The sequence below is a fragment of the Lysobacter sp. M15 genome, assembly GCF_022662515.1.
Lineage (GTDB): Bacteria > Pseudomonadota > Gammaproteobacteria > Xanthomonadales > Xanthomonadaceae > JAKPBU01.
Map to the genome: position 1 here is coordinate 1 of NZ_JAKPBV010000014.1, position 56315 is coordinate 56315.

Annotated in this window: 52 protein-coding genes, 5 tRNA genes and 1 pseudogene (1 of these 58 running past the window's edge); 18 read left to right on the forward strand and 40 right to left on the reverse strand. The window is 66.9% G+C overall.

The genetic code is table 11. The annotated features are described in order from the left end of the window. The 25 genes from MC380_RS14115 to MC380_RS14235 form a co-directional block, all read right to left on the reverse strand. A partial coding sequence (locus MC380_RS14115) for an elongation factor Tu (RefSeq protein ID WP_242165528.1) occupies window positions 1–833 on the reverse strand: 833 nt, incomplete at its 3' end. Between the two features lie 98 nt (window positions 834–931). After that, window positions 932–3022 (reverse strand): elongation factor G, encoded by a 2091-nt coding sequence (fusA, locus tag MC380_RS14120; protein WP_242103008.1) that lies wholly within the window; start codon window positions 3020–3022, stop codon window positions 932–934. 191 nt (window positions 3023–3213) lie between these two features. Further along, window positions 3214–3681 carry a 30S ribosomal protein S7 gene (gene rpsG, locus MC380_RS14125; protein ID WP_242103007.1) on the reverse strand — a complete coding sequence of 156 codons (468 nt, stop codon included), beginning with the start codon at window positions 3679–3681 and terminating at the stop codon, window positions 3214–3216. Window positions 3682–3751: 70 nt separating this feature from the next. Further along, entirely contained in the window at window positions 3752–4126 is a 375-nt protein-coding gene (rpsL, locus tag MC380_RS14130) for a 30S ribosomal protein S12 (RefSeq protein ID WP_242103006.1), read from the reverse strand. 286 nt (window positions 4127–4412) lie between these two features. Next, the gene (rpoC, locus tag MC380_RS14135; protein WP_242103005.1) at window positions 4413–8642 is read right to left on the reverse strand and encodes a DNA-directed RNA polymerase subunit beta'; all 4230 of its coding nucleotides are present in this window, start codon (window positions 8640–8642) and stop codon (window positions 4413–4415) included. 70 nt (window positions 8643–8712) lie between these two features. Beyond that, window positions 8713–12870, reverse strand: coding sequence for a DNA-directed RNA polymerase subunit beta (gene rpoB / locus MC380_RS14140; RefSeq protein WP_242103004.1), 4158 nt, complete (start codon window positions 12868–12870; stop codon window positions 8713–8715). Between the two features lie 402 nt (window positions 12871–13272). Continuing rightward, window positions 13273–13644, reverse strand: coding sequence for a 50S ribosomal protein L7/L12 (gene rplL / locus MC380_RS14145; RefSeq protein WP_242103003.1), 372 nt, complete (start codon window positions 13642–13644; stop codon window positions 13273–13275). Window positions 13645–13728: 84 nt separating this feature from the next. Beyond that, entirely contained in the window at window positions 13729–14253 is a 525-nt protein-coding gene (gene rplJ / locus MC380_RS14150) for a 50S ribosomal protein L10 (protein WP_242103002.1), read from the reverse strand. Between the two features lie 477 nt (window positions 14254–14730). Beyond that, window positions 14731–15429 carry a 50S ribosomal protein L1 gene (gene rplA / locus MC380_RS14155; RefSeq protein ID WP_242103001.1) on the reverse strand — a complete coding sequence of 233 codons (699 nt, stop codon included), beginning with the start codon at window positions 15427–15429 and terminating at the stop codon, window positions 14731–14733. A gap of 4 nt (window positions 15430–15433) precedes the next feature. Next, window positions 15434–15862, reverse strand: a complete 429-nt coding sequence (rplK, locus tag MC380_RS14160) for a 50S ribosomal protein L11 (RefSeq protein WP_242103000.1) — start codon at window positions 15860–15862, stop codon at window positions 15434–15436. Window positions 15863–15947: 85 nt separating this feature from the next. Next, window positions 15948–16541, reverse strand: a complete 594-nt coding sequence (gene nusG / locus MC380_RS14165) for a transcription termination/antitermination protein NusG (protein ID WP_242102999.1) — start codon at window positions 16539–16541, stop codon at window positions 15948–15950. Window positions 16542–16550: 9 nt separating this feature from the next. Next, window positions 16551–16934, reverse strand: a complete 384-nt coding sequence (gene secE, locus MC380_RS14170) for a preprotein translocase subunit SecE (protein ID WP_242102998.1) — start codon at window positions 16932–16934, stop codon at window positions 16551–16553. Window positions 16935–17021: 87 nt separating this feature from the next. Then, a tRNA-Trp gene (locus tag MC380_RS14175) sits at window positions 17022–17097 on the reverse strand. 111 nt (window positions 17098–17208) lie between these two features. Next, entirely contained in the window at window positions 17209–18399 is a 1191-nt protein-coding gene (tuf, locus tag MC380_RS14180; RefSeq protein ID WP_242102997.1) for an elongation factor Tu, read from the reverse strand. A gap of 95 nt (window positions 18400–18494) precedes the next feature. Beyond that, window positions 18495–18570 (reverse strand) — tRNA-Thr (locus MC380_RS14185). 49 nt (window positions 18571–18619) lie between these two features. Continuing rightward, window positions 18620–18693, reverse strand: a tRNA-Gly gene (locus tag MC380_RS14190). A gap of 29 nt (window positions 18694–18722) precedes the next feature. After that, a tRNA-Tyr gene (locus MC380_RS14195) sits at window positions 18723–18808 on the reverse strand. Between the two features lie 99 nt (window positions 18809–18907). Continuing rightward, window positions 18908–19999, reverse strand: coding sequence for a redox-regulated ATPase YchF (ychF, locus tag MC380_RS14200; protein ID WP_242165530.1), 1092 nt, complete (start codon window positions 19997–19999; stop codon window positions 18908–18910). 94 nt (window positions 20000–20093) lie between these two features. Beyond that, window positions 20094–20675, reverse strand: coding sequence for an aminoacyl-tRNA hydrolase (gene pth / locus MC380_RS14205; protein ID WP_242165917.1), 582 nt, complete (start codon window positions 20673–20675; stop codon window positions 20094–20096). Between the two features lie 48 nt (window positions 20676–20723). Next, entirely contained in the window at window positions 20724–21422 is a 699-nt protein-coding gene (locus tag MC380_RS14210) for a 50S ribosomal protein L25/general stress protein Ctc (protein ID WP_242165532.1), read from the reverse strand. An 81-nt stretch (window positions 21423–21503) separates the two neighbouring features. Then, window positions 21504–22463: a ribose-phosphate diphosphokinase gene (locus MC380_RS14215; protein WP_242104733.1), complete on the reverse strand. Its 960-nt coding sequence runs from the start codon at window positions 22461–22463 to the stop codon at window positions 21504–21506. 125 nt (window positions 22464–22588) lie between these two features. Next, a tRNA-Gln gene (locus tag MC380_RS14220) sits at window positions 22589–22664 on the reverse strand. Next, entirely contained in the window at window positions 22643–23578 is a 936-nt protein-coding gene (gene ispE / locus MC380_RS14225) for a 4-(cytidine 5'-diphospho)-2-C-methyl-D-erythritol kinase (RefSeq protein ID WP_242165534.1), read from the reverse strand. The genes MC380_RS14220 and ispE overlap by 22 nt, the downstream gene beginning before the upstream one ends. A 25-nt stretch (window positions 23579–23603) precedes the next feature. Continuing rightward, entirely contained in the window at window positions 23604–24224 is a 621-nt protein-coding gene (gene lolB, locus MC380_RS14230; protein WP_242165536.1) for a lipoprotein insertase outer membrane protein LolB, read from the reverse strand. Further along, the gene (locus MC380_RS14235; protein WP_242104730.1) at window positions 24221–25906 is read right to left on the reverse strand and encodes a tetratricopeptide repeat protein; all 1686 of its coding nucleotides are present in this window, start codon (window positions 25904–25906) and stop codon (window positions 24221–24223) included. Before MC380_RS14235 ends, lolB begins: the two co-directional genes overlap by 4 nt. Window positions 25907–26006: 100 nt before the next feature. On the opposite strand from MC380_RS14235, the gene hemA reads away from it, so the two are divergent. The 6 genes from hemA (at window position 26007) to ppk2 (ending at window position 30813) form a co-directional block, all read left to right on the forward strand. Beyond that, a complete protein-coding gene (gene hemA / locus MC380_RS14240; RefSeq protein WP_242165538.1) occupies window positions 26007–27305 on the forward strand; it encodes a glutamyl-tRNA reductase in 1299 nt (432 codons plus the stop codon). Between the two features lie 54 nt (window positions 27306–27359). Continuing rightward, window positions 27360–28445 (forward strand): peptide chain release factor 1, encoded by a 1086-nt coding sequence (gene prfA, locus MC380_RS14245; protein WP_242104728.1) that lies wholly within the window; start codon window positions 27360–27362, stop codon window positions 28443–28445. Window positions 28446–28601: 156 nt separating this feature from the next. Continuing rightward, window positions 28602–29054, forward strand: coding sequence for a GNAT family N-acetyltransferase (locus MC380_RS14250; protein ID WP_242165539.1), 453 nt, complete (start codon window positions 28602–28604; stop codon window positions 29052–29054). Between the two features lie 57 nt (window positions 29055–29111). Next, entirely contained in the window at window positions 29112–29633 is a 522-nt protein-coding gene (gene moaB / locus MC380_RS14255; protein WP_242104726.1) for a molybdenum cofactor biosynthesis protein B, read from the forward strand. Beyond that, on the forward strand, window positions 29633–29959 hold the full coding sequence (locus MC380_RS14260; protein WP_242104725.1) for a helix-turn-helix domain-containing protein: 327 nt from the start codon (window positions 29633–29635) through the stop codon (window positions 29957–29959). The genes moaB and MC380_RS14260 overlap by 1 nt, the downstream gene beginning before the upstream one ends. Window positions 29960–30036: 77 nt before the next feature. Next, on the forward strand, window positions 30037–30813 hold the full coding sequence (ppk2, locus tag MC380_RS14265; RefSeq protein WP_242165541.1) for a polyphosphate kinase 2: 777 nt from the start codon (window positions 30037–30039) through the stop codon (window positions 30811–30813). Window positions 30814–30842: 29 nt separating this feature from the next. Here the strand turns inward: ppk2 and MC380_RS14270 are convergent, their stop codons facing one another. The 3 genes from MC380_RS14270 to MC380_RS14280 are packed head-to-tail and all read right to left on the reverse strand — an operon-like array spanning window position 30843 to window position 32958. Further along, the gene (locus MC380_RS14270) at window positions 30843–31109 is read right to left on the reverse strand and encodes an acylphosphatase (RefSeq protein WP_242165543.1); all 267 of its coding nucleotides are present in this window, start codon (window positions 31107–31109) and stop codon (window positions 30843–30845) included. Further along, the gene (locus MC380_RS14275; RefSeq protein WP_343223586.1) at window positions 31106–31684 is read right to left on the reverse strand and encodes a TlpA disulfide reductase family protein; all 579 of its coding nucleotides are present in this window, start codon (window positions 31682–31684) and stop codon (window positions 31106–31108) included. Before MC380_RS14275 ends, MC380_RS14270 begins: the two co-directional genes overlap by 4 nt. Beyond that, on the reverse strand, window positions 31681–32958 hold the full coding sequence (locus tag MC380_RS14280; RefSeq protein ID WP_242104722.1) for a YihY family inner membrane protein: 1278 nt from the start codon (window positions 32956–32958) through the stop codon (window positions 31681–31683). The genes MC380_RS14275 and MC380_RS14280 overlap by 4 nt, the downstream gene beginning before the upstream one ends. A gap of 108 nt (window positions 32959–33066) precedes the next feature. Between MC380_RS14280 and wrbA the strand changes: the two genes are divergently transcribed. The 3 genes from wrbA to MC380_RS14295 all read left to right on the forward strand — a co-directional run bounded on the left by wrbA (window position 33067) and on the right by MC380_RS14295 (window position 34539). Next, window positions 33067–33660 carry an NAD(P)H:quinone oxidoreductase gene (gene wrbA, locus MC380_RS14285; protein ID WP_242165545.1) on the forward strand — a complete coding sequence of 198 codons (594 nt, stop codon included), beginning with the start codon at window positions 33067–33069 and terminating at the stop codon, window positions 33658–33660. Beyond that, a complete protein-coding gene (locus MC380_RS14290) occupies window positions 33657–33989 on the forward strand; it encodes a DUF2069 domain-containing protein (protein ID WP_242165546.1) in 333 nt (110 codons plus the stop codon). The genes wrbA and MC380_RS14290 overlap by 4 nt, the downstream gene beginning before the upstream one ends. A 61-nt stretch (window positions 33990–34050) precedes the next feature. Beyond that, window positions 34051–34539 (forward strand): asparaginase domain-containing protein, encoded by a 489-nt coding sequence (locus MC380_RS14295; RefSeq protein WP_242104719.1) that lies wholly within the window; start codon window positions 34051–34053, stop codon window positions 34537–34539. 14 nt (window positions 34540–34553) lie between these two features. Here MC380_RS14295 and MC380_RS14300 read toward each other — a convergent pair whose 3' ends face one another. The 3 genes from MC380_RS14300 to sufT form a co-directional block, all read right to left on the reverse strand. Continuing rightward, entirely contained in the window at window positions 34554–35921 is a 1368-nt protein-coding gene (locus MC380_RS14300) for a M20/M25/M40 family metallo-hydrolase (protein WP_242165548.1), read from the reverse strand. A 161-nt stretch (window positions 35922–36082) separates the two neighbouring features. After that, complete coding sequence (locus MC380_RS14305) at window positions 36083–38395, reverse strand: S8 family serine peptidase (protein WP_242165550.1); 2313 nt, start codon at window positions 38393–38395, stop codon at window positions 36083–36085. Between the two features lie 262 nt (window positions 38396–38657). Beyond that, a complete protein-coding gene (gene sufT, locus MC380_RS14310; protein WP_242104716.1) occupies window positions 38658–39215 on the reverse strand; it encodes a putative Fe-S cluster assembly protein SufT in 558 nt (185 codons plus the stop codon). A 132-nt stretch (window positions 39216–39347) separates the two neighbouring features. On the opposite strand from sufT, the gene MC380_RS14315 reads away from it, so the two are divergent. Next, window positions 39348–39776, forward strand: coding sequence for a hypothetical protein (locus tag MC380_RS14315; RefSeq protein ID WP_242104715.1), 429 nt, complete (start codon window positions 39348–39350; stop codon window positions 39774–39776). A gap of 10 nt (window positions 39777–39786) precedes the next feature. On the opposite strand, the gene MC380_RS14320 is transcribed toward MC380_RS14315, so the two are convergent. Continuing rightward, complete coding sequence (locus tag MC380_RS14320) at window positions 39787–41217, reverse strand: PLP-dependent aminotransferase family protein (protein ID WP_242104714.1); 1431 nt, start codon at window positions 41215–41217, stop codon at window positions 39787–39789. A gap of 304 nt (window positions 41218–41521) precedes the next feature. Between MC380_RS14320 and MC380_RS14325 the strand changes: the two genes are divergently transcribed. Continuing rightward, the gene (locus MC380_RS14325) at window positions 41522–41986 is read left to right on the forward strand and encodes a DUF1440 domain-containing protein (RefSeq protein ID WP_242104713.1); all 465 of its coding nucleotides are present in this window, start codon (window positions 41522–41524) and stop codon (window positions 41984–41986) included. 1 nt (window position 41987) lies between these two features. After that, window positions 41988–42488, forward strand: coding sequence for a cytochrome P460 family protein (locus MC380_RS14330; RefSeq protein WP_242104712.1), 501 nt, complete (start codon window positions 41988–41990; stop codon window positions 42486–42488). A 71-nt stretch (window positions 42489–42559) separates the two neighbouring features. Here the strand turns inward: MC380_RS14330 and MC380_RS14335 are convergent, their stop codons facing one another. Both MC380_RS14335 and MC380_RS14340 read right to left on the reverse strand, forming a co-directional pair. Next, a complete protein-coding gene (locus MC380_RS14335) occupies window positions 42560–43951 on the reverse strand; it encodes an NAD(P)(+) transhydrogenase (Re/Si-specific) subunit beta (protein WP_242165552.1) in 1392 nt (463 codons plus the stop codon). Further along, window positions 43948–44262: an NAD(P) transhydrogenase subunit alpha gene (locus tag MC380_RS14340; RefSeq protein WP_242104710.1), complete on the reverse strand. Its 315-nt coding sequence runs from the start codon at window positions 44260–44262 to the stop codon at window positions 43948–43950. Before MC380_RS14340 ends, MC380_RS14335 begins: the two co-directional genes overlap by 4 nt. A gap of 174 nt (window positions 44263–44436) precedes the next feature. On the opposite strand from MC380_RS14340, the gene MC380_RS14345 reads away from it, so the two are divergent. Genes MC380_RS14345 through MC380_RS14355 form a run of 3 tightly spaced genes read left to right on the forward strand, consistent with a single transcriptional unit; the run spans window position 44437 to window position 45880 of the window. Continuing rightward, the gene (locus tag MC380_RS14345; protein WP_242104709.1) at window positions 44437–44991 is read left to right on the forward strand and encodes an RNA polymerase sigma factor; all 555 of its coding nucleotides are present in this window, start codon (window positions 44437–44439) and stop codon (window positions 44989–44991) included. Continuing rightward, window positions 44988–45377 (forward strand): hypothetical protein, encoded by a 390-nt coding sequence (locus tag MC380_RS14350; protein WP_242165554.1) that lies wholly within the window; start codon window positions 44988–44990, stop codon window positions 45375–45377. The genes MC380_RS14345 and MC380_RS14350 overlap by 4 nt, the downstream gene beginning before the upstream one ends. A 5-nt stretch (window positions 45378–45382) precedes the next feature. Next, window positions 45383–45880 (forward strand): DUF3106 domain-containing protein, encoded by a 498-nt coding sequence (locus MC380_RS14355; protein WP_242104707.1) that lies wholly within the window; start codon window positions 45383–45385, stop codon window positions 45878–45880. Between the two features lie 84 nt (window positions 45881–45964). Here MC380_RS14355 and MC380_RS14360 read toward each other — a convergent pair whose 3' ends face one another. Together MC380_RS14360 and MC380_RS14365 are read right to left on the reverse strand one after the other, a co-directional pair. Further along, window positions 45965–47083, reverse strand: a complete 1119-nt coding sequence (locus MC380_RS14360; protein WP_242165556.1) for a Re/Si-specific NAD(P)(+) transhydrogenase subunit alpha — start codon at window positions 47081–47083, stop codon at window positions 45965–45967. Between the two features lie 81 nt (window positions 47084–47164). Next, window positions 47165–49453 (reverse strand): DUF1631 family protein, encoded by a 2289-nt coding sequence (locus tag MC380_RS14365; protein ID WP_242165558.1) that lies wholly within the window; start codon window positions 49451–49453, stop codon window positions 47165–47167. Between the two features lie 85 nt (window positions 49454–49538). Between MC380_RS14365 and MC380_RS14370 the strand changes: the two genes are divergently transcribed. Genes MC380_RS14370 through MC380_RS14380 form a run of 3 tightly spaced genes read left to right on the forward strand, consistent with a single transcriptional unit; the run spans window position 49539 to window position 51677 of the window. Beyond that, window positions 49539–50102 carry a nitroreductase gene (locus MC380_RS14370; protein ID WP_242104704.1) on the forward strand — a complete coding sequence of 188 codons (564 nt, stop codon included), beginning with the start codon at window positions 49539–49541 and terminating at the stop codon, window positions 50100–50102. A gap of 44 nt (window positions 50103–50146) precedes the next feature. Beyond that, a complete protein-coding gene (locus MC380_RS14375) occupies window positions 50147–51067 on the forward strand; it encodes a 5'-3' exonuclease H3TH domain-containing protein (protein WP_242165560.1) in 921 nt (306 codons plus the stop codon). 52 nt (window positions 51068–51119) lie between these two features. Then, window positions 51120–51677, forward strand: coding sequence for an NUDIX hydrolase (locus tag MC380_RS14380; protein ID WP_242104702.1), 558 nt, complete (start codon window positions 51120–51122; stop codon window positions 51675–51677). A gap of 34 nt (window positions 51678–51711) precedes the next feature. Here the strand turns inward: MC380_RS14380 and MC380_RS14385 are convergent. From MC380_RS14385 to MC380_RS14400, 4 genes and pseudogenes are all read right to left on the reverse strand, one after another. Beyond that, window positions 51712–51921 (reverse strand): annotated as a pseudogene (locus MC380_RS14385) (alkylphosphonate utilization protein); the annotation flags it as partial. Between the two features lie 53 nt (window positions 51922–51974). Further along, window positions 51975–52916 (reverse strand): prolyl aminopeptidase, encoded by a 942-nt coding sequence (gene pip, locus MC380_RS14390; protein WP_242165919.1) that lies wholly within the window; start codon window positions 52914–52916, stop codon window positions 51975–51977. Between the two features lie 120 nt (window positions 52917–53036). Then, window positions 53037–53876, reverse strand: a complete 840-nt coding sequence (gene prmC / locus MC380_RS14395) for a peptide chain release factor N(5)-glutamine methyltransferase (RefSeq protein WP_242165562.1) — start codon at window positions 53874–53876, stop codon at window positions 53037–53039. Window positions 53877–54004: 128 nt separating this feature from the next. Continuing rightward, window positions 54005–56315 carry the 3' portion of a M1 family aminopeptidase gene (locus tag MC380_RS14400; protein ID WP_242165564.1) on the reverse strand. 395 nt of this gene lie beyond the right edge of the window, so only the last 2311 of its 2706 coding nucleotides appear in the window; the start codon falls outside the window, past its right edge; it ends in the stop codon at window positions 54005–54007.

A 56315-nucleotide genomic window follows, 5' to 3' on the forward strand; every position in this document is an offset into this window, starting at 1 on the left:
CCGGCGTTGTCGCCCGCCTGGCCCTGGTCGAGCAGCTTGCGGAACATCTCCACGCCCGTCACCACGGTCTTCTGGGTCGGACGGATGCCCACGATCTCGATCTCGTCGCCCACCTTCACGATCCCGCGCTCGATCCGCCCGGTCACCACCGTGCCGCGGCCGGAAATCGAGAACACGTCCTCCACCGGCATCAGGAACGCCTTGTCGATGTCGCGCTCGGGCTGCGGGATATAGCTGTCCAGCGCTTCCACCAGCTGCAGGATCGAGGGCACACCGATCTCCGACTGGTCGCCTTCCAGCGCCTTGAGCGCCGAGCCCTTCACGATCGGGGTGTCGTCGCCCGGGAACTCGTACTTGGACAGCAGCTCGCGCACTTCCATCTCCACCAGCTCCAGCAGCTCGGCGTCGTCCACCATGTCCGCCTTGTTCAGGTAGACCACGATGTACGGCACGCCCACCTGCCGCGCCAGCAGGATGTGCTCGCGCGTCTGCGGCATCGGGCCGTCCGCGGCCGAGCACACCAGGATCGCACCGTCCATCTGCGCCGCACCGGTGATCATGTTCTTCACGTAGTCCGCGTGGCCCGGGCAGTCCACGTGCGCGTAGTGGCGGTTCGGGCTCTCGTACTCCACGTGCGCCGTCGAAATCGTGATCCCGCGCGCCTTCTCTTCCGGCGCCGCGTCGATCTGGTCGTACGCCTTGAACTCGCCACCAAAACGCTCCGCGCCGATCTTCGTCAGCGCCGCCGTCAGCGTCGTCTTGCCGTGATCCACGTGTCCAATCGTGCCCACGTTCACGTGGGGCTTGGTGCGCTCGAATTTACCCTTGGCCATTTCTAAAACTCCGGGATTGGGGATTGGGGATTGGGGATTCGGAAAGGCGGGATTCGCTATGTTGCGAATCTCGAATCCCGATTCCCGCATCCCGGCTCTTAATTCTTCTTGATCACCGCTTCGGCGATGTTGGTCGGAGCCTCGGCGTAATGGTCGAACTCCATCGTGAACGTGGCGCGTCCCTGCGACATCGAACGCAGCGACGTGGCGTAGCCGAACATCTCGCCCAGCGGGATCATCGCGTTGATGATCTTGCCCGACGGACTGTCGTCCTGGCCCTGCAGGATGCCGCGACGACGGCTCACGTCGCCCATCACGTCGCCGAGATAGTCCTCGGGGCTCACGATCTCGACCTTCATCATCGGCTCGAGCAGCACCGGGCTGGCCTTGTTGAAGCCTTCCTTGAAGCCCATCGAACCTGCGATCTTGAAGGCCATTTCCGACGAGTCGACCTCGTGGTACGAACCGTCGACCAGCTTGACCTTGACGTCGACGATCGGATAGCCGGCCATGATGCCGTTGGCGACCGCTTCCTGGATGCCCTTGTCGACCGCGGGGATGTATTCCTTCGGCACCACACCGCCGACGATCGCGTTCTCGAACTCGTAGCCCTTGCCCTGCTCGTTGGGCGAGATCTCCAGCCACACGTGGCCGAACTGGCCCTTGCCGCCGGACTGGCGCACGAACTTGCCTTCGGCCTTGACCGCCTTGCGGATGGTTTCGCGATAGGCGACCTGCGGCTTGCCGACATTGGCTTCCACGTTGAACTCGCGCTTCATGCGATCCACCAGGATGTCCAGGTGCAGCTCGCCCATGCCCGAGATGATGGTCTGGCCGGATTCCTCGTCGGTACGCACGCGGAACGACGGGTCTTCCTGGGCCAGACGGCCCAGGGCGATGCCCATCTTTTCCTGGTCGGACTTGGTCTTGGGCTCGACCGCCATCGAGATGACCGGCTCCGGGAAGGTCATGCGCTCGAGCGTGATCACGTGATCCTGCGAGCACAGCGTGTCGCCGGTGGTCACGTCCTTCAGGCCCACGGCCGCGGCGATGTCGCCGGCGCGCACTTCCTTGATCTCGTCGCGGTTGTTCGCGTGCATCTGCAGGATGCGGCCGATGCGCTCCTTCTTCGACTTGATCGGGTTGTAGACCTGGTCGCCGGAGTTGAGCGTGCCCGAATACACCCGGAAGAACGTGAGCGAACCCACGAACGGATCGGTCATGATCTTGAACGCGAGTGCCGAGAACGGCTCGCTGTCCGAGGCCTGGCGATGGTCTTCCTTGTCGTTCTCGTCGATGCCCTGCACCGGCGGGCGGTCGATCGGCGACGGCAGCAGCTGGATCACCGCGTCGAGCATCGCCTGCACGCCCTTGTTCTTGAACGCGGTGCCGCAGTAGACCGGAATCACTTCGGTCTTGAGCGTGCGCTCGCGGATGCCGGCCACGATTTCGGCTTCGGACAGATCGCCCTCGTTGAGGTACTTGTCCATCAGCTCTTCCGACGCCTCGGCGGCGGCCTCGACCATGAAGTTGCGCGCCTCGGCGCACTTCTCGACCAGGTGGGCGGGAACGTCGATGTAGTTGAACTTGGTGCCCTGCGACGCGACGTCCCAGGCGATCGCCTTCATCTTGATCAGGTCGACCACGCCTTCGAAGTTCTCCTCGGCGCCGATCGGCACCTGCATCGGCACCGGGTAGGCACCCAGGCGCGACTTGAGCTGTTCGACCACCTTGTCGAAGTTGGCGCCGGTGCGGTCCATCTTGTTGACGAACGCAAGCCGCGGCACCTTGTACTTGTTGGCCTGGCGCCACACGGTCTCGGACTGCGGCTGCACGCCGCCGACGGCGCACAGCACGAACACCGCGCCATCGAGCACGCGCAGCGAACGCTCGACCTCGATGGTGAAGTCGACGTGCCCGGGGGTATCGATGATGTTGAACCGATGCTCAGGCAGCGACTGGTCCATGCCCTTCCAGAACGCCGTGGTGGCGGCCGAAGTGATGGTGATGCCGCGCTCCTGCTCCTGCTCCATCCAGTCCATCGTCGCGGCGCCTTCGTGCACCTCGCCGATCTTGTGGTTGACACCGGTGTAGAACAGGATGCGTTCGGTGGTCGTGGTCTTGCCGGCATCGATGTGCGCCATGATGCCGAAGTTGCGGTAACGCTCGATGGGGGTGGTGCGGGCCACGGTAATCTCTCTTTGCTTCTTGAGCAGCTGCGTTCGCTGTGGCGTGCCTGCCTGTGCGAACCTGGGTTCCGGATGGCCGATGGCCGCCTTTCGGCGGCCGTCGGTCTGGTGCGGCGGTGGTCCCGGAGGGAGCCGCTGCGATGGCGCTTGTCTCTGCGCCTTGCGGGCTTAGCGGACCCGCGCCGACAGTCTTACCAGCGGTAGTGCGCGAAGGCCTTGTTGGCTTCGGCCATGCGGTGGGTTTCCTCGCGCTTCTTGATCGCGCCGCCGCGGTTCTCGGAAGCGTCGATCAGCTCGCCGGCGAGCTTGCGCGGCATCGAGTTCTCGCCGCGCTTGCGGGCCGACTCGATCAGCCAGCGCATCGCCAGCGCCATGCGCCGCGAAGCGCGTACTTCGACCGGCACCTGGTAGGTGGCGCCGCCGACGCGACGCGACTTCACCTCGACCGCAGGCGACACATTGCTGAGCGCCTTCTCGACCAGTTCGAGCGCGTTGGGATTCTTCTCGCCGATCGTGTCCATGGCGCCATACACGATCTTCTCGGCGACCGACTTCTTGCCGCTCTGCATGACCATGTTGATGAAGCGGGCGATGGTCTCGCTGCCGTGCTTCGGGTCGGGCAGCACCGAACGCTGCGGGGTATTGCCTTTACGCGACATGTTGCTTCTCTCGTAGGGCGGGCCTGGCCCGCCGTCAAATCCGGGATGGGCCTGGGCCCGTCTTCATGAATCAGGACTTCGGACGCTTCGCGCCGTACTTGGAGCGGCCCTGGCGACGCTTGGCCACGCCGGCGGCATCGAGCGAACCGCGCACGGTGTGATAGCGCACGCCCGGCAGGTCCTTGACGCGGCCGCCGCGGATCAGCACCACGCTGTGCTCCTGCAGGTTGTGGCCTTCGCCGCCGATGTACGAGATGACCTCGTACCCGTTGGTCAGGCGCACTTTCGCCACCTTGCGCAGGGCCGAGTTCGGCTTCTTCGGCGTGGTGGTGTACACGCGGGTGCACACGCCACGACGCTGCGGGCAGTTGGCGAGCGCGGGCGACGTGCTCTTGTAGGTTTCCGGGCTGCGCGGCTTGCGCACCAGCTGGTTGATCGTTGCCATCGGGTTTGGGTTCTTGGTTTCGAGGCCGAAGCCTGCACGGGTCGTATTCGACGAAAACTAAAGCAGGACGCAACTGCGGCCTGCTTAGACGAAAAAGTATAGCCCGCGCCGACGATCACCGTCAACGCGGACCTGTTGCCGCCGGGGCCGGGCCGTAGCCCGAACCACCGGTCGGGAGCCTTCGCTCCCGGCGGTTCCCCGCCCCTCCTGGGCCGAACACGAGGCGCTCCCTGCGCCTCATTTCGGGTTCTGCGGCGACCCCTTGGGCCGCCTGGGTCATCGCGACTTAGCTGGCGCTGGACTCCTCGCTCGCTTCGGCCGTCTCGCCGGCCTCGGCCGGGGTCGATTCGGCGGGGGCGCCCGACAGGGCATCCATTTCCGCCTGGGTGAGCCCGGAAGCATTGCGCCGGCGTTCGTTGTGATAGGCCAGACCGGTACCGGCCGGGATCAGACGGCCGACGATCACGTTTTCCTTGAGCCCGCGCAGGCCGTCGCGGGTACCGCGGACGGCGGCCTCGGTCAGCACCCGGGTAGTCTCCTGGAACGACGCAGCCGAGATGAACGACTCGGTCGCCAGCGAGGCCTTGGTGATGCCCAGCAGGACCGGCTCGAAGCGGATCGGCAGCTCGCCCTTGGCCAGGAGTTTGACGTTCTCCTCGATCACGCGCTGGCGCTCGGCCTGCTCGCCGTGCAGGAACTTGCCGTCGCCCTGGTCGGTGATCTCGACCTTGCGCAGCATCTGGCGAATGATCACCTCGATGTGCTTGTCGTTGATCTTCACGCCCTGCAGGCGGTAGACGTCCTGGATCTCCTTGACCAGGTACGCGGCCAGTTCCTCGACGCCCTTCAGCCGCAGGATGTCCTGCGGGCTGGGTTCGCCGTCCACCACGGTCTCGCCCTTCTCCACGTGCTCGCCTTCGAACACGATGATCTGGCGGTACTTCGGGATCAGCTCCTCATGCTCCTCGCCATCGGCGCCCTTGATGATCAGGCGCTGCTTGCCCTTGGTGTCCTTGCCGAAGCTGACCACGCCCGAACGCTCGGCCAGGATCGCGGGATCCTTGGGCTTGCGCGCCTCGAACAGGTCGGCCACGCGCGGCAGACCGCCGGTGATGTCGCGGGTCTTGGAGGCTTCCTGCGGGATCTTGGCGACCACGTCGCCGACCCCGACCGCCGCCCCGTCCTGCAGGTTGACGATCGAACGCGGCGGCAGCAGGTACTGCGCCGGCAGGTCGGTACCCGGGATGCTGAGATCCTTGCCCGCCTTGTCGACGATGCGCACGATCGGCCGCAGGTCCTTGCCCTGGTTGCCGCGACGCTTGGGATCGGTGATCTCGCGCGAGGCCAGGCCAGTCAGCTCGTCGGTCTTCTCGATCACGGTCACGCCGTCGACGAAATCGACGAAGCGCATGAAACCGGCCACTTCCGACACGATCGGGTGGTTATGCGGATCCCAGTTCGCCACCGTCTGCCCGGCCTTGAGGGCGCCGCCGTCCTTGACGTGGATGGTCGCGCCGTAAGGCAGCTTGTAGCGCTCGCGCTCGCGGCCGTGGCTGTCGAGCACCGACAGTTCGCCCGAGCGCGACACCGCGACCAGATGGCCGCTGGCGTGCTGGACGTGCTTGAGGTTGTTGAACTTGATCGAACCGGTGGTCTTGACCGTGACGTTGTCGATCGCCGCCGCCCGCGAAGCCGCGCCGCCGATGTGGAAGGTCCGCATCGTCAGCTGGGTGCCGGGCTCGCCGATGGACTGCGCGGCGACCACGCCCACTGCTTCGCCGTGGTTGACGGTGTGGCCACGGCCCAGATCGCGCCCGTAGCAGCTGGCGCACACGCCGAAGCCGCTCTCGCAGGTGATGGTGGAACGCACCTTGATCGCCTGCACGCCGGCGTCCTCGAGCTTCTGCACCCAGGCCTCGTCCAGCAGGGTGTTGCGGGTGACGAACGGATCCTCGTCGTTGCCCGGCAGGAACACGTCCTCGGCCACGATCCGGCCCAGCACGCGGTCGCGCAGCGGCTCGACCACATCGCCGCCTTCCACGATCGGGGTCATGGTCAGGCCAGCGAGCGTGCCGCAGTCGTCCTCGGTGATCACCACATCCTGGGCCACGTCGACCAGGCGGCGGGTCAGGTAACCGGAGTTCGCGGTCTTCAACGCGGTATCGGCGAGACCCTTACGGGCACCGTGGGTCGAGATGAAGTACTGCAGGACGTTCAGGCCCTCGCGGAAGTTCGCGGTGATCGGCGTCTCGATGATCGAGCCGTCCGGCTTGGCCATCAGGCCGCGCATGCCCGCGAGCTGGCGGATCTGCGCCTGCGAACCACGCGCGCCGGAGTCGGCCATGATGTAGATCGAGTTCATCGACTTCTGGTCGACCATCTCGCCCTTGGCGTTCTTCACCCGGTCGGTGCCGATCGCCTCCATCATCGCCTTGGCCACGCGCTCGTTGGTGCGCGACCAGATGTCGACCACCTTGTTGTAGCGCTCGCCGCCGGTGACCAGGCCGCTCTGGTACTGCTGCTGGATTTCCAGCACTTCGTCCTCGGCCTCGGCCAGGATGCCCTTCTTCTCACCCGGAATGATCATGTCGTCGATGCCGATCGACACGCCCGCGCGGGTGGCGTTGGCGAAGCCGGTGTACATCAGCTGGTCGGCGAACACGACCGTGTCCTTCAGGCCCAGCATGCGGTAGCAGGTGTTGATCAGGCGGCTGATGTTCTTCTTGGTCAGCTCGGTGTTGACCAGGGCGAACGGCAGGCCTTCGGGCAGGATTTCCGCCAACAGGGCACGACCGACAGTGGTGTCGATGATCGAGGTACGCGGTTCGCGCGAACCGTCCTCGTTCACCACCACCTCGCTGATGCGCACCTTGACCTTGGCGTGCAGGCCGGCAGCCTTGTTGTCGAAGGCTCGACGCACTTCCGACACGTTGGCGAAGGCCATGCCTTCGCCCGGCTCGTTCTCCAGCGCGCGGGTCATGTAGTACAGGCCGAGCACCACGTCCTGCGACGGCACGATGATCGGCTCGCCGTTGGCGGGCGAGAGGATGTTGTTGGTCGACATCATCAGCGCGCGCGCTTCCAGCTGGGCCTCCAGGCTCAGCGGAACGTGCACGGCCATCTGGTCGCCGTCGAAGTCGGCGTTGAACGCGGTGCAGACCAGCGGATGCAGCTGGATCGCCTTGCCTTCGATCAGCACCGGCTCGAACGCCTGGATGCCGAGGCGGTGCAGGGTCGGGGCGCGGTTGAGCAACACCGGATGCTCGCGGATCACCTCTTCCAGGATGTCCCACACCTCGGCTTCTTCGCGCTCGACCAGCTTCTTGGCGGCCTTGATCGTCGTGGCCAGGCCACGGCGCTGCAGCTTGGCGAAGATGAAGGGCTTGAACAGCTCCAGCGCCATTTTCTTCGGCAGGCCGCACTCGTGCAGGCGCAGGGTCGGGCCGACCACGATGACCGAACGGCCCGAGTAGTCGACGCGCTTGCCGAGCAGGTTCTGGCGGAAGCGGCCCTGCTTGCCCTTGATCATGTCGGCCAGCGACTTGAGCGGGCGCTTGTTGGTACCGGTGATGGCGCGGCCGCGGCGGCCGTTGTCCATCAGCGCGTCGACCGATTCCTGCAGCATGCGCTTCTCGTTGCGCACGATGATGTCGGGCGCATTGAGTTCGAGCAGGCGGCGCAGGCGGTTGTTGCGGTTGATGACGCGGCGGTACAGGTCATTGAGGTCCGACGTCGCGAAGCGGCCGCCGTCCAGGGGGACGAGCGGGCGCAGGTCCGGCGGCAGCACCGGCAGCACGGTCATGACCATCCACTCGGGACGATTGCCCGACTCGAGGAATGCCTCGACCAGCTTGATCCGCTTGGTCAGGCGCTTGAGCTTGGTTTCCGAGCCGGTGCCGGCGATCTCTTCCTTCAGCTTGACCATCTCGGCCTGCAGGTCGATCGTGCGCAGCAGTTCGAACACGGCTTCGGCGCCCATCGCTGCGTCGAAGTCGTCGCCGTGCTCCTGGCGCGCGGTCATGTACTGCTCTTCGTTGAGCAGCTGGCCCTGCTCGAGCGGGGTCAGGCCCGGTTCGGTGACCACATAGGCCTCGAAGTACAGGATGCGTTCGATGTCGCGCAGGGTCATGTCCAGCATCAGGCCGATGCGCGAGGGCAGCGACTTGAGGAACCAGATGTGCGCGACCGGCGAAGCCAGGTCGATGTGGCCCATGCGCTCGCGGCGCACCTTGGCCAGGGTCACTTCGGTGCCGCACTTCTCGCAGACCACGCCGCGGTGCTTCATGCGCTTGTACTTGCCGCACAGGCACTCGTAGTCCTTGATCGGCCCGAAGATCGCAGCGCAGAACAGGCCGTCGCGCTCGGGCTTGAAGGTACGGTAGTTGATCGTCTCCGGCTTCTTCACCTCGCCGAAGGACCAGGAGCGGATCAAATCCGGCGACGCCAGCGCGATCTTGATCGCGTCGAAGTCGAGGGTCGGGCGCTGCTGGTTGAACAGGTTGAGCAGGTCTTTCATTTGATTTCTCCGGTTCGAAGGCAATGAGGGCGCGGACAGGCGCGCGGTCTAGCCGCGCGCGCTACCCGGCTCAGTGCTCTTCGAGTTCCATGTTGATCGCCAGCGAGCGGATTTCCTTCACCAGTACGTTGAAGGACTCCGGCATCCCCGCGACCATCTCGTGCTCGCCGTCGACGATGTTCTTGTACATCTGGTTGCGGCCCTGCACGTCGTCGGACTTCACCGTCAGCATTTCCTGCAGGGTGTAGGCCGCGCCGTAGGCTTCCAGCGCCCAGACTTCCATCTCGCCGAAGCGCTGACCGCCGAACTGCGCCTTGCCGCCCAGCGGCTGCTGGGTGACAAGCGAGTACGGGCCGGTCGAACGCGCGTGCATCTTGTCGTCGACCAGATGGTTGAGCTTGAGCATGTGCATGTAACCCACGGTCACCAGGCGCTCGAACGCATCGCCGGTGCGGCCGTCGTACAGCTGGGTCTGGCCATGGGTCGGCAGGTCGGCCAGGGTGAGCATCGCCTTGATCTCGGACTCGGCCGCGCCGTCGAACACCGGGGTGGCCATCGGCACGCCGTCGGTCAGGTTGTGCGCCAGCGTCAGCAGTTCCTCGTCGCTGAACTGCTTCAGGTCGACGCGGTGGCTTTCCGGCTGCCCGTCGTGGTTGTAGATCTGGTCGAGGAATTTGCGTAGGTCGGCGATCTTGGCCTGGGCCTGCAGCATCGCGTCGATCTTCTTGCCCAGGCCCTTCGCCGCCCAGCCCAGGTGCACCTCGAGGATCTGGCCGATGTTCATTCGGCTCGGCACGCCCAGCGGGTTGAGCACGATGTCCACGGTGGTGCCGTCGGCCATGTAGGGCATGTCCTGCACCGGCACAATGGTCGACACCACGCCCTTGTTGCCGTGGCGTCCGGCCATCTTGTCGCCCGGCTGGATCCGGCGCTTCACGGCCAGGTACACCTTGACCATCTTCAGCACGCCCGGGGCGAGATCATCGCCCTGGGTAATCTTGGCGCGCTTGTCCTGGAAGCGCTTCTCGAACTCCTTCTCATGCGCCTGGATCTGCTTCTGCGCGCGCTCGATCGCATCGCTGGCGTCGTCGTCCTTCATCCGCAGCTGGAACCAGTCGGACTTCTTCAGCCCGTCGAGCACCAGCGAGGTGACGGTGTCGCCCTTCTTCAGGCCAGGGCCGCCGTTGGCGACCTTGCCCTGGATCTGGGTGCGCAGGCGCGCGTAGATCGCCGATTCCAGGATCCGGAACTGGTCGTCGAAGTCCTTCTTGACCCGCTTGATCTCGTTTTCCTCGATCTGGCGGGCGCGCTTGTCCTTCTCGATGCCGTCGCGGGTGAAGACCTGCACGTCGATGACCACGCCGTCCATGCCCGGGGGCACGCGCAGCGAGCTGTCCTTCACGTCCGAGGCCTTCTCGCCGAAGATCGCGCGCAGCAGCTTCTCTTCCGGGGTCAGCTGGCTCTCGCCCTTCGGTGTGACCTTGCCCACCAGGATGTCGCCGGCGCGCACTTCGGCACCGATGTACACCACGCCGCTCTCGTCCAGGCGGTTGAGCGCCTGCTCGGAGACGTTGGGGATGTCGGCGGAGATCTCCTCCGGCCCGAGCTTGGTGTCGCGCGCCTGGACGGTGAGCTCTTCGATATGGATCGTGGTGTAGCGATCCTCCTCGACCACGCGCTCGGAGAGCAGGATCGAGTCCTCGAAGTTGTAGCCGTTCCACGGCATGAACGCGACCAGCATGTTCTGGCCGAGCGCCAGCTCGCCGATGTCGGTCGAAGGGCCGTCGGCCAGCACGTCGCCGCGCGCGACCACGTCGCCCACGTTCACCAGAGGAGTCTGGTTGATGCAGGTGTTCTGGTTGGAACGCGTGTACTTGATCAGCGAGTAGATGTCGACGCCGGCATCGGTATCGCCCGAGATCTCGCTCTCGTTGACCTTGACCACGATGCGCGCGGCGTCGATCTGCTCGATCGTGCCGCCGCGGCGCGCGTTCACGGTCACGCCCGAGTCGCGCGCCACCGCACGCTCGATGCCGGTACCGACCAGCGGCTTCTGCGCCCTGAGGGTGGGCACGGCCTGGCGCTGCATGTTGGCGCCCATCAGCGCGCGGTTGGCGTCGTCGTGCTCCAGGAACGGCACCAGCGCCGCTGCCACCGATACGGTCTGCATCGGCGAGACGTCCATGAAGTGGATCTCACTGGGCGGACGCAGCATCGACTCGCCCTGGTAGCGGCAGGCGACGAACTGCGCGGCGATGTTGCCCTTGCCGTCCTGCGGCGCATTGGCCTGGGCGATGACGAACTCGTTCTCCTCGATCGCCGAGAGGTACTCGATCTCGTCGGTGATGCGGCCGTCCACGACCTTGCGGTACGGCGTCTCGAGGAAGCCGTACTTGTTGGTGCGCGCGAACACGGCCAGCGAGTTGATCAGGCCGATGTTGGGGCCTTCCGGCGTCTCGATGGTGCACACGCGACCGTAATGGGTCGGATGCACGTCGCGCACCTCGAACCCGGCGCGTTCGCGGGTCAGGCCGCCTGGACCCAGCGCCGAAACGCGGCGCTTGTGGGTGACTTCCGACAGCGGATTGTTCTGGTCCATGAACTGCGACAGCTGCGAGGAGCCGAAGAACTCCTTCACCGCGGCGGCCACCGGCTTGGCATTGATCAGCTCCTGCGGGGTCAGGCCATCGGCCTCGGCCATGGTCAGGCGCTCGCGCACGGCGCGCTCCACGCGCACCAGGCCGACGCGGAACACGTTCTCGGCCATCTCGCCCACGCTGCGCACGCGACGGTTGCCCAGGTGGTCGATGTCGTCGACCACGCCGCGGCCGTTGCGGATCTCGGTCAGGACCTTGATCACGTCGAGGATGTCGGACATGTCGCCGCACTGTTCGCGCAGGCGCACCGATTCCTCATCCTTGCGCTCGGCGAAATAGCGCGCGTCGTACAGCACCGGCGCGCCGGTGACTTCCTTGCGACCGATACGGCGGTTGAACTTCATCCGCCCAACGCCGGACAGGTCGTAGCGCTCGAAGGTAAAGAACAGGTTGTGGAACAGGTTCTGGGCGGCGTCCTTGGTCGGCGGCTCGCCCGGCCGCATCATGCGGTAGATCTCGACCAGGGCCTCGAGCTGGGTCTTGGTCGCGTCGATGCGCAGCGTGTTGGACAGGTAGGCGCCGCGATCGAGGTCGTTGACCCACAGCGTGCCCACGGCCTCGATGCCCGCCTTGCGGAACTTGGCCAGCTGCTCTTCGCTGATCTCGTCGTTGGCGGTGGCCAGCAGTTCGCCGGTGTTCGCATCGACCACGTCGTGCGAGAGGATCCGGCCGATCAGGTAGTCGTCGGGCACCGCCAGCGCCTCGATGCCGGAGGCCTCGAGCTGCTTGACGTGGCGCGCGGTGATGCGCTTGCCGGCTTCGACGATCACCTTGTCGCCGTCGGCGAGGTCGAAATTCAGGGTTTCGCCGCGCAGGCGCTCGGGCACCAGCACCAGCTGAACGCCTTCCTTCGGATCGATGTGGAAGGTGTTGATCTCGAAGAACTCGTTGAGCATCTCCTCGTTGGAGTAGCCCAGCGCGCGCAGCAGCACGCTGACCGGCAGCTTGCGGCGGCGGTCGATACGGGTGAACAGCGCATCCTTGGGATCGAACTCGAAGTCCAGCCACGAACCGCGGTACGGGATGATGCGGGCGCTGTAGAGCAGCTTGCCCGAGGAATGGGTCTTGCCGCGATCGTGGTCGAAGAACACGCCGGGCGAGCGGTGCAGCTGCGAGACGATGACTCGCTCGGTTCCGTTGACGATGAAGGTGCCGTTGTCGGTCATGAGCGGGATCTCGCCCATGTAGACTTCCTGCTCCTTCACGTACTTGATCGTCTTGCTCGACGATTCGCGATCGTAGATCACCAGGCGCACGGTGACGCGCAACGGCGCGCCGTAGGACAGGCCGCGGTTGCGGCATTCGCGTTCGTCGAACACCGGGTCGCCCAGCTTGTAGCCGACGTATTCCAGCGCCGCGTAGCCGTTGTAGCTGACGATCGGGAACACCGACTTCAGGGCCGCGTGCAAGCCCTTGTCGCCGCGCTTGGACGGCTCGGTATGCTCCTGCAGGAACTCGCGATAGGAGTCGACCTGGATGGCCAGGAGGAACGGCACCTCGAGGATCGAGCGGCTCTTGCCGAAGTCCTTGCGGATGCGCTTCTTTTCGGTGAAGGAGTATTGCTGCGTCATGGGGAACTAGCGCCTCGTGATTTCGCGGGTGAAGCGCGGCAAGCGCTCATGCTTGCCGGGCGAGCGCACGCCTTGGTGCGCTCAGGGGGGCTTGTTTCCAAACCGGGCAGTGGGAAGTCGCTGGTATTGCCGGCACCAGCACGCCTTCTCCCGCTACTTCCAACTGCCGACTCTGGTTGTAGGTATTGCAACTGCTTGGACTTCAGTAACGGCCAAAGGCCGGAGGCTTGCGCCCCCGGCTTTGGGTCTTGCTCGTCATCCTGCGAGCGCAGGAATCCTGTAGTTCGTGTTGCTGATGGCTCGGATAAACCTTGGATCAAAATCGAAAACGCCAGATCCCCGCCTGCGCGGGGACGACGATCTGCGCGAGCCCGGCGCCTGCGGCGCCGGGCTCGCAAACCGTCACTTGACCTCGACGGTCGCGCCGGCGGCTTCCAGGTCCTTCTTGAACTTGGCGGCGTCGTCCTTCGACACGGCGTCCTTCACGGTGCCACCGGCCTCGGTCAGGTCCTTGGCTTCCTTCAGGCCCAGGCCGGTGATCGCGCGGACCACCTTGATGACCTCGACCTTCTTCTCGCCGGCCGACTTCAGCACCACGGCGAATTCGGTCTGCTCCTCGACCGGGGCGGCGGCGGCGGCCGGGCCGGCGGCCACGGCGACCGGGGCGGCGGCGGACACGCCGAACTTTTCTTCCATCGCCTTGACCAGTTCCATCACTTCCATGAGGGACTTGCCGGCGATCGCTTCGATGATCTGATCGTTGGAAAGGGACATTGTGATTACCTCTGTTATCTAAGATTGGAAACGACTGTTAGGCAGTACTGTCTTGAAGCTGGGATTTCGTATGCCGAATGACGGTCAGGCGGCCTTCTGCTGGCCGACCGCGTTGGTGACGCGGGCGATCTGCGATGCCGGCTCGGAGAGCAGGCGCACCAGCATGGTGGCGGGCTGGACCATGACGCTGAGCAGCATCGACAGCGCCTGGTCGCGGGTCGGCAGAGACGCCAGGACATCCACATGGGAGCCTGGGTACTTCTGTCCGCCCAACGACACCAGTCGCGGCTTCAGCTTATCGTTCGCCTTGGCGAACTCCTTGATCAGGCGTCCTGCGGCGCCCGGGTCTTCCTTCGAGAAGGCGTACAGCAGCGGACCGGTCAGCTCGTCTGCGATGACGGCGTAATCGGTCCCCTCCACTGCGCGCGAGACCAGCGTGTTCTTTGCGACTTTCAGGAACACGCCTTCCTGACGCGCCTTCTTGCGAAGGCTGGTCAGCTGCTCGACTGTCAAACCCGCGTACTCCGCGGCGACCAGCGAATGCGCCTTGCCGGCGACCTCCGCCAGTTCGGCAACGACTTCCTGCTTCTGGGTCAGATTGAGAGCCATTGCATTACCTCGAATGATCGGCGGAAGATGGAAGGCCGGCCATTGATGACCGGGTTGTTGCGGAACGATCCGCATTCCAACGACCGACGACATTGCTTCAACACCAATTCCGGCATCCGCGCCGGAAGTGGAACCAGGTCGGCGGCGAGTCCTTCGCTGCCGGGGCACCGGGTCTTGCGACGCGATGCCCTTGCGGTGGCCGTTTCCAGGTGTAGCGAAATCACTGGAGGGTCGGCAACCATCTACGCAGGCCCTTGCGGCTTAAGCAGCGGTGTCGGATCCGACGGCGATTCCTTGCCAAGCGAGCCTCCGTGCCCGTCGTCGAACCTTCCACGCACCGCGCCTGCGGTCTTTGACGGCGCTCGCGTCCGGCAGATGCCTTGGCGATGCCCTCAAAAAGCCAGGAACCAGTAGGTGGAAACTAGAAACTAGTGATGGGTGTTTCTCTAGTTCCTAGTTCCTGATCACTAGTTCCTGTTATTTCAATGCCAGCGACGACTGGTCCACGGTGACGCCGGGTCCCATGGTCGAGCTGACCGAGATCTTCTGCAGATAAGTGCCCTTGGCCGTGGCCGGCTTGGCCTTGATCAGGTCGAGCAGCAGCGCCTGCAGGTTGTCCTTGAGCTTGCCGGCTTCGAAGTCGGCCTTGCCGATGGTGCAGTGGATGATGCCGGCCTTGTCGGTGCGGTAACGCACCTGGCCGCCCTTGGCGTTCTTGACCGCTTCGGCCGGGTTCGGCGACACGGTGCCCACCTTCGGGTTCGGCATCAGCCCGCGAGGACCGAGCACCTGGCCGAGCTTGCCGACCACGCGCATCGCATCCGGCGTGGCGATGACCACGTCGTAGTTCAGGTCGCCGGCCTGCATCTTCTCGGCCAGGTCGTCCATGCCCACGGCTTCGGCACCGGCGGCCAGGGCCTCGTCGGCCTTGGCGCCTGCGGGTGCGAACACCGCCACGCGCACGGTCTTGCCGGTGCCGGCGGGCAGCACGGTGGAGCCGCGCACCTGCTGGTCGGACTTCTTGGCGTCGACGCCGAGGCGCACGGCCACGTCCACCGACTCCACGAACTTGGTCTTCACGTTGCCCTGCACGATCTTCAGGGCCTCGTCGATCGGATAGACCTTGCCCGGTTCAACCGCGGCCACGATCGCTTTCTGTCGCTTGGTCTGTGCCATGGCCTCAGCCCTCCACCGTCAGGCCCATCGAACGGGCGGAGCCCGCGATGGTGCGCACTGCTGCATCCAGGTCCGCTGCGGTCAGATCGGGCTCTTTCGCCTTGGCGATGTCCTCGAGCTGCTTGCGGGTGACCTTGCCCACCTTCTCGGTGTTCGGGCGCTTGGAACCGGACTGGATGCCGACCGCCTTCTTCAGCAGGATCGACGCCGGCGGCGTCTTGGTGATGAAGGTGAAGGTACGGTCCGAGTACGCGGTGATCACGGTCGGAATCGGCAGACCCGGCTCCAGCTTCTGCGTGGCGGCATTGAACGCCTTGCAGAATTCCATGATGTTCAGGCCGCGCTGGCCCAGGGCAGGACCGACCGGCGGCGAGGGATTCGCCTGCCCGGCTTTCACCTGCAGCTTGATGTAACCGACGACTTTCTTTGCCATTGCTCTACTCCTGCGAGTGCAAGCGCCTTGCGGCTCCTCGCGTCATTGGCCGGCACGAACCACTCGCGCCGGCGATGTTTCGCGGTCAGGCCTTCTCGACCTGGCCGAATTCCAGTTCCACGGGCGTGGAGCGCCCGAAGATCAGCACCGCCACCCGCAGGCGGCTCTTTTCGTAATTGACTTCCTCGACCACGCCGTTGAAGTCGTTGAACGGGCCGTCGGTGACGCGCACCATCTGGCCCGGCTCGAACAGGACCTTGGGACGCGGCTTCTCCACGCCCTCCTGCACGCGCTGCAGGATCGCGTCGGCCTCGTCGTCGCGGATCGGCAACGGCTTGTCGGCGGTGCCGCCGATGAAGCCCATCACCTTCGGCGTTTCCTTGACCAGGTGCCAGCTCTCGCTGTCCATCCGCGGAATGCCGGCTTCCTCGTGCGTGGCGATCTGCACCAGCACGTAGCCGGGGAAGAACTTGCGCTCGGAACGGCGCTTCTGGCCGGAGCGCATCTCCACCACTTCCTCGGTCGGCACCATCACGTCGCCGAAGCGGTCCTGCATGCCGGTGCGCGCGATCCGGTCGCGCAGCGCCTGCGCTACCGACTTCTCGAAGCCCGAGTAGGCATGCACCACGTACCAGCGCTTGCCGGCATTGGAATTGCTTTCGTTCGTCTGCGTTTCCATATCCGTCCGTTACTGCCCCAGCAGGAATTTGACCGCCCACTGGATGATCACGTCGAACAGCGCCAGGATCAGGCTGATGATGATCACCACCGCGATCACGACCCAGGTCGTGCGCAACGCTTCCTGGCGCGTCGGCCAGACCACCTTGCGCAGCTCAAAACGCGATTCGCCGAGGAATTCGCGCGTCTGCGCGCCCTTGGCGGTAGTCAGGAACACCACCGCGCCCAGCACCAGGCCGCCAAAGACGGCCAGCACGCGCACCGGCGTGGGCCACTGGTTGGCGAACCAGTAGAAGGCGAACACGCCTGCCCCCACCAGCAACAGCGCCAACGCATACTTCGCGATGTCGCCGCCGGACGCGCCGTGCTTGGTTTGTACGACCTTGGAATTCACGTCGTTAAAGAACCCAGATTGAAACTGCTTGTCCGTGGAAAGTCCGCATATGGAAACTGCGGGCGGTTGCGGCGAGACCCGCAGGATTGGCACGCCAGGAGGGACTCGAACCCCCAACCTGCGGTTTTGGAGACCGCTGCTCTGCCAATTGAGCTACTGGCGTGTATCCGGAACCTCGGGCCTCAAAGTCGGTGTTTCCTCAAGACGGCGAAGGCGGACCGCCAGGCGGCCCGCCGTTCGCGCTCGATGCAGCGGCGTTTCCGCCGCCGCAGGCTTACTTCAGGATCTTGGCCACCACGCCGGCGCCGACCGTGCGGCCGCCCTCGCGGATCGCAAAGCGCAGACCCTCGTCCATCGCCACCGGGTTGATCAGCGAGACCTTCATCTTCACGTTGTCGCCCGGCATCACCATCTCGGTGCCTTCCGGCAGCTCCACCGCACCGGTGATGTCCGTGGTCCGGAAGTAGAACTGCGGACGGTAGCCCTTGAAGAACGGCGTGTGACGGCCACCCTCATCCTTGCTCAGTACGTACACCTCGGCCTCGAAGTCCGTGTGCGGCGAGATCGAACCGGGCTTGCACAGCACCTGGCCGCGCTCCACGTCGTCGCGCTTGGTGCCGCGCAGCAGCAGGCCGGCGTTGTCGCCCGCCTGGCCCTGGTCGAGCAGCTTGCGGAACATCTCCACGCCCGTCACCACGGTCTTCTGGGTCGGACGGATGCCCACGATCTCGATCTCGTCGCCCACCTTCACGATCCCGCGCTCGATCCGCCCGGTCACCACCGTGCCGCGGCCGGAAATCGAGAACACGTCCTCCACCGGCATCAGGAACGCCTTGTCGATGTCGCGCTCGGGCTGCGGGATATAGCTGTCCAGCGCTTCCACCAGCTGCAGGATCGAGGGCACACCGATCTCCGACTGGTCGCCTTCCAGCGCCTTGAGCGCCGAGCCCTTCACGATCGGGGTGTCGTCGCCCGGGAACTCGTACTTGGACAGCAGCTCGCGCACTTCCATCTCCACCAGCTCCAGCAGCTCGGCGTCGTCCACCATGTCCGCCTTGTTCAGGTAGACCACGATGTACGGCACGCCCACCTGCCGCGCCAGCAGGATGTGCTCGCGCGTCTGCGGCATCGGGCCGTCCGCGGCCGAGCACACCAGGATCGCACCGTCCATCTGCGCCGCACCGGTGATCATGTTCTTCACGTAGTCCGCGTGGCCCGGGCAGTCCACGTGCGCGTAGTGGCGGTTCGGGCTCTCGTACTCCACGTGCGCCGTCGAAATCGTGATCCCGCGCGCCTTCTCTTCCGGCGCCGCGTCGATCTGGTCGTACGCCTTGAACTCGCCACCAAAACGCTCCGCGCCGATCTTCGTCAGCGCCGCCGTCAGCGTCGTCTTGCCGTGATCCACGTGTCCAATCGTGCCCACGTTCACGTGGGGCTTGGTGCGCTCGAATTTACCCTTGGCCATGACTGTCTATCTCGCTGACGTTGTGTGGTGGTGTGCTGGTTTTTCTGGTGGAAAGTCCGATCTCGAGGACCGGACCCTGCGGTATGACCGCCTGTTGGTGCTCACGAATGGAATCGAACCATCGACCTCCTCCTTACCAAGGAGGTGCTCTACCGACTGAGCTACGTGAGCGTTGAAACTGGTTGTGACGACCGGATAATTCAACTGCCGGACAATTCAATGGAGCGGGAGACGGGAATCGAACCCGCACTAGTAGCTTGGAAGGCTACAGTTCTACCATTGAACTACTCCCGCACCGTGACGCTTGTGGATGGGGCTGGAACTGGTGGAGGGAGGTGGATTCGAACCACCGAAGGCGTAAGCCAGCAGATTTACAGTCTGCCCCCGTTGGCCGCTTGGGTATCCCTCCGAAGTCTCCGGGCCACGCATCCCGTAAATCCCTGAAACAGCCCGCGATTTTGACGGGGGAGCGGATTTCTGTCAACGCTCGATCCAGCCTTGGCCCAATTCAGACGTTGAACCGGAAGTGCAGGACATCGCCCTCCTGGACCCGGTATTCCTTGCCCTCCAGGCGCAGACGCCCGGCTTCCCGGGCCCCGGCTTCGCCCTTGTAGCGGATGTAATCGTCGTAGCCGATGGTTTCGGCGCGGATGAACCCCTTCTCGAAGTCGGTATGGATCACGGCGGCGGCCTGGGGCGCTGTGGACCCGGCTTTCACGGTCCAGGCGCGCACCTCCTTCTCCCCGGCGGTGAAATAGGTCTGCAGCCCGAGCAGCCGGTAAGCGGCCCGGATGACGCGGTTCAGGCCCGGCTCGTCCAGACCCAGGTCCCTGAGGAACTCGTCGCGGTCGGCGTCTTCTAGCTGGCTCAGCTCCTCCTCGATCGCGGCCGAGACGGGTACCACCTCGGCCCCTTCGCCCGCAGCCCGCTCCCGGACCGCGTCCAGGTGCGGGTTGCCGGTGAACCCGTCCTCCAGCACGTTGGCCACGTACATGACCGGCTTCAGGGTCAGCAGGAACAGGTCGCGGACCGCCGCACGGTCCTCGTCCGACAGGCCCAGCGCCCGGGCCGGCCTGCCGCTGTCCAGGCCGGCGCGGATCCGGGCCAGGATCTCGACCCGGGTCTTGGCGTCCTTGTCGCCGGTCTTGGCCGACCGCTCGGCCCGCTGCAGGGCCTTTTCGACCGATTCCAGGTCGGCCAGGGCCAGTTCGGTATCGATCGTTTCGATGTCGGCGATCGGATCGACCTTGTTGTTGACGTGGATCACGTCGTCGTTTTCGAAGCAGCGGACCACGTGGCAGATCGCATCGACCTCGCGGATATGGGCCAGGAACTTGTTGCCCAGGCCTTCACCGCTGGCCGCGCCAGCCACCAGCCCGGCGATGTCGACGAACTCGACTGCGGTGGGAATGACCTTCAGCGGCCGGGCGATGCCGGCCAGCGCGTTCAGGCGCGGATCCGGCACCGGCACCACGCCCACGTTGGGTTCGATGGTGCAGAACGGGAAATTGGCCGCGGCGATGCCCGCCTTGGTCAGCGCGTTGAACAGGGTCGACTTGCCGACATTGGGCAGGCCGACGATGCCGCATTGGATACCCATTGCTTGAATTCCGGGATTCGTGATTCGGGATTCGGGATTCGTGAAAGCCAGGCCGCGCTTCGCCGACGAATCCCGAATCCCCAATCCCCAATCCCTACTCCCTGGGGGTGTGCAGCCGCGTCATCGCATCCATGAAGTTGCCCTGCACCGCCAGCGGCAACACGTCCAGCGCGTCGGCGATGGCGCGCTCGATCAGCGCATCGTCCGCGAGCGACGCCCGCCCCAGCACCCACGGCGTGACCCGGTCCTTGTGCCCCGGATGGCCGATACCGATGCGCAGACGGTGGAAGCGCCCATGCCCGAGCAGCCGCATCGTGTCGCGAAGACCGTTCTGGCCGCCATGGCCGCCGTCGAACTTGAGCCGGGCCACGCCCGGAGGCAGGTCCAGCTCGTCGTGCGCCAGCAGCGCCTGCTCGGGCTCGATCTTCCAGTAACGCAGCGCCGCCGCTACTGATTTGCCGCTGAGGTTCATGAAGGTCGCCGGCTTGAGCAGCCACAGGTCGCGGCCGGCGAAGTCGATCTTCGTGGTCTCGCCGAACAGCTTGCTGTCCAGCCCGAACCGCCCGCCGGCCTTGTCCGCGAGCGCGTCGATAAAACGGAACCCGGCGTTGTGCCGGGTCCGTGCGTGTTCGGGGCCCGGATTGCCCAGCCCGACGATGAGACGCAAACCTTCCATCGCTGCGATGCACATCGGCGCGCCCGCGAAGGCGCGCCGACGCACGGCTTACTTCTTCTCTTCGCCCTCGCCGGCAGCACCGGCTTCGCCGCCATCGCCTTCGGCCTGTTCGCCTTCGGCGGCTTCGGCAGCTTCCTCGCCCTCGGCCGCCACTTCTTCCTCGACCTCTTCCTTCACGAAACGCGCCACGGCCACAGCCGGATTGTGCTCGTCGTCGATCTTGAGGGTGGGGGTGACGCCTTCGGGGAACTTGACGTCGGACAGGTGCACGGTATCGCCGACCGCGATGTTGCCCAGATCGATCTCGATGAATTCCGGCAGGTCCTTCGGCAGGCAGGTCACTTCGACTTCGTTCATCTCGCTGGTGACCGCAACGTCGACGGTCTTGCCGGCCGGAGAGGTCTCGATGTTGATGAAGTGCAGCGGCACGCTGACGCGGATCGCCTCATTGGCGTTCACCCGCTGGAAGTCCAGATGCATGATCACCTGCCGGTACGGATGGCGCTGCATGTCGCGCAGCAGGACCTGCTGCGGCGTGCCGTCGACATCGAGGGTGATGATCGACGAGTAGAACCAGTCGTTCTGGCTGGCCAGCCAGGTCTTCTCGTGCTCGAGCTGGATGCTCTGCGGCTTGGCGTCGCCGCCATAGACGATGGCCGGGATCTGTGCCGCATGACGCAGGCGGCGGCTCGCACCCTTCCCCTCGTCCTTGCGGCCAGAGGCCGATAGCTTGTGTTCGGTTGCCATTTGCGTTTACTCACTTCGTTGCGATGAAGCCGCATCGCTGCGGCGTGTCGACTCCCCCGCGACCAGGAGAGCCTTGTTGGGTCAGTCCACGTAAAGCGAACTGACCGATTCCCCGAAGGCGATCCGACGGATCGTCTCGGCAAGCAGTTCGGCGACGCTGAGCTGGCGGATGCGTCCGCAGGCCCTTGCGGCGTCCGACAACGGGATCGTGTCGGTCACCACCAGCTCGTCGAGCTGCGAATTGTTCAGGTTGTCGATTGCCGCACCCGACAGCACCGGGTGCGTGCAGTATGCGACCACCTTGGTCGCGCCCTCGCCCTTCAGCGCCGCCGCGGCGGCGCACAGGGTGCCGGCGGTGTCGACGATGTCGTCGACCAGCACGCAGATCTTGCCGCGCACGTCGCCGATGATGTTCATCACCGTGGCGACGTTCGCCTTCGGCCGGCGCTTGTCGATGATGGCCAGGTCGGCATCGTCGAGGCGCTTGGCGATGGCCCGGGCGCGGACCACGCCGCCCACGTCGGGAGACACCACGATCAGATCGTCGGTCCCGTAGGCACGCCAGATGTCGGCGAGCAGCAGCGGCGAGGCGTACACGTTGTCGACCGGAATATCGAAGAAGCCCTGGATCTGGTCGGCATGCAGGTCGATGGTCAGCACCCGGTCCACATGCACCACGCTGAACATCGAGGCCGCCACTTTGGCCGTGATCGGCATCCGCGCCGAGCGCGGACGCCGGTCCTGACGGGCGTAGCCGAAGTACGGCACCACCGCGGTGACCTTGCCGGCCGAAGCGCGCTTGAGCGCGTCCACCAGCGCCAGCAATTCCACCAGGTGCTCTGCGGCCGGCGCGCAGGTTGGCTGGATCACGAACACGTCCTGGCCGCGGACGTTCTCGTCGATCTCGATCTGCACCTCGCCGTCGGAGAACTTCCCGACCACCGCCTTGCCCAGCCCGATCCCGAGCTCCTCGCACACCGCCTTGGCGAGTGGGCGATTCGCATTACCGGAAAAGACCAGCAGCTCCCGATCGTCCTGCATGTCTTGCTCCGCTCGCTCTGACCGTTGCGGGAAAAAACCATGATCCGGGACTGGCGACCGGTGATTCGCAAACGCGGATGCTGCCGCTTCAGGAATCACCAATACCGAATCACGAATCGCGTCTGTGGCAGGGGCGGAAGGATTCGAACCTACGCATGCCGGGATCAAAACCCGGTGCCTTAACCACTTGGCGACGCCCCTGCAGGAACCCGCGTTTCGAGCGCATCCAGCAGCGGCGACCGCTCCGCACCACGCGCCAGCCAGGCGTTGAGCCCGGGCGGCAGCGATGCCAGCGCGACTTCGGCCAACTCGCGGCTAGCGAATTCGACGAAGACGCCGCTTCCGGTGCCGGTCAGGCGCGGCCGGCTAACCGACCCGCCGACCCTGGACAGCGCGGAGAACACGGCCTCGACGGCCGGTTCCCGACGGCGCAGCACAGGTTCGAACGCGTTGCCGAGGACGGCACCTTGTCCGAATGCATCCGAAACGAAGTCGGATATTGTCGCGGGCGGGGAATCGCGCGTCAATTCAGGTGTCTGGAACAGGTCCGCAGTGGAGGCATGCACGCCCGGGGCCACCAACAGGTACCAGGCCGGGGGCAGATCGAGCGGAACCAGCCGCTCGCCGACCCCTTCGGCCCAGGCGTTGCAGCCCTGCACGAAGACCGGGACGTCCGCCCCCAGGGTCAGGCCCAGGCCGCAAAGCTGTTCCCGATCGACGGGAGAACTCCACAAGGCGTTGAGGCCGACCAGGACGCTGGCCGCATCCGAAGACCCACCGCCGAAACCGGCGCCTGCCGGGATGCGCTTTTCAATCCAGATATCTGCACCTAGTGTGCAGTTAGCTGCGTTTTGCAGGCTTTTGGCGGCTCGAACAGCCAGATCAGCGGCTTCGGCAACGCCTGCTGGCGCATCCCCATGCCGGACGATGCGACCGTCGCTTCGAACGCGGAGACGGATCGTGTCGCCCCAGTCCAGCATCCGGAACACCGTCTGCAGCTCGTGATAGCCATCGACACGCCGGCCCACGATCCGCAGGAACAGGTTCAGCTTGGCGGGGGCTGGCCAGGAGGTCCAGCCTGCCTGACGCCGGGCCTCCGACACCGGAGCGCTCACGGCCGTAGGCGATACGCGGCAGCGCTCATTGCCATTGGTCCACGATCAGCCGGACCTTGGCTTGCGCGCGTACCGCATGCAGCCGATGCGGGAGTTCGATGGCAGTACCCGTGACCGGCCGCCAGTCGCTGTAATCGATCTGCCAGCCGCCTTGGATCAGTTGAGAAAGGCGGCCATCTGCGCCGAACTGCTGCTCAACTACACCGAACCTGCCTTCATCGGCGCGTCCGCCCCGTACCCAGCTGGCCAGCGCTTCGACCGGGATCTCCCAGCGCGTCGCATCGCGCAGCAAGGCGGCGGCATCGCTGCCTTCGCGTGGGCCGCCTTCCAGACCCTCCAGCCGCGCGCGGTCCGGCGTGCCGCTGAGCCGCCAGCTCTGGCGGGTGACCGGCGCGCTCAATGCCACTTGGTAGACCGGCCCGTCCTGGATCCACTCGATCCGGCCGCTGCCGCCATCGCGCCCGTTCGCCAGAGCGATCCTGCCGGCCAGCGACCAGGATGGCAGGCCTGCCAGGGCAGCCTCGCGCTGCTGCTGGTGCTGCTGTGGATCGCCAGCGATGGCGGGCAGCATCGTTCGCGGTGCCGGGGTGGCGCAGGCGGCGAGCAGGGCCGCACACGCGACGGTGGCGAGAAACCGCAGGCTCATGCGCCGGTTTTCTCCAACGCACGCTTGAGCGACCGGTTTTCGTTGTCCGGATCGAGCTTGCGCGCTTCCTCGAAGAATTGCCGGGCCTCGTCCTTCTGGCCCTCGAACCACAGCACCTCGCCGATGTGCGCGGCGATTTCCGGGTCCTTCTGCAGCGAGAACGCCCGCCGCAGTTCGACCAGCGCCTCACGGTTGCGCCCCAGGCGATACAGTACCCAGCCGTAGCTGTCGATGATCGCGGCGTTGTCGGGTTCGGCCACGCGCGCGCGATCGATCAGCTCCAGCGCCTCCTTGTAGCGCGTAGTGCGGTCGGCCAGGGTATAGCCGAGCGCATTGAGCGCAGCGATATTCTCCGGCTCGGCCACCAGGATCTTGCGCAGGTCCGCTTCGGCCCGCGCGATGTCGTCGCGACGCTCCCAGCTCAGCGCGCGCGAGTACAGCAGGCCGCCTTCGTCCGGAAACGCCGCCAGGCCGCGGGCGAACGCATCGAGCTCGTCCGGCGAGCGCGGATCGTCCTTGGCATGCAGCTCGGCTTCGAGCAGGTAGGCGTCACGACGGGTGCCCTCGTCCGCCGCGGCATCGGCCTGGATTTCGCGCAATTCGGCGAAGGCTTCCTTTGCCCGCCCCAGTTCGTGCAGCACGCCAGTGGCGCGCAGCCGCGCCTGCCAGCGCGCCTCGCCGCCTGGCACGGTCCGGTACCAGGCCAGGGCTTCGTCGTAGCGCTTGAGGAATTCGGCGATCTGGCCGAGCAGCAGCCGGCGGTTGGGGTCGGGTTCGGCGGAGGTGGCTTTCAGTTCGTCGTAAAGACGCCCGAGCGCTGCGTCGTCCTTGGCCTTGGCCAGCAGCGAGGCGCGCAGGCCGTAGCTCTGATCGGTCTGGGGCCCGCGCGAAAGCGCATCGGCGGCGGCCACCGTGTCGCCGAGCGCGTCGTATTCGGCGGCGATCGCGGTGCGCAGCTCCGGAAGCATCAGGGCCGCATCGGCTGCGTCGGCCAGCGCCTTGCGCGCCTCGGCGGGCTTGCCCGCCTCGCGCAGCTGACTGGCACGCAACAGGGCCACGCGCGGTTCGCCGGGGAAGCGCTCGACCACTTCGGCCACGATGCGTTCGGCCAGTGTCGCCTGCTGCAGCTGCAGGGCGAGCCCGCCGAAGGCAAGCCAGGCCTGCAACTGCTGCGGGAGGGCATCGGCCTCCACCAGTTCGCCCAGGATCTTGGCCGAGAGCTTTGGATCCTTGCCGCTGTTGCCCAGCGCGTTCAAGGCATAGCGCCAGGCGCTGCGATCCTGGTCCGCCAGCAGCGCCTGTAGCTGGCGCCGCGCAGTGCGGGCGTCCTTGCGGCGCAGCGACAAGGTCGCGTCGGCGCCGCGCATGGCCAGGGAATCGGGTGCGCGCTTGCGCCACAGTCCCAGCGCCTCGGCCGCACGCTTGTCCTGGTTGGCGAGCAGGGCGATACGGGTGGCGCGTTCGGCCAGCCCGGCATCGTCCGCGGATTCACGCGCGGCCTTGAGGTACCAGTCGCTGGCTTCGTCCAGGCGCCCGGCCTGGAGTGCGTATTCGCCAGCCATGGTGGCGGCAAGCGTGTCGTCAGGAGGTGGCTTGCGCGCACTGGCGGCCTGCGCATGCGACGCGCTCAGCACGGCGCAGAGCATCAGGCATTGCAGGGGGCGCAGAAGGTTGGCGGGCATGGAGGGCGTATGGGCCGTAAAATGGCGGCGTTCGCATCGCAGCTTAGCTCAAGCCTCCTAAACACAAAGCAGCACCCCGCATCGCCAGCCAGACGCCAGCGTGAGCCAGCTCCTCGTCCTCGGGATCAACCACGAAACCGCGCCGGTCGCCGTGCGCGAGCGGGTGGCCTTCGCCCAGGAAGCGCTGCCGCAGGCACTGATCGCACTCAAAGCCTTGCCGCAGGTGCAGGAGGTCGCGCTGCTGTCCACCTGCAATCGCACCGAACTCTACGCGGTGGCTGGAGACGGGGGCGAAGTCCTGGGCGAATGGCTGGCCACCCACCCCGGCGACGCCGCCGGCCTGCACGCCTACCTGTACCGGCACGCCGACGGCGACGCGGCCCGGCACCTGTTCCGGGTAGCGAGCGGCCTGGATTCACTGGTGCTGGGCGAACCGCAGATCCTGGGACAGGTGAAACAGGCCTGGATCGCGGCACGTGCTGCCGGCACCTTGGGCAGCCGGCTGGACCGGCTGTTCCAACACGCCTTCACCACGGCCAAACGCACCCGCACCGAAACCCGCATCGGCGCCAGCCCGGTCTCGGTGGCGTCCACGGCCGTACGCCTGCTGCAGGAATCCTTCGCCCGACCCAGCGAAGCCACCGTGCTGCTGATCGGCGCCGGCGAAACCATCGAGCTCGCCGCGCGGCACCTGGTACAGGCCAAGGTGGCGCGCCTGCTGGTCACCAACCGGACGCTCGCGCACGCGCAGGAACTGGCCAGCCGGCACGGTGGCTACGCGCTGCCGCTCGACGAGCTGGATCGCCACCTGGCCGAAGCCGACGTGGTGATCAGCGCAACCGCCAGCCGCGATCCGGTGATCGCACGCGCCCATGTGGAAGCGGCCCTGCACACGCGCAAGCACCGGCCGATGCTGCTGATCGACCTGGCGGTGCCGCGCGACATCGCCGCGGATGTCACCGAGCTACGCGACGCCTATCTGTACACCGTCGACGATCTGCAGCGCGCGGTCGAGGACAACCGCCGCACCCGGCGCGAAGCCGCCGAGGAAGCCGAAGCGATCATCGAACTGCAGGTGGCACGCTATGCCGGCCAGGCAGCCGCGCGTGCCCGCACCGCACCACTCAAGCAACTGCGCAGCCACGGCGAGGTGGCGCGCGCCGAATCGCTCGCCAAGGCGCGCCAGCAGCTCGCTGCAGGTGTCTCGCCGGAACAGGCGCTGGAATTTCTGGCCCATACATTGACCAACCGTCTGTTGCATGCGCCGACGGTGGCGCTGCGCGAAGCCGCATTGACCGGCGATGCCGAACTCGCGCGCGCTGCCGAGCGGATGTTTCCAGCGATGGATATCGGGAATGCGGAACCGGGAATCGAGGGAGCTGCCGATCGCGAGCGTTAGCGACCTCGCACGCTGCTCACCGCGATTCACGCTTTTCCCCATTTCCGGATTCCCATGCTCCCCACCCTGCGCCGCAAACTCGAAGCCCTGGCCGAGCGCCGCGACGAGCTGGAACGGCTGCTCGCCGATCCCGCCACGATCGCGGACAACGACCGCTTCCGCGCGCTTTCGCGCGAATTTTCCCAGCTCGAGCCGGTCGCCCGCGCGCTCGCCGCCGAAATGCAGGCCAAGCAGGACCTGGCCGCAGCCGAGGCCATGCGCGACGATCCGGAACTGACGGAACTGGCGGAAGAGGAAATCACCGCCGCCATCGCGCGCCTGGCCGAACTGGAAGGCGAACTCATGGCGCAGCTCGTCCCCCGGGACGCGCGCGACGAGGGCGGCCTGTATCTGGAGGTGCGCGCCGGCACCGGCGGCGACGAAGCCGCGATCTTCGCCGGCGATCTGTTGCGCATGTATACGCGCTATGCCGAACGCCAGGGCTGGAAGGTCGAGGTGGAATCGGCCAATCCGGGCGAGCACGGCGGCTACAAGGAAGCGGTCGCGCGCATCGAGGGTCGCGGCGCGTATTCGCGGCTCAAGTTCGAATCCGGCACCCACCGCGTGCAGCGCGTGCCCGAGACCGAATCGCAGGGCCGCATCCACACCTCGGCCGCGACCGTGGCGATCATCCCCGAGGAAACCGGCGAGATCGACATCCAGATCAACCCGGCCGACCTGAGAGTCGACACTTTCCGTTCCTCCGGCGCGGGTGGCCAGCACGTCAACAAGACTGACTCGGCGATCCGGATCACCCACCTGCCCAGCGGGGTTGTCGTCGAATCGCAGACCGAGCGCAGCCAGCACGCCAACCGCGACAAGGCCATGAAGCGGCTCAAGGCGATGCTGGTGGAAGCCGAAACCGAACGGCGCGCCGCCGCGCAGGCCGCAGTGCGCAAGCTGCAGGTCGGCAGCGGTGACCGCAGCCAGCGGATCCGCACCTACAACTATCCGCAGGGCCGGATCACCGATCATCGCGTCGAAGGCCTGACCCTGTACGACCTGCCCAACGTGCTGGAGGGCGATCTGGACGCACTGGTCGAACGCCTGGCACGCGAACACCAGGCCGACGAACTGGCCCGCCTGACCGAAGGCGGTTGAATGCCTGTAGGAGCGGCGTAAGCCGCGAGCTTTCCACCCCCGAAGCTTGAAGGACGCTGCGAAAAGAGCCCGCGACTGGCGTCGCTCCTGCATTCGAGCGAGGCCGGGTGTCCATCGCGGCTTCCGTCTCGCGTGCTTCCGTTCTAGGCTTGCACCATGCCTGCCATCACCACACGACGCGCCACCCTCGCCGATCTCGAAGCGATCGTGCCCCTGTTCGATGCCTACCGCGGGTTCTACGGCCAGGCCAGCGATCCGGCCCGCGCGCGCGACTGGTTGCGCGAACGGATGCAGCGCGACGAGTCGGTGGTGCTGGTCGCGGAGCGCGAAGGTGCGGTCGTCGCGTTCACCCAGCTGTATCCGATGTATTCCTCGGTACGCACCGCGCGCACCTGGATCCTCAACGACCTGTTCGTTGCCGAGTCCGCGCGCCGCAGCGGTGCCGCGCGCGCGCTGCTCGACGCCGCGGCGGAATTCGCGCGCGAACAGGGTGCCGGCGGGATCTCCCTGGAAACCACCCGCGACAATGCACCCGCGCGCGCCCTCTACCGCAAGGCGGGCTGGAGCGAGGATGCGACCCAGTGGTATTCGCACACATTCGGCGGCTGATGCTGCGGCAGGCTCGATGGGCGTGCGGCTGGTCAAAACCCACCCTACACTGCACCCATGAGCGCCTCCCGCGATTTCATTCCGCTGTCCCTGTGCGTGCTGACGGTCTCCGACACACGCGATGCGTCCACCGATAGCTCCGGCGACTATCTGGTGGAGGCTCTGCAGGCCGACGGACATCGTCTTGCACAGCGCGCCCTGCTGCCCGACGACAAGTACCGCCTGCGGGCGGTCGTGGCCGGATGGATCGCCGACGAGGCGATCGATGGCGTCCTGGTGACCGGTGGCACTGGTTTCACCGGCCGCGATTCCACGCCAGAAGCCCTGCTGCCGCTGCTGGACAAACAGATGCCGGGCTTCGGCGAGCTGTTCCGCGCCATCTCCTTCGACGAGATCGGTACCTCGTCCCTGCAGTCGCGTGCCTTCGCCGGGCTGGCCAACGCCACCTTCGTATTCGCGCTACCCGGCTCGACCTCGGCGTGCCGCACAGCGTGGGAGCAGATCATCCGCGCGCAGCTCGATGCGCGCACGACGCCCTGCAACCTGGCCACGCTCAAGCCGCGACTGAGGGAATCCTGATGCCCATCGACCAGACCCTGCGATTGCTGGCGAAGGCCCGCGGCCTTTCGGTGACCGATATCGCCACCGCGATCCCGCGTGCCGGCGTGGCCACGGTGAGCGCGTGGATGCGCGGCGAAAAGCTGCCCGGCAGGGACCAACTCGATGCGCTGGCGCGCACGTTCGGCGTGCCCGCCGGAGCACTGCTTTCGGAACTGGCAAGCACCCTGGACCCGGCGCGGACCAAGGGCGAGCACGAATTGCTTGCCGCCTACCGCGCGTTGCATACAAAACAGCAAGGGGCGCTGCTGGAAGTGGCGCGCAGCATGGCGAAGGCCAGGTCCTGAACCTTCGCGGGAATCGCTGCGAAGGCGGCACGCCTCTCCCCGACGCCCGATGACCCATTGAGATCCGCGCCACGCCGATGAAAGCACTCAAGCGCAAGGATTACGAGGCCCTGCTCGAGCCGATGCAGGAGGAACTGGTGGCTATGGCGCGCTGGCTGCAGCGCAGCGGAAGGCGCCTGGTGGTGCTGTTCGAAGGCCGCGACACCGCCGGCAAGGGCGGCACGATCGATGCGATCCGCCGGCACCTCAATCCGCGCCAATGCAAGGTCGTCGCCCTGGCCAAACCAAGCGAGAGGGAAGCATCGCAATGGTACTTCCAGCGCTATGCCGCGCACCTGCCCGCGGCAGGCGAGATCGCCCTGTTCGACCGCAGCTGGTACAACCGCGCCGGCGTGGAGCAGGTCATGGGCTTCGCCACCCCCGCGCAGGTCAAGGCGTTCCTGCAGGACGCGCCCCTGTTCGAGAAGATGCTGGTGGACGACGGCGTGCTGCTGTTCAAGTACTGGCTGTGCTGCGATCAGGCGCGCCAGGAGGAGCGGTTCGCCGAGCGTCTCGAAGACCCGCTCAAGCGCTGGAAGCTTTCGCCGGTCGACCTGGAAGCGCGCAAGAAGTACCGCGACTACACCCGGGCGCGCGAAGCCATGCTTAAGGCCACCCATACCGCGCACGCGCCGTGGACGCTGGTGAACTTCGACGACCAGAAACGCGGACGCCTGACCCTGATCCGCGACCTGCTCGACCGGCTGCCGGATACCAGGGTGTCCGAACCTGATCTGGAGTTCACCCCGCTCGCCGGAAAACCGGCGAGGGAACGCTACGGCGTGATCGAACCGATCCCGGTCTTCAAAGGGTAGGGCTTCAAGCGGGCCCGCTCGCCCTCCGCTCAACGCACCTCGAATCCGTCCCGGACATCGCCGTCGAACGCGGCGCGCTCGACCCGGGTCACGCGCGCGTTCGGCGGCCCGGTCCGGAGCCAGGCTTCAAGCCGGTCGAGCGCCTGGGCGTCGCCGGCGGCGATCACTTCGACATCGCCGTCGTCGAGATTCCTGGCATGACCGCGCAAGCCAAGGCGCAGCGCCTGCTCGCGCGTGCTGGCGCGGAAAAACACGCCCTGCACCCTGCCGCCGACCAGGAACCGCGCAGCGTTCATGCGGCCGTTTTCGGCCCGCCCGCCGCGGCGATGGCCGCTTCCACATCCTTGGCCGTGACCGGGCCGAGGAACTGTTTGGCGATGGTGCCGTCGGGCCCGATCAGATAGGTCATGGGCAGGCCGCGCGGCGTGGCGAAATCCCTGGGAGGTTCGTAGACGTCGACGATCGCGATCGGATAGACCACCGGATGCTGCTTGAGGAATTCCCGCAGATCGGCCGGCTCGATGTCCTCGTAGGCAAGGCCGATCACCTCGATGTGTTCGCGCATGGCATCGAGCGCCGACAGCTCGGGCATTTCCTTCAGGCAAGGCGAGCACCACGTCGCCCAGAAGTTCACCACTACCCATTTGCCGCGGCGGCTGGCCAGGTCGAAGGTCGAGCCGTCCAGCGTGGCGATGCTCAGCGCTGGCACTTTCGACCCGGGCACGGTCGGACCCTGTCCGGATTTCGGTTGCGAAGCTTCAGGCGAGCCCGGCTCCGCAGCCGTTGCGGGCGTCTGCGATGCCGGGTCCGCGGCGGGTTTGCAGGCGGCAAGGAGCAGGCCCAGGCAGGCGAGGATGGCGATGCGCTTCATGTGTGTTCCCGCGGATTGGATTCGAACAAAGTGGACACGCGCCGCTTGAGCAGGTCGCGCAGCGGAACACGCAGGTGGTCGAGCGCATCGGCCGCTGCGATGCCGAGCGAATCGTCGCGACACGGCAGGTGGGCTTCGCTGATGGGGATGCGCAGCCGGCAGGCTTCGTACAGCTCGGCCAGGGTGACATCGTGCAGATCGCGTGCCAGCAGCCATTCGCCGGTTTCGGCGCGGCTGACCAGGTTGATCTCGTCGAGCTGCCCGAGGATTTGCTGGACCAGCGCGTCGGTGAGCATGGGTTCGTGCAGCTGGATCTCGTCGCTGTGCAGTCCCCTGCCCTGCTGCCGCGCCTGCGCGAAACGGCCGAGCATGCGCAGCAGTCCGTACATTTCGTAACCCAATGGCAGGCGCATCGCGGCCGGCTGGTAGCGGAACGCGGACATCGAGGATGCGAACGAAGCGCCCAGCAATACCGACACCCAGCCCATGTAGATCCACAGCATCATGATCGGCACGACCGCGAGCGGCCCGTAGATGGCCTGGTAGTTGCCGAAGCGTCCGAAATAGAAGCCCATACCCTGCTTCACCAGCTCGAACAGCACCACCGACAGCACGCCGCCGGCGATCGCATGCCGCCACTTCACCGTGCGGTGCGGCACCACCTTGAAGATCAATGCGAAGCACAGCAGCTCGATCGCCATTGGCGCCAGGCGCAGCATCAGCCCTTCGAGCAGCCGGCCGGGCGCGGTCTCGAAGATCGCCAGGGCGAAGAACTGGGTCGACAGCGCCAGACTGCTGGCCGCGACCAGCGCACCCAGGGTCAGCACGGTCCAATAGACCAGGAAACGTCCGAATTTGGGCCGCGCCGTGGGCACCCGCCAGATGCGATTGAACGTGGTCTCGACGCTGGTGAGCGTGATCAGCACCGATACGACGAGGGCGATCGCGCCCGCCGCCGTGAGTTTGCCCGTATTGCTGGAGAGGTCGCGCAGGTAGCCTTGCACGGCGCTGGCCGAGTTCGGCACGAAGTTGGAGAAGACGTATTCGCTCAGCTGGCCGCTCCACTTGTCGAACACCGGGAACGCCGAGAGCGCGCCGAACACCACCATCGACAAGGGCACCAGTGCGAACAGGGTGGTGAACGACAAGGCACCGGCCGCCTCGAACAGACGATCGTCCAGGAAGCGCCGCCACAGGAAACGGAAAAAGGTGCTGGCGCGCGCGCGGTCGCGCATGCGGTCGCTCCAGCGGTTCCAGGATTCCAGCGGCTCCATGGGTCAAGGGTATAGCAAGGCCGGTTCCGTATCGCGTGCACACATGCGCGCGCGGCGCGCGCTCCTCGTCCAACCCGACACGCTAAGCTTGAGTGGACGGAGGAACATATGCCCGACATCCTGATCCTGTATTACAGCCGCGGCGGCTCCGTGGCCGCGCTTGCACGCCAGATGGCGCGTGGCGTGGGCGAGGTCGAAGGCGCCGTCGCCCGGCTGCGCACGGTGCCGCCGGTCACCGCGGTGACGCAGCCGGCCGCGCCACCGGTGCCGGAGACGGGCGCGCCCTACGTGCAGGCCAGCGACCTGGTCGAATGCGCGGCGCTGGCGATCGGCAGCCCGACCCGTTTCGGCAACATGGCCGCACCGCTGAAACACTTCATCGACGGGCTGGGCAGCGAATGGGCCAGCGGCACCCTGGTGGGCAAGGCTGCGGCGGTGTTCACCTCCACCGCCACCCTGCACGGTGGTCAGGAATCCACACTGCTGTCGATGATGGTGCCGCTGCTGCACCACGGCTGCGTGCTGGTCGGCATTCCTTATACCGAGCCGCTGTTGAGCTCGACAAGGAGTGGCGGCACGCCTTACGGCGCCAGCCATGTCTCCGGCATGCAGGACGATCCGGAGCCGAGCGCCGACGAAGCGCAGCTGGCGCGCGCGCTCGGCCGCCGGCTGGCGACGATCGCGCTCAAACTGTCGGCATGAAAACGCGTGTCCTGCTGCAATGCACGCTGCTCGCCCTTGCGGCGCTGTATGCGGCATGGTTCGCCCGGTCAGGCGACTGGATCGCTTTCGCGGTCTTTGCCGGGCCTGCGCTCCTGCTGGTGGGGCTCGGTGCGATCAGCCCGCGCGCGGCCGCGTTCTGGGCCGGAGTGCTGGCGCTGGCGTGGTTCTCGCACGGCGTGATGGTGGGCTGGAGCCGGCCGGAAGAACGCGGCTTCGCCTGGGCCGAGATCGCGCTATCGCTGCTGGCGATCGGCGCGGCCAATTTCGCCGCCCTGCGCGCGCGCTTCGGCAAGCGTGCCGGCCGCTGAGGCACGGACTGTCCGCAGCGCCGTCCTATAATCGCGACTTCCCGCAACGGGCCGGATCGAGATGGAAGAACTCCTCGTCGTCACTACTGGCGGCACCATCGACAAGGTGTATTTCGACGACAAGTCGGACTACCAGGTGGGCGAGCCGCAGATCGGCCGCATCCTGGAGGAACTCGGCGTCGCCTTCCGCTTCAGCGTGATCCCGATCATCCGCAAGGACTCGTTGCACATCACCCAGGCCGATCGCGAGCTGCTGCGCGACGCCATCGCCGCGCAACCGGCCCGCCATGTGCTGGTCACGCACGGCACCGACACCATGGTCGAAACCGCAAAGGTGCTGGCAGGCGTGTCCGGCAAGACCATCGTCATCACCGGCGCGCTCAATCCGGCGGGTTTCCGCGGTTCGGATGCGGAGTTCAACATCGGCACCGCGGTGGGCGCCGTGCAATCGCTTCCGGCGGGCGTGTACATCGCCATGAACGGACGCATCTGGGACCCGCTCAAGGTGCGCAAGAACGTAACCGCGAACCGGTTCGAAGCGGCCGGCTGACTCGCCGCGTCCGCTCAACGCACGCGCTGCGGCGGCTGCGGCCCGCCCGTCCGCGTCACCCTGGACTTGGCCGTCTCGCCCAGGAATGCCAATGAGAACTGCGCGAACTTGACGCTGTGCTGCGCCGAGTCGCCCATGCTGGCGAGCGTGTCGGACGTGGTGTGGATGTACGGATACCAGCCGTTGAGATCCCCGGCCTCGAACATCATCGCCGCCGGATAGCCGGCATTGGTCCACGAGGCATGATCCGAACAGGCATACCCGCACGTGATCGTGCCGTGCGTATACCCACGCGGGGCCAGATAGGCGTCGAACAGCTGGAGGAAGAAGCTCTTCAGCGCGGTGTTGGAATAATCCGTCATCAGCCGCATGTCCCGCACCGGCCCGGACTTGTAGTTGGTCATGTCCACCTGCAGCACAGCGACCACGTTCGCGCCGCTCGCGCGGTAGGCCTGGGCGATGGCATTGGAGCCGCGCAGGCCCACTTCCTCTGCGGCGTAGCCCATGAACTTGACGGTGCGCCGTGGCCGCCATCCGCTCGCCAGGGCGACGCGCAGGGTCTCGGTCAGGACCGCGATGCCGGATGCATCGTCGTCGGCACCCGGCGCGAGCTGGGAAAGACTGCCGCCCGCGCTGGCATTGATCGAGTCCAGGTGCGCGCCCAGCACCACCACTTCGTCGCGCAGGCTGGTGCCCTGGATTGTGAGGATGACCGAGGGCTGCGTGGAGCAGCTCGCGCACGCCGTGAATAGCTCGATGCTCACGTCGCCACGCCCGGCAGCGATGGCGCGCCAATGGTCGTGGATCCAGAGCGCCGACGAACGGCCGGTGACGCTGGCGTAGTACCGGTTCTGGAAGCCCGACAGGCTGCGGATAGTGTCCTTGATCCGCGCTTCCTGGACCTGGGGCAGCCAGCGCTCCACCGTGCGCTGGTTGTCGAGCGTGTACGTTGCCATGGTCGCAGCGATCGCCTGCGCGGAGCGCTCGGTGCGCATGAACGCTTCCGCCTTGGCGCGCGTGTCGAAAGCAAAGTAACCACCGCACCGCCGCTCCTGACGATGTACGAATTCGGTCACCGCATGCAGCTGGCGCGCATCGGCCTCGGAGACGACCAGCTCGGCGCCAGTCGCGTCGCGGCGTGCAGCCAAGGCCCGGACCTGGCCGCGAAGTCCATTGGCAGTCGCGCGCGAACTGACCAGATACACCTTGCCGGTGGTTTCATGCGCAGCGAGCCCAGGCACGAGACCGGTCGATTTCGCGGCCGGGGCCGGCGCCCCGACGGTCAGATCGGCGTCCTCCGGGAGGGCTGTGCTGAGCACATCCGCCGAATCCTGCGAGGCCGGGGTGCATGCCGCCGCAAACAGGGCGAGCGTGGCGAACATTGCGTCCTTCCATCGCATGGCATACCCCCACAGGCCGGCCGGACGCACACGCTAGCACCATCGCGGCACCGGGTCGCGACGGTGCCCGGCGTGTACCGTCTCCCGCAAACAAAGACCCCGGCACTTGGCCGGGGTCGGTGACGCACACGCCTTGCAGTGGCTCAGAAGGTGATGCTCCAGCTGTCGATCCTGCCGGTGTCCTGGTTGGCATTGTCGTTCACCCGCAACTTCCAGGTGCCGTTCAATGCCTCGCCCGACAGGTTCACCGTGTAGGTCGTGTTGATGTTGTCGGTGCTGGTGCCGGTGCGGTTGTGCAGCACATAGACCGAACCATCCGGAGCCACCAGGTCGACCTTCAGGTCGCCGATGTAGGTATGCACGATGTTGACGGCCACGGGCGTGGTGCTCGACCCGTTGCCGCTGCGACCGGATACCGCGATCGGGCTTTCCACCGTGCTGTTGTCGGCGATCGTGAAATCGGTCCCGTTGGTGTAGGTCTGGGACCCGCCACCGCCGCCAGCCGAATAGCTGCCCACCAGGGTCACGCCAGAGAACGCCGAGTAACCGCGGACCATGACGTGATAGGTGCCCGTCTGCGGCGCCGAGAAAGTGCAGGTTTCGGCATTCCCCGACAGGTACGGGCGGCAGTTGTACGCGGTGGTGGTCGGTGCCGATCCGAACCGCACGTACAGGTCCGCATCGCCCGTGCCGCCGCTGGTCTTGATCACCAGGTTGCTGGACCCGGCCGGCACGTTGATTGTCCAGAACTGCTGGCTTCCAGTCGCACCGGAGATGCCGGTCACCGGCACGCCGTTCTGCAGCACGCTGCCGCCGCCGCTGCCGACCGTGACCTGCGAGGACTTGGTGTTGGTGGCGCCGTCATCGTCGGTCACAGTCAGGGTGACGGTATAGGTGCCCGCCGCGGCGTAGGTCTTGCTCGGGTTGGTGGCGGTCGAGCTGGTGCCATCGCCGAAGTTCCAGCTGCGCGAGGCGATCGAGCCGTCGCTGTCGCTGGAGGTGTCGGTGAACGACACGGTCAGGCCGCTGACCGATGAGGTGAAGTTCGCCACCGGTGCGACGTTGCCGCCGCCACCGCCCGCCGCGTCGACCGCGGCCTTGGCCTGGAGGATGCCGGTGCCGATCGGCTGCGACGGCGTCGACGGGAACGCACGCGCGGTGTTCTTGATGATCGTCTCGACCTCGGCCGGCGTCTTCGGGGTCGCCGAGACCGACTGGATGAGCGCGATCACACCGGCCACGTGCGGCGTCGCCATCGAGGTGCCGCTGTAAGAGGCGTAGCTCTCGGCGCCAGGTCCCGCGGTCCCGCTGTTGAGCGTCGACAGGATGCTCGAACCCGGCGCGGCGACGTCGACGATTGCGCCGTAGTTGGAGAAGCTCGAGCGCGCGCCGGTGCTGGTCACCGAACCGACCGCGATCACGTTGTTGCAGTTGGCCGGTGAGAAACCGCTGGTGTTGGCATTGCTGTTGCCCGCGGCGATGGCCAGGGTGGTGCCGCGGCCGACCGCACCGTTGATCGCCGACTGCATGGCGCTGCCGCAGGTGCCCTGGCCGCCCAGGCTGAGGTTGATCGCCTCGGCGGGATTGGCATTGGCGGGAACCCCGCTGACGCTGCCGCCCGAGGCCCAGATGACGGCATCGGCGATGTCGGAGTCGTAGCCGCCGCCCTTGCCCAGCACGCGCACCGGCACGACCTTGGCGCTGAAGGCCATGCCGGCCACGCCCTTGCTGTTGTTGGTCACGGCCGCGACCGTGCCTGCCACGTGGGTGCCGTGCCAGCTGGACGGATAACCGCCGTAGGCATCGCCCGGGTCGCTTGGATCCGAATCGCGTCCATTGCCATCGGCGGCCACCGCGGTATCGATGATGAAGTCGTAGCCGGGCAGGATGTTCGCGTTGAGGTCGCTGTGGTTGGTGATGCCGGTATCGAGCACCGCAACGACCGAACCTGCCCCGCTGGTCACGTCCCAGGCCTGGGTGGCGTAGGTGCCGCCGGCACCGGTGCCGAAGCCGAACTGCTCACCGAAGCGGGTGTCGTTGGGGGTGAACACCGGCTTGTTGAGCTTGTCGATCTCGACGTATTCGACATTGGGGTTGGCGGCGATCTGGCGCATCAGCGCTTCGGCCTCGACCCGGTCGAGCTTGCGGTCGGCCCTGACCACATCCGCGCCCACGGCCATGCGCCGCAGATAGCCCACGCCCAGCGCCCTGCCTTGTGTCGCCGCGACGGCACGGCCCGCGCTCTTGAGGCTCGCGGCCGCCGCGCCCGGATTGGCGCGCTCGGCGGTGCCTTCGCGATACTTGACGATGAACCGGTCGAACTGCGTGGCGTTGGCCAGGCCGCCCAGATTGATGCGCTCTCCCCCATGGGCCGAGGCGAACGACGTGGCGATGACGATTGCGGTTGCTGCGGCGAGCGCGTGCACGCGAAGACCGCGGGACTGTTCCTTGGACATCCTTGATAACCCCCGAACATTGAGTAAGCCGCGAGTCGCGGCAACAACCCGTCCACAGGTCGGAGTCGCCGATGGCGTCCGCCCTGGTCCGGGTCAGGGAAGCGCGGACGCAGGTGACGCTCTACGTCCACAACCTGACGCTAAGGGACAATGGAAGCTGAACGCAAGCTGCCGGGCCGCAAAACAGCGGGCTGATTGGTGAGCCACGTCACAAAACGGAACCGAAACCGTTTTCAAGTGAAACCGAGTGTCGCTTCCTCGGTTACAGCATTCCTGTTTCCAGGCGCGCGGCCTCGGACATCATCGAGCGGTTCCAGGGCGGATCGAACACCAGCTCGACATCCGCTTCGGCCACGGTCGGGATCATTTCCAGCTTGCTGCGGACATCGTCGACCAGGATGTCTCCCATGCCGCAGCCCGGCGCGGTCAGGGTCATGCGCACGTCCACCCGACGCTGGCCGGAATGCTCCGGATGCGGGGTGACGTCGGCTTCGTACACCAGCCCGAGATCGACCACATTGATCGGGATTTCCGGATCGAAGCAGGTGCGCAGCTGCTTCCACACCAGGGTTTCCACGTCCTCGTCACTGGCACCTTGTGGCAACTCGATTGCCGCCGGCGGCTCCTTGCCGATGGCGTCCGCATCGCGACCTGCGATGCGGAACAGATTGCCTTCGACGAAGACCGTATAGCTGCCGCCCAGAGCCTGGGTGATGTAACCGATGCTGCCGGCGGGCAGGGTCACGACTTCCCCCTGCGGCACCATCACGGCGCTGCAGTCGCGGTCGAAGCGGACGGGTTCGCTGGTGCGGGAGTACATGCAGGAAAGATGGAGCCGTCGGCGCGGCGCGCAAGGCCGCGCATTGTAGGCTGCGCACCCCGCCCGCCGCGACGGGGCAAAGACCGGGGCGCGACGCGTTGGCGAACGCACCGGTATCCTGTGCGGCCTGCGATGTCCGCCACCACGATGCCAGCTCCGTCCAACTCCCTGTCGCGCACCTTCGCGCTAGGCCTACTGTTGCTCGGCAGTGGCGGCGCGGCGGCCGCCTGGGCGCTGCTGGCGCTGTCGCTGGACCGGCAATGCGGCTGGATGGCGTTGATCGCCGCCGTGGACGCCGCCTGGCTGCTGCGGCTGGGGCGCATGCCGCGCGGTGCGACGCGCGCGCTCCTGGCGGGGGCCGGCACGGCCCTGGCGATCGGGCTGGCCAATTGGTGGATCGCCGGTGCGCAGATCGGGCAAATGGTCGGCCTGCTGCCCTGGGATGCGATTCCGCGCCTGGGCTGGTCGCATGCCTGGACCCTGTTCTCGCTGGCCAATCAGGGCACTGAGCTCGCCTGGTATGGATTGGCGCTGGCGGTGGCCGTCTGGACGGGCCGCTGAACCGCGCGCTTCAGCGCGTTGCCAGACAGCTGCCAAGCAATCGGGTGGCTTCGCGGATCTCGCCCACACCAAGTCCGCCGTAGCCCAGCAGCAATGCCTGCCGCTCGGGCGCGCGCAGGTAGTACGGCGCGATCGGATACAGGCCCAGGCCGACGGCGCGCGCGCGCTCGACCAGCGCCTCGCAGGCCGTGGCGTCGAAGCCGCGCAACCACGCAACCAGATGCATGCCGGCATGCGAGTCGAGCACTTCCACGTGTTCGCCGCCATGTTCGCGCAGGCCCTGCACCAGGGCCGTGCGCCGCGCGCGCAGGGTTTTCGCGGCCCGGCGCAGGTGGCGCTCGAAACCACCGCTGTCGATGAAGTGCGCCAGCGCCAGTTGTTCGATCGCCGCACAGCCGGCATCCGCCAGCCATTTCGCGGTCCGGAACGCGCGCACCAGCGCCCGCGGCAGGACCATGTAGCCCAAGCGCAGCGAGGGAAACAATGTCTTGGAGAACGTGCCGACATAGAGCGTGCGGTCGTGCGCGTCGAGCGAGCGCAGCGCGGCCAGTGGTGCGCCGCCATAGCGGAATTCGCCGTCGTAATCGTCCTCCAGGATCCAGGCGTCATGCACCTGCGCATGACGCAGCAGCGCGAGCCGCCGCGGCAGCGACATCACCACTCCCAGCGGGAACTGGTGCGATGGCGTCACGCAGACCATGCGCGCCACCGGCTGCTGCGGCAGCGCGTCGCAGACCAGGCCTTCCTCGTCCACGGGAACGCCGTCGACGTGCAGGCCATGCGCCTGGAAGATGCGCGAGGCAGCCCGGTAGTGCGGATCCTCGATCGCGACATGCTCGCCTGGATCGAGCAGGACCTGTGCGCTCAGGGCGAAGGCTTCCTGGGTGCCGGACACGATCAGCACGTCGTCCGGCGAGGCCTGCAGACCGCGGCGGCGCATGAGATAGCCGCAGACCGCCTCGCGCAGCGCCGGCAGCCCCTGCGCGTTGGGATAGTCCATCGGTGCGTAGGCGGCGGCGCGCGCCAGTTCGCGCCGCCAGGCACTGGTCAGCGCCGGATTCACCAGCGGCAGGCCGTACTGCAGGTTGTAGCGCAGGCCGCGATGCTCGCCCCCCGGCATGCGCCCCCTGTGCGCCTCCAGGCTGCGCAACGCGAACGCCGAAAGGCGGGCGGGCGCTGCTTCGAGCGGGGCCGGCGGGATCCGCGGTTCGACCGCGGCGACGTAGCTGCCCGATCCCGTCTTTCCTAGCAGGAAGCCCTCGGCCTCCAGCTCCTCGTAGCTGGCCAGGACGGTATTGCGCGACAACCGCAGTTCGGCCGCCAGGCTGCGGCTGGACGGAAGTCGCTCACCGGTGCGCAGGCGTCCTTCCAGGATCGCAGCCTTCAGCGCCCGGGTCAGCTGCCCATGCAGAGGCCCTTGGTCGTCCAGCCTGAGGAACATGATTGGCACCTTCGAAGCGGATCAAACCGGAGCTATGCACAGCCAATTTCGCGTCCTAGGCTGTCCACGTCAATCCCGGATCGCCCATGCGCCTGAAACGGAATCGGAACTCCCCGCACATGGGCGGATCACAGCCGACCGCGCATGCGCGTCCACTGCACGATGCGCGCGCCTCCATCAGCGCTTTTGCCTGCCGACGCCAGCAGCTCCCCGGCTGCGGCGATCTCCCCCTCCCGCACCGAAGGCGTCGCAGGCCTTTCTCTTCTCTCTCCTATGCGTGCCCGGACGGGCGAGGATGCCGCGCATGAACCGCAGACCGGCCTGGGCCTGGATCGCACTGGGGGGATTGGTCATTGGCACACTCGACCTGCTGTTCGCGTGGGGCTTCTGGGTGACCAGGGGCGCGACCTTCATCGGCATCCTGCAGTCGATCGCCGCCGGGTGGTACGGCAAGGCCAGCCACTCGATGGGCGCAACCAGCGCGTGGGTCGGGGCGCTTTCGCATTACGTCATCGCGATCGCCTTCGTCGCCGCGTACTGGCTCGCGGCGCAGCGCCTGCCTGCGCTGCTGAAGCGGCCGGTCCTGTTCGGCGCGGGATACGGATTGCTGCTCTACCTGATCATGAACTTCATCGTGTTGCCCCTGTCCGCGGCAGGCATGCCCAGGTTCGACAACGTGCCGTGGGTGGTCAGCAGCATCCTGGCGCATCTGGTCTTCGGCATGCTGTCTGCGCTGGTCGCGGTACGCGCATCCGGAAGGCAATCCTGACTTGCGCGGAATCCTCGTCACGATCGCGATCGGTTGCTGCATAGCGGCCGTGTCCGGTAACGCGCTGGTTCTCGCCGAAGCGGGCCGCATTCCGTTTCCGAGCGGCTATCGCGACTGGACGCATGTGAAAAGCGGACTGATCGATGATCCCGCGCATCCGGCCTTCGCGCGTTATGGCGGCTTGCATCACATCTATGCCAACCCCAAGGCCATGACCGGCTACCGCACCGGCAATTTTCCCGACGGGGCGATCCTGGTGTATGACCTGCATACCCTGGTTCCGCTGCCCGATGGCAGCATCGACCAGGGCGAGCGCCGGCATCTGGATGTCATGGTCAAGGACAGCGCCCGCTTCGCCGAAACCCGCGGCTGGGGATACGAGGAATTTTTGGCCAGCGCCCCGCAAACGCCAACCCTGACGCCCAAGGCACGGGCGGGCTGTGCCGCCTGCCATGCAGCACGCAGGGCACATGGCGATGTATTCAGCGAGTACCGGGAATGATCCGCACTTCCCGCAACGCAGCACTCACCACACCTTAATGATCGTCGCAGGCAGTCCCGCGTGGCGATGGCTCAGTGCCCGCTGTCGAGCGCCTTGAGCTCGCTCACCAGCGCGCTGGCCATCTCCGCACCGTCGCCGTACAGCATCCGGGTGTTGTCGGCATAGAACAGGGCGTTCTCGATCCCGGCGAAGCCGGTGCCCTTGCCGCGCTTGATGACGATGGTGTTCTTGGAGTTCACCACGTCCAGGATCGGCATGCCGTAGATCGGCGACGCCGGATCGGTTTTGGCGACGGGATTGACGACATCGTTCGCGCCGATGACCAAAGAGACGTCGGTATTGGGGAACTCCGGATTGATGTCGTCCATGTCCGCGATCAGATCGTACGGGACACCTGCCTCGGCTAGCAGCACGTTCATGTGCCCGGGCATGCGTCCGGCCACGGGGTGGATCGCGAACTTCACCTTCACTCCGCGCTCGATCAGGCGCTGAGTCAGCTCCCAGATCTTGTGCTGGGCCTGGGCCACGGCCATGCCGTAGCCGGGCACGATCACCACGCGCTCGGCGAACGCCATCATCGCGGCGACGTCGGCCGCTTCGATCGGCTTTTGCGACCCCGAGATCTCCGCCGCGCTCTGCCCGCCGCCACCGAAGTTGGAGAACAGCACCGATTTGATCGAGCGGTTCATGGCCTTGGCCATCAGCCGGGTCAGCAGGATGCCGGCGGCGCCGACCATCATGCCGGCGATGATCAGCGCCTCGTTGCCGAGCACATAGCCCTCGAACGCCACCGCCAGGCCGGTCAAGGCGTTGTACAGCGAAATCACCACCGGCATGTCGGCGCCGCCGATCGGCAGGGTCATCAGCACGCCCAGCAGCAGCGCCGCGGCGAAGAACGCGATGATCACCGGCACGCCCAGGCTGTGGATCGCCAGTGCGCCCAGCACCACCGCCACGATGGCCACCATGGCGTTGAACCACTGCTGGCCCGGGAAGGTGTAGCGCTTGTCCATGCGCCCGTCGAGCTTGGCCCAGGCGATGATCGAGCCGGTGAGCGACACCGCACCGATCAGCGCGCCGATCACCGCCAGCGCCAGCGTGACCAGACTGGGTGCGCCACCCACGGCGGAATACTTGAACAGCTCCACCGCGCCGATCGCCGCCGCGGATCCGCCGCCCATGCCGTTGAACAGCGCCACCATCTGCGGCATGTCGGTGATCGCGACCTTCTTGCCCCAGACCCAGGCCACCGCGGTGCCGATCGCGGTCGCTGCCACGATCAGGCCGATGTTGTGCAGGCCTGGCAGGAAGAAGGTGGCGAAGGTCGCGATCAGCATGCCCGCCCCCGCCCACTGGATGCCGCTGCGGGCGGTCCGTGGCGAAGCCATGCGCTGCAGGCCGAGCAGGAACAGGGTTGCGGCGACCAGGTAGCTCGCCTTGATCAGCAACGGAAGCCAGCTCATGCCTTCGGCTCCGCCGGCTTGGAAGCTGGCGCCTTGGACGACTTGAACATCTCCAGCATCCGCTCGGTCACCACGTAGCCACCGGCGGCATTGCCCGCGCCCAGCAGCACCGCCACGAATCCGATCGCCTTCTCGAGCGTGGTGTCGGCATGCCCCAGCACCAGCATGGCGCCGATCAGCACGATGCCATGGATGAAGTTGGAGCCCGACATCAGCGGGGTGTGCAGGATCACCGGCACCCGGGAAATGATCACGTGGCCGGCGATGGCCGCCAGCATGAAGATGTACAGCGCCACGAAGCCGTCGCCCATGCCCACCACTCCTTCGAACCGTCCGCATCATAACCGGGCGTGAACCAGGCGCGAGCGGCGTCAACCACCGCGCACCGGCTGCGTTCCCACTCCCGTTGCGGCTCAAGCGAAGCAGGATGGATGGACGGCGGCGGTGCACGACTGGACGAACCGGTCCGTTCTATGCTCACGGGCATGGATGAGGGCCAGGATCACGCGCGCGCCGCTGGCGGCGAGCCGTTAGCCACTCTGGATGCCTTCCTCGCCGGCATCGGGGGGCGCGCGTTCCGCTTCGCCGAAGCCGGCCTGCGCCAGCGCGACGACGCGCTCGACGCGGTCCAGGACGCGATGCTGAAGATGCTGGCCTACCGCGAGCGCCCGCCCCAGGAATGGCCGCCGCTGTTCTGGAGCATCCTGCGCAGCCGCATCATCGACCTGCAGCGGCGGCGCGGGTTCCGGCTGCGCTGGCTGCTGCCGCAGTCCGATCGCGACGAGGACAGCGCGATCGACTGGGCCGACGCCTCGCCCGATCCGCCGCAAGCCCATGCGAACCGCGAGGGCTACACCACCCTGGTCGCGGCGCTGCGCGAACTGCCGGCGCGCCAGCGCGAGGCATTCAGCCTGCGGGTGCTGGAGGAGCTGGACGTGGCCTCGACCGCGCGCATCATGGGATGCAGCGAAGGTTCGGTGAAGACCCATCTGTCGCGCGCCCGCGCGACCTTGCAGAAGAAACTGGAAGACTGGCAATGAACACTGCATCCAACATCGGCGACGGCAAGGACGGCCTGTCGCCTGAAGACCGCTTCGATGCCGCCATGCGCGCACTGCATCAGGACGCCCTGGCCCATGTGTCGCCGCGGGTGCACTGGAAGCTGCGCCCGGCGACGGGCGCGAAATCCAGCAGGATGGGCCGTGCTGGCGGCTGGCGCATGGGCACTGCACTGGCCGGCGTCGCCGCGGCAATGTTCGCGCTGGCGCTGGGCATTTCGCTCTGGAAGCCGTTCGACGACGCAAGCCCGGCGACGAACACGCTTGCCGCGGCGAGTGTGGACGATGGCGCCACCGTGCTGGAACAGGACCCCGATTTCTATGCATGGCTGGCATCGGACGATGCCGACCTGCTGGCGATGGAGTAACGACGATGAAGTCCGCATTCGCCGCGCTGCTGTGTGCAGCCGCCCTGCTTCCTTCCGGTGCCCACGCGCAGGCAGCCAAGCAAACCACGGCCGAATCGCTGCCCGCATGGGAACAGCTCACCCCCGCCCAGCGCGACGAGCTGATCGCGCCGCTGCGCGAGCGCTGGAACAGCCATCCGGACGAACGCGCGCGCATGGCCGAGCGCGCCCGGCGCTGGCACGCCATGCCCCCCGAACAGCGCGGTCGCGCGCACCGTGGGATGGATCGCTGGGAACGCATGGGCCCGGCCAAGCGCGCCGAGATGCAGGTGCTGTTCGAGCGCACCCGCTCGATGCCCCGGCAACAGCGCCACGAAACCTTCGCCCTCTACCACGCGATGCGCAAAATGACGCCGGAGCAGCGCGAGACGCTCAAGCAGCAATGGCAGTCGATGACGCCCGATCAGCGCAAGGCATGGATGCGGGAACACGTGCCGGAACGCTGGCGGCGGCCGGACCGATAGTCGGGCCGCGCAGGGCATCCACGGTTCATTGCTCCCGGCGCCAGGCCGGATCGGACCGGGCGCCGAGCACACTGACCGAACGCTTTACGCCTGGCCCGCCACCGCAACCGGTGCATCACGTTCCGGCCAGACTGTCCTGGCCAGCAGCTCGTCGTCCCAGTCGTAGGCGATGGCGCCGTCCTTCAGCAACAGGCTGGTGAAGTTGTAAAGGTTGCGCGCATACATCTCGCTGGCATGCAGCGCCCCCTGCGAGGCCAGGTTCAGTGGACCGGCAATGGTGACGCCTTCGTGTTCGATGGTCTGGCCGGGCTGGGTCAGTTCGCAGTTGCCGCCGGTTTCGGCCGCCAGGTCCACGATCACGCTGCCCGGCTTCATCCCCGCGACCATGGCCGCGCTGATGATCTTCGGCGCCGGACGACCGGGTACCGCGGCGGTACAGACGATCACATCGACATTCTTCAGGTGTTCGGCCAGCCGGCGCTGCTGTTCGGCGCGTTCCTCGTCGGTGAGCGGGCGCGCGTAGCCGCCTTCGCCCGAGGCGCTCACGCCCAGGTCCAGGAACTTGCCGCCCAGCGATTCGATCTGCTCGCGCGTTTCCGGGCGCACATCGAAGCCTTCCACCTGCGCGCCGAGACGCCTGGCAGTGGCGATCGCCTGCAGCCCGGCCACGCCGGCGCCCACGATCAGGACTTTGGATGGGCGAATGGTGCCGGCGGCGGTGGTGAGCATCGGAAAGAACCGCGGTGTCAGCTGGGCCGCGATCAGCACCGCCTTGTAGCCAGCCATGCCCGCCTGCGAACTGAGGATGTCCATCGCCTGCGCGCGGGTCGTACGCGGCAGGCGTTCCAGCGGGAACGCCACGATCTGGCGCGAACGCAGGGCTTCGGCACGCGCTTCGTCGGCTTGCGGTTGCAGGCTGCCGACCAGGGCGGCGCCCGGCTTCATCATCGCGATGCGTTCGGTCGACGGCGGCTGCACGCACAGCACCAGGTCGGCGTCGGAGAGTGCGGCGTGCGCGTCTGCGACCAGCTGCGCGCCCGCGTCGGTATAGGCCTGGTCCGGGAAGCCAGCGGCCACGCCAGCATCGCGCTCGATCAGGACCTGCACGCCGGCCGCGGCCAGCTTCTTGCAGGTCTCCGGGGTTGCGGCCACGCGCCGCTCGCCTGGCGCGTCCTCGCGCGCGATGCCAATGGTGACCGCCATCCAGCGCTCCTACGAATCGGATCGCGCCATCCTAGCGAATCGGCGGCGTCCGCGTTGTCGGCGCGGATTTGTCGGTGCGAATCAGGCGATGGCGGCCATCGGCGCAGCCTGCGCCTGGTTGAGTTGCTGCCAGAGCCGCTTCATCGCCAGATCGCACGGCGCCTCGGTCGTGCGCAGTACCACGCGCCCGGCATCGACCAGGGAGGCGAGCTGCTCGGGAGAGACCACCAGCTTGCGCTGGCCGCGGCGGTTGACCACCAGCAGCCGCCCTGTCAGCGGGCTGATCCAGGCCACCCTGGCGTAGGACTCGCGTCCCTGCTCATCCACCAGGCCCATCGCCTGATCCACGCGCAGGCGCCGCATGCGTGCGGCCGTGGCAGGGTCGTGCGGTACGGTGGCCGTGCCTCCGATGATCTGCAGCGAAGCCAGTTGACCGGCCGCCCCTTCCTCCACGCTGTCGGACGTACCTGGCTCGGACGCGGCGCGCGGCGTGTCGGGATGGGCGAGTGCGAAGATCATGCGCGCCAGCACCTGATCGGTGCCGCCCTGGTCGAGGCCGGCCACCCGGCAACATGCCGACACCTCCGGCTCAATTGCCAGCCAGCGCGCAGCCAGTTCGCCGTGCAGGGCCTGCGCCGCGTCCCGGTCGAGCACCGCCAGGTTTTCGCCGAAGCTGCGCAGTTCGGTCCAGCGCGACGACGTCACGCCATCACGCAGGAAGGCCTGCTCGAGCGCATGCCGCCACTGACTGTCGAAGAAACCGGCGAACGCCGCGCTCAACGGGCGCGCAAGCATCGCCGTCACGTGCTCCGCGCTCGCGGCGCGCGCCTGCAGCAGGCGTTCGCGCCCGTGCAACGCTTCGGCGGCGCGGCGTTCGGCCAACTCCGCGCGCCGACGCCGCTGCTCCTGGAACTGCTGCAGCTCGTCCGCGGCCAGCACGAAGATCTCCAGCTCTTCGCGGTAGCCGGTCACCAGGCGCTCGACCACCTGCGACGCGAAGGCGATGTTCTCGCGCTCGTACCCGGTGTCGTCCGGATCGGCTTCGCAGGCCTCGGTGAGCGCGTCCAGCAACCGGCGCGCGGGATGCGTGCGCCGGTTGAACAGACTGTCGTCGGTCAGCGCCAGGCGCAGATACGGCATCACCAGCCGGCCGTAGAGGCTGGCCGCTCCCTCCGCGAGCAGGCTGCTGTCTCCGATCGACTGGAACAGCATGCCGACCAGGTCGATCGCGTCTTCCTCGTCCGGCGCGAAATGCAGCGGGCCGGAGGCAAGGCCAAGCTGGCGGGCGCCTTGCGCCAGCGATTCGCGGATCGCCACCGGCATGCCCCGAGTGTCGGCGCCGTCCAGCACGCGCGCGAAGGCGCCCGGGTCGTCGCCCTGCAGCAGGTTGGCGACGCTGCGCACTTCGGCGGTGCCCAGCACCGAGCCTGCACCCCGCGGCTCGGCGGTCGCGATACCCACGTTGTTGCGCCATTCGCGCAGGCGATCGCGCACGATATCGCGATAACGCATCGGCATGCCTTCCGCTGGCTGCGGCGCCGGGCGCCCGGCGGGCGGCGATTCGTTGGCCGGTGCAGGCGCCTGTGGCGCGGCGATCGGTCGCGGTCGGGCGAATTCGACCACGCCACCATCCGGCACCCAGGCGCCGGTGGCGGGAGGCGCTTCGGGCGTCGCGCCGAACGGAACGGCGTGTCGCGGGTCATGGACCTGCGAGGACAGGCCCGCCTCCGCCAGGCGGCTGTTGAGCCGGGCGTACAGGAAGGACAAAGTCGGCATCAGACGCTTTTCGTAATGCCGGAACACCATCGACCGCAGGTCGTAGCTGAGATCGTCGCTGCGGAAGCTGGCGATGAAGGCATCGATGATGGCCGCGGGCCGCAACGGACCCGGCATGCGCTGGGTCGCGCCCAGCGAAAGCGCCAGATTGGTCATCCGCCCATCCAGCGCCTCGAACGCGCCGGCCACCTGGCGCATCAGCTCGGCGCTCATGGACTGCGCCATCAGCTGCATCTGCAGCTGGTTTTCCGACATCAGGCTCAGGGCGCGGGTATCGACGACCGCGATCTCCATCCGCTGCCAGCGGTCGAAATTGCGTTCGATGCGTTCCCGGTAGTTGGTCAGGAAACGGTCCGCGCGCTCGCGCACGGCGCCCGCGGCCTCGCAGTCCAGCTGCCGCGAGCGCGAAGCGGTGTTGCCCAGCCAGGCCAGCCTGGCCTGCTCCTCGACCGCCTCGAAGAAGCCGTCGAACATATTCGCAAGCTGATCAGCCGAATCGCGCCTGAGCTCGTCGAACAGCGCGCGCGGATCGCGCGCGGCGGCGGTCTTCGGCTGGCCGGAGCCCGGCTGACCAATGTCGTCCGATACGGTCATGGTGCGCAACAATGTGAGTATCCCCGTCACTACGATCACAGAAGAATCAGGCCCCGTCTGTGACCGGCATCGCAAAGGACACCCGATGGCATCGTTGGAACTCCTCGACCGGCGTTCGGTCCCAGCCCGGCAGCTCGGCGAGCCCGGGCCGGACCCGGATACCCTGCTGGAGATACTCGGATCCGCCGTGCGGGTCCCCGATCATGGCAAGCGGGTCCCGTTCCGGTTCATCCGCATCGCGGGCCCCGCCCGCGCCACGCTGGGCGAATTTCTCGCCGCCCGCAGCCTGCAGCGCGATCCCCAGGCCGGGTCCGGCGCGATCGAAAAGGATCGCAACCGGTTCAACCACGCCCCGCTGGTGATCGCGGTGGTGGCCAGGCTGGGGCCGGACGAGAAGATCCCCGAGTCGGAACGATTCTCGAGCGCAGCCTGCGTCTGCTTCGGGCTGCTGCAGGCCGCGCAGGCGCACGGTTTCGGCGCCCAGTGGCTGACCGGGTGGCCCGCCTACGACGCCGAGTTCCTGCAACGGCTGGGGCTGGGCGAGCACGAGCGCATCGCCGGGTTCATCCACATCGGCACGGCCAGGCTCGAAGCGCCCGAACGCGAACGTCCCGACCCCCGCGAGCTGCTCAGCGACGTGGTGCAATAGGCGCCGCCGGCTCGTTTCGCCGGGCGGCCTCCTACAATGCCGGGATGAGTCGCCCCACCCTGCACCTGGTCGATGCCTCGCTGTACGTGTTCCGCGCCTGGCATTCGATGCCCGACCAGTGGCACGACGCCGACGGCTGGCCGGTCAACGCGGTGCACGGCTTCGCCCGCTTCCTGCTGGAACTGCTGGAACGCGAGCGTCCCCAGCACATCGTCGTTGCCTTCGACGAAGCGCTCGACTCCTGCTTCCGCAACACCCTGTACCCGCAGTACAAGGCCAACCGGCCACCGGCGCCGGAAGAGCTCAAGCGCCAGTTCGCCTACGTCAAGGCGCTGTGCCAGGCCCTGGGGCTGCATACGCTGGGGCACAGCGAGTACGAAGCCGACGACCTGATCGGCAGCGCGCTGCACGCGGTTCGTCCGCAGGGCTTCCGCGGCGTGGTGGTGTCGGCCGACAAGGACCTGTCGCAGCTGCTGGGCGAACATGACGAACAGTACGATTTCGGCCGCGGCCAGCGCTGGGGATCCGATGGCGTCAAGGCCCGGCACGGCGTGCACGCGCACCAGATCGCCGATTACCTGGCGCTGGCCGGCGACGCGATCGACAACATCCCCGGGGTCAGCGGCATCGGCGCCAAATCCGCCGCGGTGCTGCTGGCGCACTTCGGCGATCTGGATACCCTGATCGCACGGGTCGATGAGGTGGCCTTCCTGCGCCTGCGCGGTGCGGCGCAGATGGCCGGGCGCCTGCGCGAGCAGCGCGAACATGCATTGCTCTGGCGACAGCTGACCACGGTGGCGCTGGATGCGCCGTTGCCCGAGGGCGCCGCACCGTTTGCGCGGCAGACGGCCGACGCGGGCATGCTGACGACTCTGGCCGAAGGTGTCGGCTTCGGACCGATGACGCGGCGCCGGCTGCATGCGGCGGCCGGGATCGAATGGACCATTCCGGTGGGTTCGGCCTGATGCATCGGCGTCCACGCATGCTTCTGCCACCGGCGCCGGTTAGCATCGGGGCATGAACGACGATCGCACCATCCTGTACGAAGGCGACTGGCTGCGCCTGGTCCGCCGCGGCCGCTGGGAATCGTGCGAGCGCACCCACGGCCAGGGAATGGCGGTGATTGTGATCGCGGTGACCCCGGACGACGCGGTCCTGTTCGTCGAGCAGTTCCGCGTGCCGCTGGGCGCGCGCACCATCGAGATGCCGGCCGGCCTGGTGGGCGACGACCACGACCATGACACCCTGGAAGACGCCGCGCGCCGCGAGCTGATCGAGGAAACCGGCTGGGAACCGGGCACGGTCGATGTCCTGCTCATCGGCCCGACCTCGTCGGGCATGAGCAACGAACGCATCGCCTTCGTCCGGGCCCGCAATCTGAAACAGGTGGGGGCAGGCGGCGGTGTCGGCAGCGAGGACATCACCGTGCATGCCGTACCGCGCCACCAGGCTCCGGCCTGGCTGATGCGCAAGCACGCCGAGGGCTTCGAGCTGGACCTCAAGCTCTGGGCCGGACTGTGGATGATCGAGCACAACCCCGACGGCAGCCGCGCCGACGAGCCGATCGTGGTGTAGGCCGGCCTAGCGCAGGAGCGGCCGTCGTCGCAGCTCAGGCCTTCTTGACGAACTCGGTGCGCAGCACCAGGCCCTTGACCTTGTCGACGTTGCATTCGATCAGGGCCGCATCGTCGGTCAGCCGGATGTTCCGGGCCAAGGTGCCGCGCTTGAGCGTGACCGATGTGCCCTTGACCTTGAGATCCTTGATCACAGTCACCGAATCGCCGTCGCTCAGGCGGGTGCCGTTGCTGTCCTTGACCACGATCGCGTCGTCTTCGCTCATTTGTGTTGTCCGGGAAAGAAGGAAATGGCGGCTCAGGCGAACCGATCGGTCGTGCGCACCAGGGCATCCACGTTTTCCGCTTCGAAGGCGGAGTGTCCCGAGGCCGGGCTGACGATGAGTTCTGCCTTCGGCCAGGCCTTGTGCAGCTCCCAGGCGCTCTGGATCGGGCAGACCACGTCGTAGCGCCCGTGCACGATCACTCCCGGGATGTCGGCGATCTTGTGCGCGTCGCGCAGCAGCTGGTCCTCGACTTCGAAAAAGCCGCGGTTGACGAAGTAATGGTTCTCGATGCGCGCGAAAGCCAGCGCGAACTTCGGATCGCCGTGGCTGGTCGCGTAATTCGGGTCGATGTGCAGATAGCTGGTACCGCCTTCCCAGATGCTCCACGCCCGCGCCGCTTCGAGTCGGATGGCTTCGTCGTCGCTGGTCAGGCGCCGGTGGTAGGCCGCGATCAGGTCGCCCCGCTCGGCCTGGGGAATCGGCGCCAGGTAATGCTCCCAGGCATCGGGGAACAGGCGCGAGGCGCCCTGCTGGTAGAACCACTCCAGTTCCCAGCGCCGCAGCATGAAGATGCCGCGCAGGACCAGTTCGGCGACGCGCTGCGGGTGGGTCTGGGCATAGGCCAGCGCCAGGGTCGAGCCCCAGGAACCGCCGAATACCTGCCAGCGTTCGATGCCCAGCAATGCGCGCAGCTGCTCGATGTCGGCGACCAGGTCCCAGGTGGTGTTGTCGACCAGGTCGGCATGCGGCCTGGAGCGGCCGGCGCCGCGCTGGTCGAACAGCACGATCCGGTACTTCGCCGGGTCGTGGAAACGGCGCATCTTCGCATTGCTGCCCGCGCCCGGCCCGCCGTGCAGCAGCACCACCGGCTTGCCATCGGGATTGCCGCATTGCTCGTAGTACAGGGTGTGGCGGGCATCGACCTGCAATGTGCCGGTGGCGTAGGGTTCGATCTCGGGATACAGCTCGCGCAGCATGGTCCAGTCCGGTGCGGAAAGCCCCAGTCTAGCGATTCGGGTGCGAGGCCCCTGCGGGGAGCGCCGCATCGGCGCTCCCATTGCCCATTGAATGTTCCAGCTGCCGAAGCGGCGCGCCTAGCTGCGACTGCGTCCCAGGGTGACGCGATCGCGGCGTTCCAGATCCTGGTGCGTGGCGATGTCGCATAATCCCGCTTCTTGCATCAGCGCGCGCACTGCCGCGCCCTGCTCCCAGCCGTGTTCGAGCAGCAACCAGCCGTGCGGCGCCAGGTGCGCGGGCGCATCGCGCACGATGCGGCGGATCGCGTCCAGGCCGTCGATGCCCGATGCCAGCGCCATGGCTGGCTCGAAGCGCAGGTCGCCGCGCGACAGGTGCGGATCGCCGGTAGCGATGTAAGGCGGATTGCTCGCCACCAGGTCGTAATGCTCGCCGTGCAGCGGCTCGCACCAGTCGCCGGCGCGGAACGCGACATTCGGCAGATCCAGGCGGCGGGCATTGCGTCCGGCCAGTTCCAGCGCGGCGACGCTGGCGTCCACGCCAACCACCCGTGCAAGCGGTCGTTCGTGGGCGATGGCCAGCGCGATTGCGCCGCTTCCGGTGCCCAGATCGGCGACGCGGAGCGGCTCGCGTGCCGACAGGCGTTCCAATGCCAGTTCCACCAGCAATTCGGTTTCCGGGCGCGGGATCAGCACCGCCGGATCGACTTCCAGCGCCAGCGACCAGAACCCGCGCGTTCCGGTGAGATAGGCCACCGGCTCACCGACCATGCGCCGCCGGACCAGGGTTTCGAATGCGCTGGCCACCACTGGATCGAGCGGATCGTTGCGATGTGCGAACAGCCAGCCGTGCGACTGCTGCAGGGCATGCAGCAACAGCCATTCGGCGTCGACCCGGTCGATCCGCAGCGACGCGGACGCGAGCAGCGATTCTGGCGTCGCCGATGTCGGAGGCTTCATGGCGGCCATCCTAGCGGATGCCCTGAAACGCTCCCGTGGGAGCGAGCTTGCTCGCGAATGCGTTTGGAGCCCATACGAGCAAGGTCAAAGGCATTCGCGGCCGAAGCCGCTCCCACGGGGTCGAACGCTCAGCGCCGCGCGAACTCCAGTGGCTGTCCGTGGCGTGCCCGCAACTGCGCTTCGCACAGCCTGATGCCCTCGACCTGCTGCTTGAGTTCCAGCGGCCCGCCCTCGATCTTCGCCATGCGCGCGGCGAACTTCGATTCCAGTTCGGCGGCATCCGCGCTGCTGCACATGCCTGCCGAATACAGGTGGATCAGCGCGGCGCCGGCGGGCGACAGCTTCGCCTCCAGCGTGGTGAAGTGCTCATCGATCCACTCGCGAACCGCCGGGCGCAGCGCCTCGTGCTCGACCTGGCCGCCGACCGCGCCGAAGATCTCGTTGCGGCGCAGCAGGCCGTCCTCGAACACGAAGCCGCGCGCGCGCTCGGCGAGCGCGGGATCCTGCACCCGACCCATGGCGCCGAGCAGCTGTCCGCGCAGGGTGGGATCCTGCTCCGCGCGGAAATGCCGCTCCGCCAGATCGAACGCCTGCGCGCCACCTTCCGCCACAGCCACTGCGATCGCGGCGCCGCGCAGCTCCTGCGGCACCGCGTCCTTGTACAGACGGCCATCGCCCGGCGTGCCGTCGCCGGCGAGGCCGAGGACCTTGTCGCCCTGCGATTTCAGGTACTCGCGGGTCTTCTGATCCTTGAAGTCGAAGGCGAACGCGTTGATCAGACTGTTGCGCAGCAGGCGCTGGTCTTCTTCTTCGCGCTCGCGTGGGACCAGACCAAGCGCGTCCAGTCGCGGTCGGTACAGCGCTGCGGCCTGCGCGCGGAACGCGCTGCGCTGCGCCTCGTCCTGGAGCAGGTATTCCTCCATCCAACCTATGCTGTCCATGCCCGCTGTGACGGTCTGGCGCACCTTGGCGGTGGTGAATTGCGGCAGCGCCTGCAGCAGCTGCGACGGGGTGAGCTGGCCCGCGCCATAGGCGGCCGTGACCGAATCGGCGTACATGCGCTGTTCGCGCTCGTCGAGCTCGGCGAAGGCGCCGGACAGCTTGTCCTGCAGCGCCGGCGTCAGCGAGAAGCGGTAGTAGCCGTTGCCGTGTGCATTGGGCATGACCCAGGCCGGGCAGGACTGCGCCTGCTCAAGCTCGAAGCGCGACTGCGCACCGCTCAGGATGGCCTTTTCCTCGCGTACGGTATCGCCGTCGCGATAGCGCACCGCGAGCGGCACGCCCCAAGTCTGGCTGGCGTTCGCAGCGGACCCCAGCGGCAGATAGCGCTGCTGGTGCACGATCAGCGCGGGCTTGCCGGCGCCGCATTCGAGATCGATCTTCAGGAAGGGAACGCCGGCCTGATCGATGTAGCTCTTGAACGCCGATTCGATCGCCGCCGGATCCGTGCCCTGCGCCGCGACCGCCGCGATCAGGGCGGCGCTGGTGGCATTGCCGCGCGCATGCGTCTTCAGATAGGTGCGGATACCGTCGCGGAACTTCCCGGCGCCGATGTACTGCTCGAACATGTTCAGCGTGGCGCCGCCCTTCTGGTAGGTGATGCCGTCGAAGGCCGACTGGATCTGGGTGAAGTCGCCGATCGGCTCATGCACGCGGCGCGAACTGGCCAGGCTGTCGGCGCCCATCGCCTCGATCGCGCCTTCCAGCAGCCTGCGGTCGGTATGCGCCTGCGGCTGCAGCTGGCCGTGGATCTTGTTGCCCATCCAGGTGGCGAAGCCCTCGTTGAGCCACAGGTCGTCCCACCACTTCATCGTGACCAGATCGCCGAACCACTGGTGCGCCAGTTCGTGCGCGCTCACGCCCCAGAACGCCTGGCGCTGGCCGACCGGCGAGTTTTCATCGGGGAACATCAGGCTGTCGCGGTAGACGATCAGGCCGGCGTTCTCCATCGCGCCCGCCCAGAAATCCGGCGCGGCAAGGTTGTCGAGCTTGTCGAACGGATACGGGGTTCCGAAGTAGTCCTCGAGCGCGGTGACGATCACCCCGGTATTGGCGAGTGAGTAGCGCATGCGTCCGCCCTGCCCCTTGGCCGCGATGCCGCGCAGCTTCACCGGCGCGCTACGCACGCCGCTGGCGGGGATATCGGGGCCGGCCGGGACATCCCATGGACCGACGGCGAAGGCGATCAGATAGCTCGGCAGCGCTTCGGTGCGGTTGAACGTCACCTTCTTCCAGCCATCGCCCAGGCGCTCGGTCTTCGCCTCGGCGCTGTTGGCGACCGCGACGTCGTCCTCGGGCACGATCAGGCTGATCTCCCAGGGCTGCTTGAAGCTGGGTTCGTCGAAGCCCGGAAAGGTGTTGCGCGCGCCCAGCGGTTCCATCTGGGTGACGATGTAATCGTTGCCATCGGGCTTCACCCGATAGGCGCCCTGCAGCTCG

Coding starts and splice junctions, on each gene's coding strand:
- wrbA (WP_242165545.1), top strand. CDS start 33,067: ATGCCCGACATCCTGATCCTGTATTACAGCCGCGGCGGCTCCGTGGCC.
- ppk2 (WP_242165541.1), top strand. CDS start 30,037: ATGAAAGCACTCAAGCGCAAGGATTACGAGGCCCTGCTCGAGCCGATG.
- MC380_RS14325 (WP_242104713.1), top strand. CDS start 41,522: ATGAACCGCAGACCGGCCTGGGCCTGGATCGCACTGGGGGGATTGGTC.
- MC380_RS14215 (WP_242104733.1), bottom strand. CDS start 22,463: ATGCAGGACGATCGGGAGCTGCTGGTCTTTTCCGGTAATGCGAATCGC.
- pth (WP_242165917.1), bottom strand. CDS start 20,675: ATGGAAGGTTTGCGTCTCATCGTCGGGCTGGGCAATCCGGGCCCCGAA.
- MC380_RS14320 (WP_242104714.1), bottom strand. CDS start 41,217: ATGTTCCTCAGGCTGGACGACCAAGGGCCTCTGCATGGGCAGCTGACC.
- prmC (WP_242165562.1), bottom strand. CDS start 53,876: ATGAAGCCTCCGACATCGGCGACGCCAGAATCGCTGCTCGCGTCCGCG.
- MC380_RS14235 (WP_242104730.1), bottom strand. CDS start 25,906: ATGCCCGCCAACCTTCTGCGCCCCCTGCAATGCCTGATGCTCTGCGCC.
- MC380_RS14375 (WP_242165560.1), top strand. CDS start 50,147: ATGAGTCGCCCCACCCTGCACCTGGTCGATGCCTCGCTGTACGTGTTC.
- MC380_RS14300 (WP_242165548.1), bottom strand. CDS start 35,921: ATGTTCGCCACGCTCGCCCTGTTTGCGGCGGCATGCACCCCGGCCTCG.
- MC380_RS14335 (WP_242165552.1), bottom strand. CDS start 43,951: ATGAGCTGGCTTCCGTTGCTGATCAAGGCGAGCTACCTGGTCGCCGCA.
- sufT (WP_242104716.1), bottom strand. CDS start 39,215: ATGTACTCCCGCACCAGCGAACCCGTCCGCTTCGACCGCGACTGCAGC.
- MC380_RS14350 (WP_242165554.1), top strand. CDS start 44,988: ATGAACACTGCATCCAACATCGGCGACGGCAAGGACGGCCTGTCGCCT.
- MC380_RS14290 (WP_242165546.1), top strand. CDS start 33,657: ATGAAAACGCGTGTCCTGCTGCAATGCACGCTGCTCGCCCTTGCGGCG.
- ychF (WP_242165530.1), bottom strand. CDS start 19,999: ATGGGTATCCAATGCGGCATCGTCGGCCTGCCCAATGTCGGCAAGTCG.
- nusG (WP_242102999.1), bottom strand. CDS start 16,541: ATGGAAACGCAGACGAACGAAAGCAATTCCAATGCCGGCAAGCGCTGG.
- MC380_RS14275 (WP_343223586.1), bottom strand. CDS start 31,684: ATGAAGCGCATCGCCATCCTCGCCTGCCTGGGCCTGCTCCTTGCCGCC.
- prfA (WP_242104728.1), top strand. CDS start 27,360: ATGCTCCCCACCCTGCGCCGCAAACTCGAAGCCCTGGCCGAGCGCCGC.
- MC380_RS14260 (WP_242104725.1), top strand. CDS start 29,633: ATGCCCATCGACCAGACCCTGCGATTGCTGGCGAAGGCCCGCGGCCTT.
- rpsL (WP_242103006.1), bottom strand. CDS start 4,126: ATGGCAACGATCAACCAGCTGGTGCGCAAGCCGCGCAGCCCGGAAACC.
- MC380_RS14360 (WP_242165556.1), bottom strand. CDS start 47,083: ATGGCGGTCACCATTGGCATCGCGCGCGAGGACGCGCCAGGCGAGCGG.
- MC380_RS14305 (WP_242165550.1), bottom strand. CDS start 38,395: ATGTCCAAGGAACAGTCCCGCGGTCTTCGCGTGCACGCGCTCGCCGCA.
- rplJ (WP_242103002.1), bottom strand. CDS start 14,253: ATGGCTCTCAATCTGACCCAGAAGCAGGAAGTCGTTGCCGAACTGGCG.
- lolB (WP_242165536.1), bottom strand. CDS start 24,224: ATGAGCCTGCGGTTTCTCGCCACCGTCGCGTGTGCGGCCCTGCTCGCC.
- MC380_RS14250 (WP_242165539.1), top strand. CDS start 28,602: ATGCCTGCCATCACCACACGACGCGCCACCCTCGCCGATCTCGAAGCG.
- tuf (WP_242102997.1), bottom strand. CDS start 18,399: ATGGCCAAGGGTAAATTCGAGCGCACCAAGCCCCACGTGAACGTGGGC.
- MC380_RS14345 (WP_242104709.1), top strand. CDS start 44,437: ATGGATGAGGGCCAGGATCACGCGCGCGCCGCTGGCGGCGAGCCGTTA.
- MC380_RS14210 (WP_242165532.1), bottom strand. CDS start 21,422: ATGGCAACCGAACACAAGCTATCGGCCTCTGGCCGCAAGGACGAGGGG.
- MC380_RS14270 (WP_242165543.1), bottom strand. CDS start 31,109: ATGAACGCTGCGCGGTTCCTGGTCGGCGGCAGGGTGCAGGGCGTGTTT.
- MC380_RS14295 (WP_242104719.1), top strand. CDS start 34,051: ATGGAAGAACTCCTCGTCGTCACTACTGGCGGCACCATCGACAAGGTG.
- MC380_RS14355 (WP_242104707.1), top strand. CDS start 45,383: ATGAAGTCCGCATTCGCCGCGCTGCTGTGTGCAGCCGCCCTGCTTCCT.
- rplK (WP_242103000.1), bottom strand. CDS start 15,862: ATGGCAAAGAAAGTCGTCGGTTACATCAAGCTGCAGGTGAAAGCCGGG.
- rpoC (WP_242103005.1), bottom strand. CDS start 8,642: ATGAAAGACCTGCTCAACCTGTTCAACCAGCAGCGCCCGACCCTCGAC.
- MC380_RS14280 (WP_242104722.1), bottom strand. CDS start 32,958: ATGGAGCCGCTGGAATCCTGGAACCGCTGGAGCGACCGCATGCGCGAC.
- rpoB (WP_242103004.1), bottom strand. CDS start 12,870: ATGACGCAGCAATACTCCTTCACCGAAAAGAAGCGCATCCGCAAGGAC.
- MC380_RS14315 (WP_242104715.1), top strand. CDS start 39,348: ATGTCCGCCACCACGATGCCAGCTCCGTCCAACTCCCTGTCGCGCACC.
- MC380_RS14340 (WP_242104710.1), bottom strand. CDS start 44,262: ATGGGCGACGGCTTCGTGGCGCTGTACATCTTCATGCTGGCGGCCATC.
- rpsG (WP_242103007.1), bottom strand. CDS start 3,681: ATGTCGCGTAAAGGCAATACCCCGCAGCGTTCGGTGCTGCCCGACCCG.
- moaB (WP_242104726.1), top strand. CDS start 29,112: ATGAGCGCCTCCCGCGATTTCATTCCGCTGTCCCTGTGCGTGCTGACG.
- MC380_RS14365 (WP_242165558.1), bottom strand. CDS start 49,453: ATGACCGTATCGGACGACATTGGTCAGCCGGGCTCCGGCCAGCCGAAG.
- MC380_RS14370 (WP_242104704.1), top strand. CDS start 49,539: ATGGCATCGTTGGAACTCCTCGACCGGCGTTCGGTCCCAGCCCGGCAG.
- rplA (WP_242103001.1), bottom strand. CDS start 15,429: ATGGCACAGACCAAGCGACAGAAAGCGATCGTGGCCGCGGTTGAACCG.
- MC380_RS14380 (WP_242104702.1), top strand. CDS start 51,120: ATGAACGACGATCGCACCATCCTGTACGAAGGCGACTGGCTGCGCCTG.
- rplL (WP_242103003.1), bottom strand. CDS start 13,644: ATGTCCCTTTCCAACGATCAGATCATCGAAGCGATCGCCGGCAAGTCC.